51 protein-coding genes and 1 other RNA gene (1 of these 52 running past the window's edge) are annotated in these 56,848 nt (G+C 69.2%); 20 read left to right on the top strand and 32 right to left on the bottom strand.

The genetic code is table 11. The features are described 5' to 3' along the window. Positions 1-115 precede the first annotated feature (115 nt). Positions 116-580, top strand: a complete 465-nt coding sequence (locus BVIR_RS01295) for a disulfide bond formation protein B (protein WP_236823649.1) — start codon at positions 116-118, stop codon at positions 578-580. A gap of 40 nt (positions 581-620) precedes the next feature. Here BVIR_RS01295 and BVIR_RS01290 read toward each other — a convergent pair whose 3' ends face one another. After that, entirely contained in the window at positions 621-1,178 is a 558-nt protein-coding gene (locus BVIR_RS01290; RefSeq protein ID WP_055036101.1) for an HNH endonuclease, read from the bottom strand. A 144-nt stretch (positions 1,179-1,322) separates the two neighbouring features. Beyond that, positions 1,323-1,988, bottom strand: a complete 666-nt coding sequence (locus BVIR_RS01285) for a DNA-3-methyladenine glycosylase family protein (RefSeq protein WP_055036100.1) — start codon at positions 1,986-1,988, stop codon at positions 1,323-1,325. A 62-nt stretch (positions 1,989-2,050) separates the two neighbouring features. Here BVIR_RS01285 and gluQRS point away from each other — a divergent pair, with 62 nt between their 5' ends. From gluQRS to BVIR_RS01270, 3 genes are all read left to right on the top strand, one after another. Further along, positions 2,051-2,908, top strand: coding sequence for a tRNA glutamyl-Q(34) synthetase GluQRS (gene gluQRS, locus BVIR_RS01280; RefSeq protein ID WP_055036099.1), 858 nt, complete (start codon positions 2,051-2,053; stop codon positions 2,906-2,908). Between the two features lie 162 nt (positions 2,909-3,070). Then, the gene (locus BVIR_RS01275) at positions 3,071-3,496 is read left to right on the top strand and encodes a response regulator (protein ID WP_082416543.1); all 426 of its coding nucleotides are present in this window, start codon (positions 3,071-3,073) and stop codon (positions 3,494-3,496) included. Between the two features lie 196 nt (positions 3,497-3,692). Continuing rightward, positions 3,693-5,480 (top strand): glucan ABC transporter ATP-binding protein/ permease, encoded by a 1,788-nt coding sequence (locus BVIR_RS01270; RefSeq protein ID WP_055036097.1) that lies wholly within the window; start codon positions 3,693-3,695, stop codon positions 5,478-5,480. A 56-nt stretch (positions 5,481-5,536) separates the two neighbouring features. Here the strand turns inward: BVIR_RS01270 and BVIR_RS01265 are convergent, their stop codons facing one another. After that, complete coding sequence (locus BVIR_RS01265) at positions 5,537-6,433, bottom strand: DMT family transporter (protein ID WP_145911911.1); 897 nt, start codon at positions 6,431-6,433, stop codon at positions 5,537-5,539. A 158-nt stretch (positions 6,434-6,591) separates the two neighbouring features. After that, positions 6,592-7,671 (bottom strand): IS630 family transposase, encoded by a 1,080-nt coding sequence (locus BVIR_RS01260; RefSeq protein ID WP_055036096.1) that lies wholly within the window; start codon positions 7,669-7,671, stop codon positions 6,592-6,594. A gap of 395 nt (positions 7,672-8,066) precedes the next feature. Here BVIR_RS01260 and BVIR_RS01255 point away from each other — a divergent pair, with 395 nt between their 5' ends. Next, on the top strand, positions 8,067-9,392 hold the full coding sequence (locus BVIR_RS01255; RefSeq protein WP_082416541.1) for a D-alanyl-D-alanine carboxypeptidase family protein: 1,326 nt from the start codon (positions 8,067-8,069) through the stop codon (positions 9,390-9,392). Positions 9,393-9,639: 247 nt separating this feature from the next. Then, the gene (locus tag BVIR_RS01250; RefSeq protein WP_055036094.1) at positions 9,640-10,758 is read left to right on the top strand and encodes a CobW family GTP-binding protein; all 1,119 of its coding nucleotides are present in this window, start codon (positions 9,640-9,642) and stop codon (positions 10,756-10,758) included. A 1,039-nt stretch (positions 10,759-11,797) separates the two neighbouring features. Here the strand turns inward: BVIR_RS01250 and BVIR_RS01245 are convergent. From BVIR_RS01245 to BVIR_RS01205, 9 genes are all read right to left on the bottom strand, one after another. Next, entirely contained in the window at positions 11,798-12,625 is an 828-nt protein-coding gene (locus BVIR_RS01245; RefSeq protein ID WP_055036093.1) for a HAMP domain-containing protein, read from the bottom strand. Positions 12,626-13,953: 1,328 nt separating this feature from the next. Beyond that, positions 13,954-15,570: an AMP-binding protein gene (locus BVIR_RS01240; RefSeq protein WP_055038590.1), complete on the bottom strand. Its 1,617-nt coding sequence runs from the start codon at positions 15,568-15,570 to the stop codon at positions 13,954-13,956. A gap of 106 nt (positions 15,571-15,676) precedes the next feature. Next, complete coding sequence (locus BVIR_RS01235; RefSeq protein WP_055036092.1) at positions 15,677-16,219, bottom strand: CAP domain-containing protein; 543 nt, start codon at positions 16,217-16,219, stop codon at positions 15,677-15,679. Next, complete coding sequence (locus tag BVIR_RS01230) at positions 16,216-18,624, bottom strand: DUF3772 domain-containing protein (RefSeq protein WP_055036091.1); 2,409 nt, start codon at positions 18,622-18,624, stop codon at positions 16,216-16,218. Before BVIR_RS01230 ends, BVIR_RS01235 begins: the two co-directional genes overlap by 4 nt. A 265-nt stretch (positions 18,625-18,889) precedes the next feature. Then, positions 18,890-19,618: an amino acid ABC transporter ATP-binding protein gene (locus tag BVIR_RS01225; protein ID WP_055038589.1), complete on the bottom strand. Its 729-nt coding sequence runs from the start codon at positions 19,616-19,618 to the stop codon at positions 18,890-18,892. A 20-nt stretch (positions 19,619-19,638) separates the two neighbouring features. Next, positions 19,639-20,331, bottom strand: a complete 693-nt coding sequence (locus BVIR_RS01220) for an amino acid ABC transporter permease (protein ID WP_055036090.1) — start codon at positions 20,329-20,331, stop codon at positions 19,639-19,641. Positions 20,332-20,338: 7 nt separating this feature from the next. Then, the gene (locus tag BVIR_RS01215) at positions 20,339-21,076 is read right to left on the bottom strand and encodes an amino acid ABC transporter permease (RefSeq protein WP_055036089.1); all 738 of its coding nucleotides are present in this window, start codon (positions 21,074-21,076) and stop codon (positions 20,339-20,341) included. Between the two features lie 58 nt (positions 21,077-21,134). Continuing rightward, the gene (locus tag BVIR_RS01210) at positions 21,135-22,040 is read right to left on the bottom strand and encodes an amino acid ABC transporter substrate-binding protein (protein ID WP_055036088.1); all 906 of its coding nucleotides are present in this window, start codon (positions 22,038-22,040) and stop codon (positions 21,135-21,137) included. 485 nt (positions 22,041-22,525) lie between these two features. Next, positions 22,526-23,272 (bottom strand): YebC/PmpR family DNA-binding transcriptional regulator, encoded by a 747-nt coding sequence (locus BVIR_RS01205; RefSeq protein WP_055036087.1) that lies wholly within the window; start codon positions 23,270-23,272, stop codon positions 22,526-22,528. A gap of 268 nt (positions 23,273-23,540) precedes the next feature. Here BVIR_RS01205 and BVIR_RS01200 point away from each other — a divergent pair, with 268 nt between their 5' ends. Next, complete coding sequence (locus BVIR_RS01200) at positions 23,541-24,035, top strand: hypothetical protein (protein WP_055036086.1); 495 nt, start codon at positions 23,541-23,543, stop codon at positions 24,033-24,035. A 224-nt stretch (positions 24,036-24,259) separates the two neighbouring features. On the opposite strand, the gene BVIR_RS01195 is transcribed toward BVIR_RS01200, so the two are convergent. From BVIR_RS01195 to BVIR_RS01175, 6 genes are all read right to left on the bottom strand, one after another. Then, positions 24,260-24,892: an exopolysaccharide biosynthesis protein gene (locus BVIR_RS01195; protein WP_169788564.1), complete on the bottom strand. Its 633-nt coding sequence runs from the start codon at positions 24,890-24,892 to the stop codon at positions 24,260-24,262. A 35-nt stretch (positions 24,893-24,927) separates the two neighbouring features. Further along, a complete protein-coding gene (locus BVIR_RS01190; protein WP_055038588.1) occupies positions 24,928-25,791 on the bottom strand; it encodes a TIGR00282 family metallophosphoesterase in 864 nt (287 codons plus the stop codon). Beyond that, positions 25,791-26,399 (bottom strand): 5-formyltetrahydrofolate cyclo-ligase, encoded by a 609-nt coding sequence (locus tag BVIR_RS01185; protein ID WP_055036084.1) that lies wholly within the window; start codon positions 26,397-26,399, stop codon positions 25,791-25,793. Before BVIR_RS01185 ends, BVIR_RS01190 begins: the two co-directional genes overlap by 1 nt. Positions 26,400-26,409: 10 nt before the next feature. Beyond that, a non-coding RNA gene (gene ssrS, locus BVIR_RS16210) (6S RNA) lies at positions 26,410-26,568 on the bottom strand. Between the two features lie 102 nt (positions 26,569-26,670). Beyond that, positions 26,671-27,054: a cell division protein ZapA gene (locus tag BVIR_RS01180; RefSeq protein ID WP_055036083.1), complete on the bottom strand. Its 384-nt coding sequence runs from the start codon at positions 27,052-27,054 to the stop codon at positions 26,671-26,673. A 58-nt stretch (positions 27,055-27,112) separates the two neighbouring features. Next, positions 27,113-27,394, bottom strand: a complete 282-nt coding sequence (locus BVIR_RS01175) for a DUF4164 domain-containing protein (RefSeq protein ID WP_055036082.1) — start codon at positions 27,392-27,394, stop codon at positions 27,113-27,115. 632 nt (positions 27,395-28,026) lie between these two features. On the opposite strand from BVIR_RS01175, the gene gap reads away from it, so the two are divergent. The 8 genes from gap (at position 28,027) to BVIR_RS01135 (ending at position 35,715) form a co-directional block, all read left to right on the top strand. Next, positions 28,027-29,034: a type I glyceraldehyde-3-phosphate dehydrogenase gene (gene gap, locus BVIR_RS01170; protein ID WP_055036081.1), complete on the top strand. Its 1,008-nt coding sequence runs from the start codon at positions 28,027-28,029 to the stop codon at positions 29,032-29,034. A 16-nt stretch (positions 29,035-29,050) separates the two neighbouring features. After that, the gene (locus tag BVIR_RS01165) at positions 29,051-30,244 is read left to right on the top strand and encodes a phosphoglycerate kinase (RefSeq protein ID WP_055036080.1); all 1,194 of its coding nucleotides are present in this window, start codon (positions 29,051-29,053) and stop codon (positions 30,242-30,244) included. A 240-nt stretch (positions 30,245-30,484) separates the two neighbouring features. Beyond that, positions 30,485-31,096 (top strand): thiamine phosphate synthase, encoded by a 612-nt coding sequence (locus tag BVIR_RS01160; RefSeq protein ID WP_055036079.1) that lies wholly within the window; start codon positions 30,485-30,487, stop codon positions 31,094-31,096. A 20-nt stretch (positions 31,097-31,116) separates the two neighbouring features. Then, positions 31,117-32,169, top strand: coding sequence for a tetratricopeptide repeat protein (locus BVIR_RS01155; protein ID WP_055036078.1), 1,053 nt, complete (start codon positions 31,117-31,119; stop codon positions 32,167-32,169). Positions 32,170-32,275: 106 nt separating this feature from the next. Next, a complete protein-coding gene (locus BVIR_RS01150; protein ID WP_055036077.1) occupies positions 32,276-33,064 on the top strand; it encodes an inositol monophosphatase family protein in 789 nt (262 codons plus the stop codon). 291 nt (positions 33,065-33,355) lie between these two features. Then, entirely contained in the window at positions 33,356-34,258 is a 903-nt protein-coding gene (locus BVIR_RS01145) for a MotA/TolQ/ExbB proton channel family protein (RefSeq protein WP_055036076.1), read from the top strand. Between the two features lie 3 nt (positions 34,259-34,261). After that, positions 34,262-35,263: a peptidoglycan -binding protein gene (locus BVIR_RS01140; RefSeq protein ID WP_055036075.1), complete on the top strand. Its 1,002-nt coding sequence runs from the start codon at positions 34,262-34,264 to the stop codon at positions 35,261-35,263. Beyond that, complete coding sequence (locus BVIR_RS01135; protein ID WP_055036074.1) at positions 35,260-35,715, top strand: GNAT family N-acetyltransferase; 456 nt, start codon at positions 35,260-35,262, stop codon at positions 35,713-35,715. Before BVIR_RS01140 ends, BVIR_RS01135 begins: the two co-directional genes overlap by 4 nt. Before the next feature lie 160 nt (positions 35,716-35,875). Here BVIR_RS01135 and BVIR_RS01130 read toward each other — a convergent pair whose 3' ends face one another. The 3 genes from BVIR_RS01130 to guaA all read right to left on the bottom strand — a co-directional run bounded on the left by BVIR_RS01130 (position 35,876) and on the right by guaA (position 38,743). Continuing rightward, the gene (locus BVIR_RS01130; protein ID WP_055036073.1) at positions 35,876-36,055 is read right to left on the bottom strand and encodes a hypothetical protein; all 180 of its coding nucleotides are present in this window, start codon (positions 36,053-36,055) and stop codon (positions 35,876-35,878) included. Positions 36,056-36,174: 119 nt separating this feature from the next. Next, positions 36,175-37,137, bottom strand: a complete 963-nt coding sequence (locus BVIR_RS01125; RefSeq protein WP_055036072.1) for a tyrosine recombinase XerC — start codon at positions 37,135-37,137, stop codon at positions 36,175-36,177. 40 nt (positions 37,138-37,177) lie between these two features. Further along, positions 37,178-38,743 carry a glutamine-hydrolyzing GMP synthase gene (gene guaA, locus BVIR_RS01120; protein WP_055036071.1) on the bottom strand — a complete coding sequence of 522 codons (1,566 nt, stop codon included), beginning with the start codon at positions 38,741-38,743 and terminating at the stop codon, positions 37,178-37,180. A 259-nt stretch (positions 38,744-39,002) separates the two neighbouring features. Between guaA and BVIR_RS01115 the strand changes: the two genes are divergently transcribed. Continuing rightward, a complete protein-coding gene (locus BVIR_RS01115) occupies positions 39,003-39,911 on the top strand; it encodes a leucyl/phenylalanyl-tRNA--protein transferase (RefSeq protein WP_055036070.1) in 909 nt (302 codons plus the stop codon). Positions 39,912-40,018: 107 nt separating this feature from the next. On the opposite strand, the gene BVIR_RS01110 is transcribed toward BVIR_RS01115, so the two are convergent. The 5 genes from BVIR_RS01110 to guaB form a co-directional block, all read right to left on the bottom strand. After that, positions 40,019-40,828, bottom strand: coding sequence for a GNAT family N-acetyltransferase (locus tag BVIR_RS01110; RefSeq protein WP_169788563.1), 810 nt, complete (start codon positions 40,826-40,828; stop codon positions 40,019-40,021). A gap of 192 nt (positions 40,829-41,020) precedes the next feature. After that, positions 41,021-41,815 (bottom strand): hypothetical protein, encoded by a 795-nt coding sequence (locus tag BVIR_RS01105; protein ID WP_055036068.1) that lies wholly within the window; start codon positions 41,813-41,815, stop codon positions 41,021-41,023. Positions 41,816-41,944: 129 nt separating this feature from the next. Then, complete coding sequence (locus tag BVIR_RS01100; RefSeq protein WP_055036067.1) at positions 41,945-43,246, bottom strand: RsmB/NOP family class I SAM-dependent RNA methyltransferase; 1,302 nt, start codon at positions 43,244-43,246, stop codon at positions 41,945-41,947. Between the two features lie 386 nt (positions 43,247-43,632). Beyond that, a complete protein-coding gene (locus BVIR_RS16205; protein ID WP_082416537.1) occupies positions 43,633-44,337 on the bottom strand; it encodes a L,D-transpeptidase in 705 nt (234 codons plus the stop codon). Between the two features lie 309 nt (positions 44,338-44,646). Then, the gene (guaB, locus tag BVIR_RS01090) at positions 44,647-46,143 is read right to left on the bottom strand and encodes an IMP dehydrogenase (protein WP_055036066.1); all 1,497 of its coding nucleotides are present in this window, start codon (positions 46,141-46,143) and stop codon (positions 44,647-44,649) included. 231 nt (positions 46,144-46,374) lie between these two features. Here guaB and BVIR_RS01085 point away from each other — a divergent pair, with 231 nt between their 5' ends. Genes BVIR_RS01085 through BVIR_RS01075 form a run of 3 tightly spaced genes read left to right on the top strand, consistent with a single transcriptional unit; the run spans position 46,375 to position 52,588 of the window. Then, complete coding sequence (locus tag BVIR_RS01085; RefSeq protein ID WP_145911914.1) at positions 46,375-47,811, top strand: DHA2 family efflux MFS transporter permease subunit; 1,437 nt, start codon at positions 46,375-46,377, stop codon at positions 47,809-47,811. A gap of 59 nt (positions 47,812-47,870) precedes the next feature. Then, positions 47,871-49,130, top strand: coding sequence for a metallophosphoesterase family protein (locus BVIR_RS16575; protein ID WP_055038587.1), 1,260 nt, complete (start codon positions 47,871-47,873; stop codon positions 49,128-49,130). Continuing rightward, positions 49,127-52,588, top strand: coding sequence for an ATP-binding protein (locus BVIR_RS01075; RefSeq protein WP_055036065.1), 3,462 nt, complete (start codon positions 49,127-49,129; stop codon positions 52,586-52,588). The genes BVIR_RS16575 and BVIR_RS01075 overlap by 4 nt, the downstream gene beginning before the upstream one ends. 150 nt (positions 52,589-52,738) lie before the next feature. Here the strand turns inward: BVIR_RS01075 and ruvA are convergent, their stop codons facing one another. Next, a complete protein-coding gene (gene ruvA / locus BVIR_RS01070; RefSeq protein ID WP_055036064.1) occupies positions 52,739-53,356 on the bottom strand; it encodes a Holliday junction branch migration protein RuvA in 618 nt (205 codons plus the stop codon). A gap of 106 nt (positions 53,357-53,462) precedes the next feature. Continuing rightward, positions 53,463-53,951, bottom strand: coding sequence for a crossover junction endodeoxyribonuclease RuvC (gene ruvC, locus BVIR_RS01065; RefSeq protein WP_055036063.1), 489 nt, complete (start codon positions 53,949-53,951; stop codon positions 53,463-53,465). Positions 53,952-54,189: 238 nt separating this feature from the next. On the opposite strand from ruvC, the gene BVIR_RS01060 reads away from it, so the two are divergent. Further along, complete coding sequence (locus tag BVIR_RS01060; protein WP_055036062.1) at positions 54,190-54,882, top strand: DUF1013 domain-containing protein; 693 nt, start codon at positions 54,190-54,192, stop codon at positions 54,880-54,882. 35 nt (positions 54,883-54,917) lie between these two features. Here the strand turns inward: BVIR_RS01060 and msrA are convergent, their stop codons facing one another. The 3 genes from msrA to BVIR_RS01045 all read right to left on the bottom strand — a co-directional run. After that, positions 54,918-55,550, bottom strand: a complete 633-nt coding sequence (msrA, locus tag BVIR_RS01055; RefSeq protein WP_055036061.1) for a peptide-methionine (S)-S-oxide reductase MsrA — start codon at positions 55,548-55,550, stop codon at positions 54,918-54,920. 185 nt (positions 55,551-55,735) lie between these two features. Beyond that, entirely contained in the window at positions 55,736-56,059 is a 324-nt protein-coding gene (locus BVIR_RS01050) for a hypothetical protein (RefSeq protein ID WP_055036060.1), read from the bottom strand. Positions 56,060-56,136: 77 nt separating this feature from the next. Then, positions 56,137-56,848 carry the 3' portion of an adenosine kinase gene (locus tag BVIR_RS01045; protein WP_055036059.1) on the bottom strand. The gene runs 287 nt beyond the window's last position, so only the last 712 of its 999 coding nucleotides appear in the window; its start codon lies off the right edge, out of view; it ends in the stop codon at positions 56,137-56,139.

Genomic DNA, 56,848 nt, shown 5'->3' with positions numbered 1-56,848 from the left:
GGACGTGGACAGCGTCGACCGGCTGGAGTAATCGCGCCGAATGTCCTCCGCAGCATCCCAAACCCCAGCCGCCGGTGATCGGAGCCACGCACGGGCGACGGTGGCGGCGGCGACGGTGGTTGTCGTCGGCGCCAGCGCACTTGCCGCCGCCTGGGGGATGGAACTCATCGGCGGGCTGCCGCCGTGCCACCTCTGCCTGCTCCAGCGCGTGCCCTATTATGTCGGCCTGCCGGTGGCGGCCGCGGTCGGGCTCGGCGCGTGGCGGGGACTGCCGCTGGGCTGGCTTCGCCTCGGCCTCGCCTTGGTGGCACTGGCCATGCTGGCCACCGCCGGCATCGCCGGCTACCACGCCGGCGTCGAGTGGCGCTGGTGGCCGGGGCCGAGCGACTGCTCCGGCCCAGCCTTGGCACCGTTTGGCTCGGTCACCGACCTGATGGCCCAAATGCAGTCGGCGCACGTCGTGCGCTGCGACGAGCCGGCGCTGGTGCTGTTCGGCCTGTCGCTTGCGGGCTGGAACGCGCTGCTGTCGCTGGCGCTCGCGATGGTGGCGCTGCGCGGCGCGCTGGCGCGGCCAGCCTGACCGGCCGGGAGATCGCTGGAGCATACGCCCACCGATTCGGTCACGGATCGAGTTCGGTGTCCCAGTAGAGGTAATCCAGCCAGCTCCCGTGCAAATAGTTGGGCGGAAACAGCCGACCATTGCGATGGAGGTCGTGGACGGTGGGCGCGAACGGCATCTGTGTCGGCCACATCCCGACGTCGCCGGGCATCTGGCCACCCTTGCGCAGATTGCAGGGCGAGCAGGCCGCCACCACGTTGCCCCACGTGGTCTGGCCGCCGCGCGAGCGCGGAATGAGATGGTCGAAGGTCAGATCTTCGCGCGTGCCGCAATATTGGCAGGAGAATCGGTCGCGCAGAAAGACGTTGAACCGGGTAAAGGCCGGCTGGCGCGTGGCACGGACAAATGTCTTTAAGGAAACGACGCTGGGAAGGCGAATTTCGAAGCTGGGACTTCGTATGTACCGGTCGTATTCCTCGACCACGCTGACCCGGTCGAGGAATACGGCACGAACCGCATCTTGCCAGGACCACAGCGACAGGGGGTAATAGCTCAGCGGACGAAAGTCCGCGTTGAGCACAAGGACGGGCCAGTTACCGGGCGATACGGCCGCGTTCACGACGGCTTCCTCACTCCCTCACCCGCAGCGGCAAGCGCTGCGATGCACTACCATGCTGCCCCTAATCTACCGACTTGGCGTCATTAATGTGAAGGCCCTCGAAGAAAATGCACGATTTTCGTGCAGGGCGACGCTACGCCCCGCTCAGGCCGGCACGCCCTCACGACGTTTGTCAAAGCGATAATAAGCCCATAGCAGCTTGGCGGCCACCCCGCGGCGTGGCCGCCAAGCCTCGGCGATCTCGGCCAGCGCCCGCGCGCTCGGCCGCGTTGGCAGGCCGAACCCAAGCCGCGCCGCTTCCTGCAAGGCGAGGTCGCCGGACGGGAACGCGTCGGGATTTCCCAGCGCGAACAATAGATAGAGGTCGGCGGTCCACGGCCCGATGCCAGGCACCGTACACAGGATGGCGCGGGCCTCGTCGGCAGGCAGCTCCGCCAACGCGTCGAGCGGCACCCGGCCCGATTCGACCGCCTCGGCCATGGCCGCCAGCGTGCGCATCTTGGCGGCGGACAGGCCGCAGGCCCTGAGAAGGGCAGCGTCGGCGCCGAGCGCCCGCGCTGGCGTCAGCGGATCGAGCTTGTCCCGCAGCCGGCCGAGGATGGCGGCAGCGCTGGCGGTGGAGAGCTGCTGGCCGACCATGATGCCGACCAGCGAGGAAAAGCCCGGCGGGTGACGGCGCAGCGGCACGGTGCCGACCGCGCCGAGCAGCGCGGCGAGCCGCGAATCACCCGCCACCAACTCGGCGAGGTGGTGGGCGAGATCGGCCTCGGTATCGAGCCGGTCGGGACCTGGAGTGGATAAAAGATCCATCGCGATGCTTGACCTCACGCGCGGCACTGTCGCGGTTTGCTGCGCCATGATAGCCGGCCTTCATGCGCCCCGTCTTCCGGTTCGCCCCCAGTCCGAACGGCCCGCTCCACCTCGGCCACGCATTGTCGGCGCTGCTGAATCACACCGCCGCGCGCGCCAGTGGCGGGCGGTTGCTGCTCCGTATCGAGGACATCGATTCGGCGCGCTGCCGGCCGGAGTTCGAAGCGATGATCTACCAGGATCTCGCCTGGCTCGGGCTCGGCTGGGAGGAGCCGGTGCGGCGACAGTCGGAGCATTTCGCCGACTATCGCGCCGCGCTCGGCCGACTCCAGTCCATGGGGCTGGTTTATCCCGCCTTCGAGAGCCGGGCAGAGATTCGCGCACTGGTCGCGGCGCGCGAGGCATCCGGCCAGCCCTGGCCGCGCGACCCCGACGGCGCGCCGCTCTATCCCGGCTCGGCCGGACGCCTCGATGCCGCCGAACGGGCGCGCAAGCTCGATGCGGGCACCCCCCACGTGCTGCGGCTCGACACCCGGGCGGCGCTGGCGCGGATCGGCCGCCCGCTCGCCTGGCTGGAGGAAGACTACGGCGATATCCCGGCCGACCCGTCCGCTTGGGGGGACGTGGTGCTGGCGCGCAAGGACAGCCCGACCAGCTACCACATGGCCGTGGTGGTCGACGACGCTCTCCAGGGCGTCAGCCATGTCGTGCGCGGGCGCGACCTCTACGCCGCCACCGCCGTCCACCGTCTGCTGCAGGAGCTGCTCGGCTTGCCGGCGCCACGCTACCGCCACCACCGGCTGATCGTCGACGCCGCCGGCCACAAGCTGTCGAAATCGACCGGCGCGGCCAGCCTGCAGGCGCTGCGGGCCGGGGGCGCGACGCCCGCCGACGTCCGTCGCCTGATCGGGCTCGATTGATGCGGCGGTGGCCGAGAGTGCGTTCGAGGACGTTGCCGTGCCCCAGTCGACAGGTCCCGGTCCACCTGCTTTGATCGCCCGTGCCCGAATCTGCCTCATTTGGGCCGGCTTAACCCGATTTTGACCGGCTCGGCGCCATGCTGGTGTGATGGGGGCTCTGCAATGACGGTTGAACGACAAGAGGTGGGCACCGCCGGCGACGCCTGCAGGTGGGTTTTGCTGGTCGAGGACGCCCCGTTCGTGCGGGAGATTCTGGAGCGCATCCTGACAGCAGCCGGCCATTGCTGCGCGGCGGTCGAGAACGGCGCGCTCGCCCTGACTGCGGCAGCGAACACCCGTTTCGACCTCATCATCACCGATTACGACATGCCCGACCTCGACGGATGCGAGCTGATCGTGCGCCTGCGCGGCAGGCCGGGGCCAAACTGGACGACGCCGATCGTGTTGCTGTCCGGCTACGCCGGCGACAACGACCTCGCGGAGCGGGCGCTCACCGCCGGCGCCGACGCGGTGCTCGCCAAGCCGATCGTGATTTCGGAGGTGCTGGCGACTTTGGCGCGACTGATGCACCCGCGCTCGGCTCGTTGACGCCGATGGCAGGCGAGGACGCCGTAGAATCGCCGTCAGGCTTGCGCATTGTATCTGGCGCCGCCACCAAGGCCGATCTCAGCTGGGTTTTCGCGTTGGGCCGCGGGACAGGCGAAAATCCCCACAACCGACGTCCCGCGCCCGACTCGCGCCCACTTTGCCGCTCCCATCGCCGCTCGCATTTTCCGGCCGGGCCATGACCCTCCCCCACCTGATCGGCCGCACCATCGGCGCACTCGGCCCCGAGCTCAGGCTGGGCGCCCTGCTCACCCTCGCCAATCTGGCGCTGGCCTGCGCCCAGTTCGCCGAGCCGGTGCTGTACGGCCGCATCATCGACACCTTGATCAGCGCCCAGGGCGCGGGGCGGACCGCCTCGTTCAACGAACTTGTGCCCTGGCTGCTGGCATGGGCCGGCTTCGCGCTGTTCACCGTCGGCGCCGGCGTCCTGGTGTCGCTGCATGCCGACCGCATGGCCCATCGCCGCCGGCTCGGCGTGATGACGCTCTATTTCGAGCATGTGGCGCAACTGCCGCTGGCCTATCACGGCACCACCCACTCCGGCCGGCTGATGAAGGTGATGCTGGAGGGCGCCGACACGCTCTGGAGCATCTGGCTCGCCTTTTTCCGCGACATCTTCGCGGCGGTCGCGGCGGTGGCGGTGATGATGCCGGTGGCGCTGTGGATGAACTGGCGGCTCGCGCTGCTGCTGATCGGGCTCGCGGTGCTGTTCTCAGCGCTGGCCGCCTTCGTGATGCGCAAGACCGACGGCATGCAGTCGGTGGTCGAGGAGTATCAGTCCGACCTCGCCGAGCGCGCCTCCGACACCCTCGGCAACATCGCGCTGGTGCAGTCGTTCGCCCGCGTCGAGGCCGAGGTCCGCGGCCTGAGAGACGTCGCCTCCAACGTGCTGCGGGTGCAAATCCCGGTGCTGTCGTGGTGGGCGGTGGTGTCGGTGGCGACCAGAGCCTCGACCACCCTCACCGTGCTCGCCATCTTCCTGCTCGGGGTGTGGCTGCACCTCAAGGGCGAGACCTCGATCGGCGAGATCGTGACGTTCGTCAATTTCGCGGTGATGTTGATCGCCAGGCTCGAGCAGTCGGTGAGCTTCGTCAACCAGCTCACGCTCGACGCGCCGCGGCTGCGGCAGTTCTTCGAGGTGCTGGACACCGTGCCGGCGGTGCGCGATCGCCCCGGAGCCGAGCCGCTCACCGCGCCGCGCGGCGCGGTGGCGTTCCACAACGTGTCGTTCTCGTACGACGGCAAGCGCGCCGCGCTGGCGGACGTCACCTTCACCGCCGAGCCCGGCGAGACGGTGGCCTTGGTCGGCGCGACCGGCGCCGGCAAGTCGACCGCGCTCGCGCTGCTCCACCGCGCCTACGACCCGCAGTCCGGCCGCGTCACCGTCGACGGCATTGACATCCGCGACGTCACCCTGACCTCGCTGCGGCACTCGATCGGCGTGGTGTTCCAGGAGTCGCTGCTGTTCAACCGTACGATTCGCGAGAATCTTCTGGTCGGCAAGCCGGACGCCACCGAGGCTGAGATTCGCGCCGCCTGCGAGGGCGCCCAGGCCGCCGAATTCATCGACCGCCTGACCGGCGGGCTCGACGCGATCGCGGGGGAGCGCGGCCGGGCGCTGTCCGGCGGCGAGCGTCAGCGCCTGTCGATTGCTCGCGCCCTGCTGAAGGACCCGCCGATTCTGATCCTCGACGAAGCGACCTCCGCGCTCGACGCCGCCACCGAAGTCAGGGTGCAGCGCGCGCTCGACGAGGTGATGAAGGGCCGCACCACCTTCGTCATCGCCCACCGCCTCGCCACCGTTCGCAATGCCGACCGCATCTTGGTGTTCGAGGGCGGGCGCATCATTGAGGCCGGCACGTTCGATGAGCTGGTGCGGCTCGGCGGCCGCTTCGCCGCGCTGGCCAAGGCCCAGTTCATGGTGCCGGGCGAAGCGATCGACACCCGTGCGGTGGTCGAGACCTGATCGCGGCGTAGCCGCACGCCAGGGATCGCAGGAGCGATCCGCCGGAACCTGCAAATTCAGTGCAGCAGCAGCGCGGCGACGCCGATCAGAATCAGCGCCATTCCCGCCAGTTCGCGCGGCGCCACCGCCTCCTTCAGCCGGCCGGACACCACCTGCGCCATCACCACCTCGACCAAAGCGAGGGTGCGAACGTTGGCCGCGGTGGTCAGCGCGAAGCCGAGGAACCACAATTGCGAGGCGAACGCGCCGGAGAAGCCGGCGGTGACCGAGGGCCGCCACGCCTTCAGCGTTGCGACCAGGGCGGCACGGTCGGTGGCCGCGAGCCATAGGCTCAGCACCACGGTCTGGATGAACAGCGTCGTCACCAGGATGGTCGATGCCGCCAACAGCGGCGGCACCGGCGGCAGCGCCAGGATGGCGCCGCGGAACCCCACCGCCGACACCGCAAACAGCCCACCGGCGAGGAGGCCAAACCCGATCGAGCGCAGGTCGGCCTGGGTCTTTTCTCCCGCCGGGCGCGCCAGCGACACCAGAACGACGCCGAGCGTCGCCACCGCGATGCCGACGGCGGCGCCAAGGCTCGGCCGTTCACCGAGCACGGCGAACCCGGCCACCGCCACCAGCACCGGCTCGGTTTTCAGCATGGCGATGGTGACTGCGAACGAGCGCGCCCGCATCGCCGCCAGCATCAGGGCGGTGCCGCCGATCTGGGCAAGCGCGCCGCACGCCGTCAACGCCAGTGCCGCCGGGCCGGGCAGCGGCGGCACCTGCCCGGTCGCCCCGGCGATTGCGGCGAGGAACACCACGGCGAACGGCAGGCCATAGAGGAACCGGACATGGGTGGCGCCGACCGTGCCGAGCGTCGCGGTGAGGTTCTTCTGCAGGGCGTTGCGGGCGGTCTGGGCGACGGAGGCCACCAGCGTGACCGGAATCCACAGCAGTTCAACCGTCATAACGCCCTTCGGTCCCGCCGCGCTGTCGCCGCAATAGGGGTATTGGAGCAATCTCCGCAAAAGCAGATAGCGGTGTTGCAGCAGTGATTGCGATGACTCCCCGGCTTGGAGTGCCCGAGCTTGGAGCGCCCGCGCGGTGCAATCGGAACGCCGATACTCTAGTGGATTGACTCTAACGCTTGCTTCCCGCGCTTGATAGCGGCGAGGACGCGGTCGGGATTGGCTTTCCAGACGAATGGCTTCGGTTTTTCGTTGTGGTCGTCGAGGAACCGGTTGATGGCGGCCTGCAGGTCGGTGATCGAGTTGAAAACGCCGCGCTTCAGCCGACGCTTGGTGAGCGTGGCAAAGAACCCTTCGACGGCATTGATCCACGAACACGATGTCGGCGTGAAGTGGAACGTGAACCGCGGATGCCGGAGGAGCCATCGCATGACCTTGGGATGCTTGTGGGTCGCATAATTGTCGAGGATGACATGGACGATCTTGCCGGCCGGGATGTTCGCTTCGATCGCGTTCAAGAAGCGAATGAACTCCTGATGCCGGTGGCGCTGCATGCAGCGCCCGATCACCTTGCCTTCGAGAATGTCGAGCGCCGCAAACAGGGTTGTCGTGCCGTGGCGCTTGTAATCATGGGTCATGGTGCCGGCGCGCCCTTTCTTCATCGGCAATCCCGGCTGGGTGCGGTCGAGGGCCTGGATTTGCGACTTCTCGTCGAGCGAAAGCACGATCGCATGCGCTGGCGGGTCGATGTAAAGGCCGACGACGTCGGTGAACTTTTCGACGAAGTGCTTGTCCTTAGACAGCTTGAACGTCCGCACGCGATGCGGCGTCAGGCCATGCGCCGTCCATACCCGCTGGACCGAACGCAGGCTGACGCCGGCGGCCTCGGCCATGGCCCGGCCCGTCCAATGGGTGGTCTCGCCCGGCGGTTCGCCGAGCGTCAAATCGACGATGCGTTTGACGAGCTCTTGAGCCAACGCAGGCTTGCCCGGCGGGCGTGTCTTGTCGCGCAGCAGACCATCGACGCCCTCGCGCATGAAGCGCTCCTGCCAGCGCCAGACGACCGGCTTCGACAGTCCGGATTGGCGCACGATCTCCATCGTGCCGCAGCCGTCGGCGGTGGCGATGATGACCCGGGCGCGAGCCGCGTGCTTCTGCGAACTGTTGTGATCCCCGACGATCCAATCAAGGCGCGTGCGGTCCTCGGGCGTGACGTCAACAACAATGCCTGCTCTCATGCCCAGAGCATGAACCAAATCTCCGCACTCGGGAATCCTCCGAATGCGTCAATCCACTAGCAACCCGTTGCTGCGGCGTCTGCGGACATCCCGGATGGTCCGGTCTGCGCCGGCGCTGCGTCGGGCGCAGCCGCGCGGGCCCAACGTCGGGCACGAACCGAATCGCCAGGTGAAACGTTGCAGCCGGCGAGGTGGTTTGCTCGGCATCGCCAATGGGCTAGAACAGCGTGTCGCAAAACGGGCCTGCGCGGGTCTCCGGTGGCATGCGGTGATCCGCCAACCTATGCCGGGTTCGGCTTTTCTCGCCCGGAGCCGTTTTCCGTTTGGGAGTTGCGGCGAGGCGTGGATCTTGAGGGCCCGAGGCCCGATGGGTCCCAAGTCAGCACGGGGGTCGGGTGTTGCCGACGGTTTGGTTTGATTCGGCGGTGTGGCGCCGCGGCCTCGCCGGGCTCGGTTTGGCGGTGGCGGTGGCGACACAGGCGACCGCCGCGCCGACGCTGCTGGTCGATGCCCACAGCGGCGAGGTGCTGTTTCAGCGCGAGGCCGGCCGGCCGTGGTACCCCGCCTCGGTGACCAAGCTGATGACCACGTATGTCGCGTTGTCGGAAATGCGGGCCGGGCACGTTCGGCCTGAGACGCTGATCACCTTCTCCGCCAATGCCGAGGCGCAGGATCCCTCCAAGATGGGGTTCAAGGCCGGCACTCAACTGACGCTGGAGAATGCTCTGCGCATGCTGATGGTGAAGTCGGCCAACGACGTCGCCGTCACCATCGCCGAGAACCTCGGCGGCTCGGTCGAGGGCTTCGCCGCGCAGATGAACGCCCACGCCCAGCGGCTTGGCATGACCGGATCGCACTTTGCCAATCCGCACGGCCTGCCCAACCCCGAGCAATTCACCACCGCGCGCGACATGGCCGTGCTGGCGCGCGCGCTGATTCGCGACTTCCCCGAGGCCGAGGCGCTGTTCCGCCTGCCGGCGATCAAACTCGGCAAGATCAAGATGCGCAACCACAACGGGCTGCTGCATCGCTACGACGGCGCCGACGGGATGAAGACCGGCTTCATTTGCGCCTCCGGCTTCAACGTGGTCGCGACCGCGACCCGCGGCGGCAGGCGCCTGATCGCGGTGGTGTTCGGCGGCGCCACCGCCAACGACCGCAACGAGACCGCGGCGGCGCTGTTCGAACGCGGCTTCCAGCCGAGCTTCAGTTTCTTCGCGTCGTCCCCGCCCCGGCTCGACCAGCTCGACAATGTCGCCAGCGAGCCGGGCGACATGCGCGACGTGGTGTGCGGCAAGGGCCGAAAGCGCGCGACGGAGAACGATGACGACGGGCCCGCCGCAGCGGCGAGCAATTCGGACCCGGACGGCATCTACGCCGCGGTGCGCGTTGACCGGCCCACCCCGTCGCAAACCGCCGCCGCCCGTCCCAGCCTGCTCGGCCCGGTGGTGCTCGGCGATGCCGTTCCGGTCTATCTCGGGCCGGCGCGCGGCGACACCCTGCTGGCCGGAATCGCCCCTGGCGGCAGCGGCGGTGCGGTTCAGGTCGCGGTGCCCCGCCGGATCGCGCCAACCGCCATCCCGGTGACCGCCGGCGTCGCCGGCGGCCGCGGGCTTGGCTCCAGCGCCGGCGCCGTCAGTTCGCCTTCCGGCGGAAACGCCTATGCGCCCGCATCCGTCGGCGCGACGGTGCCGTTGCCACCGCCGCGGCCGCGGTTCTAGCGGCCTCAGCCGTCTCGGCCCGGCCACAGCGCCACCGCCGCCTCGATCATCGGAGCCGCGGCTGGTTTGGGGAGCCTGGCCCCTCCGGCGACAGCCCCCAACCTCGGCTGGCGCCGAATTTGACATCTTGTTTTCGAGGCGACGGCGACCGGACCTTGACTCAGCGGCCTGGGCGCCGGTGGTGGCGGGGCCAAAACGGGGGTCAGGCCCTGTCAAACGTCGTAGCCACGCCGTATTGAGGCCTTCGATGACGAACCCGCCCGCGCCGCTCCCGCTCACCGTGCTCACCGGATTTCTCGGTGCCGGCAAGACGACGCTGCTCAACCGCCTGCTTCGCGACCCCGCTCTCGCCGACACCGCGGTGCTGATCAACGAGTTCGGCGAGGTCGCGATCGACCATCTTTTGGTCGAGCATGTCGACGACGGCGTGGTGATGCTGTCGTCCGGCTGCCTGTGCTGCTCGGTTCGCGGCGAACTGGTCGGCGCGCTGGAGGACCTGCTGCGGCGCATCGACAACGGCCGTAGCCCGCAGATCGGTCGCGTGGTGATCGAAACCACCGGCCTCGCCGACCCGGCGCCGGTGCTGCTGTCCGTGCTCGCCCATCCCTATCTGTCGCTGCGGTTCCGCATCGCCGGGGTCATCACCATGGTCGATGCCGTCAACGGCGCCGCCACGCTCGACGCCCACCCCGAGGCGGTCAAACAGGTCGCGATCGCCGACCGCATCGTGCTGACCAAGACCGACCTCGTCGAGGGCGGACCGAACGGCACTGCAGCCGCGGCGCTCGCGACGCGGCTCGATCGGCTGGCGCCGGCGGCATCGCGCGTCGATTCGGCGCAGAGCAATCTCACCGCCGCGCTGCTCGGCGCCGGGTTCGACCCAGCTCACGCTGGCGACGGCCGCGCCTTGCGCCTTGCCGAGTGGCTGTCAGCCGACGCCGTCGCGGCGGCCGAGGCCCGCGACGGCGGCAGCGACACCAATCGTCACGACGAGCGCATCCGGGCCTTCACCGTCACCGCCGAGCAGGCGATTTCCACTGCTGCGTTCGAGGGCTTCCTTGATCTGCTGCGCGCCGCCCACGGCCCCAATCTGCTGCGGTTCAAGGGGGTGGTAAAGCTGGCCGAGCACCCCGACCGGCCGGTGGTTGTGCACGGCGTGCAGCACATCGTCCATCCGCCAGTGGAACTGCCGGCATGGCCGGACGGCGACGACCGCACCCGGCTGGTGCTGATCGCGCGCGACCTCGACGCCGCTGTGGTTCGGCGGCTGTTTTCGGCATTTCTCGGCACGCCGCAGATCGACACGCCGGACGCAGCGGCGCTCACCACCAATCCGCTTGCGGTCCCCGGCTTGCGCTTTTTTTAAGGCACACGCCGCCGGCACAGTGGCCGGATTTTAGTACCGTGCCGGTGCCGTCCTTCGGCCAAGCCGACGCGCGGCGGCTGGTGGCCGGGCTGGCGCCTGGGGCCGGCGGGGCCTCTCCTGCGTACGGTCCCGGCTCTCGGCTGAAGCCTCGGCCGGGACGACGGCGAACGCTTCATTTGGCGTCGGGCACCTGGAAGCGCGTGGTCCCTGCCGGGCATCGGGCGCGGCAGGACGGCGCGGTCTCTGTGACTCTCGAACTCGCTCTCCGCCCACCGGCCTGAGCCGGCTTGCGGAGGGCACCCTTCCGCCCATTCTGTTTCCGGAACATCACGCCCCTAGCCGGAAACAAACTCACCGAAACACCAAACGCCGGCCTGACCGGCCGGATTTCGTATCAAGGCCCGCAATTTCAACCCGACACGGCCCTCTGCCGTCCGCAGGAAAAGCCAACCCACTGGCTGGCCGCCCTGGTGGCGACGCGACTGCCGCTTTCGTGGAGGTGGCCCGGAATGCCTGGCCGGGCACGCTGCCGTGGCCGTCTGCTCCGATCGGACTTCCGCGTCCCAGCGCGGAAAGGCCCTTCGCTCGTCGATCTCCGGCGGCAGGCGGATATTGCGTCCGCCCGTTGAGCCTGCCCCCGGTGGGGCCGGATGCCGGCTCGCCACCCACCTTGGGTCCTTCGCGGCATCCGTCACAAACCCGGCTGGTGGTTTGGCAGCGGCGCCTGGGGGGCGAACCCTGAGGTGGTCTCGACCGTTCATTCAGTGGCGCGGCAACGATCGCCGTGTTGTCGCTCGATCTGGTCCGTCGTTCTGGTCGTCCGTGGCGCGGTGATCGGCGTGTCGTGGCTTGACGGCGGCCTTTCCGGATAGGCCCCCAGCAAATCCACGTTCCGCCTTCGCCACCCCACGCTGCGGTGTTGTCGTAGACGGCCGAGCTTCCGCTCCGCCTCGTTTTGTCCCCCGTCTTCCGGCCCCGCCTCGGGCGCCCGGGCGCTCGAGGACGGGGTGACAGAAGCTTGGGAGAACCGTTCAGTCGATCAGGCCTTGCCGGGGACGATCAAGCCCTTGACGTTCTTGTAGACGTCGGTCTTGGACACTTCCTTGGACACGTCGCGGCCCGCCGACAGGAACTCGCCGGTGACGAACTCCAGGGCGCGCAGCACGCCACGGCCGAAGTCGAAGAACATGCGGCTGAGGTTGTCGAGGGCGGAGTTCAGCGCGGAGTCGATGCCAAGACCCGAGAACATCGGGCTCTGGGAGGCAGAGCTCTTGTTGCGGCCGAGTTCGATGATCGACTCGCGAACGGTCTCCAGAGCGCGCGACATCTCGCCGATTTCGTCCTTGCGGCTGGTGTCGACGAACTTGAGGTTGGTGTCGCCCTTGGCGAGACGCTTCACGTCGGAGGTCAGGCGGGACAGCGGATCGGTGACCGAGCGGGCGACGATCAGGCCGAACATGGCGGCGAGCACCATGATGACGGCGGTGGCGCCGAGCAGGGTCGAGCGCATCTGGTCGATCGGGGCGGTCGCTTCGTCCGCGCTCATTGCCGCGGCCGAGATGAACATGATGTCCTTGCCCGGGACGGCGGTGCCGGCCGAAGCCTTGATCACGGTCGCCTCATCGGCGCCGCCGCGCACCACCAGCATGCCGACGACGCGGCCGTCCGCGCGCACCACAGGGGTGATGGCGTCGCTGGCGCTGATCTGCGCCGTATTGATGTGAGACAGGCGGGCCTGCTTCAGGTCGGTGCCGACACGACGCAAAGTCCAATCGCCAACCGAAGCGATCGCGACACCGACGAACAGAGCAATACCCAGCACCAGCAGCGTGATTTTTTCCGTCAGTCGGAGATTTGTCAGAGTCATAGTCGGTCTCCAAGCTCTGTCTGAGGGCTCTATGGCCCTGAGGTCATGTTCTGCGCCCACAAAGGGGCACGGGTAACTGATACGTCTACGTGGTTAAAAGACGGTTAACGCCAACGACTCCGCCGCGAACTTTTACGGCGACACAATCAACCCGAGTCTCTCGCCCCGGCCACACGCGGCCGACTCGAAAGAATCTGGGCATAACCACCGCGGCGCGTACCCCACGCTCGCCGCCACGCGACTCAGTGTGGTAAACATATAGGATTCCAGAGAATAAATGTCTCCTGGAAATCGCGGGCCGCGGGCTATCGGGACTGACACGCATTTGCGCCCGTTTGATGGTACCGGCGGCGGCCCAATCCGAGGACGCGCCGGTGATTGAGCGCCCTCCCCGCCGCCGGCTTTGCGAGTCGGTCCAAAACCCCTGCCGTCACACGTTCCGGCCACTGGGTGCGTCTCGGTATTAGAATCAGTCTACTTTTCGTTTTCTCGCCGTCGCCGACCGGGGAGAGGATTCTTCTATTCCCGTTGAGTCAAACGGGCCCCGGCCGCCACCGAGGCGTTCGCCGCCGCGCCGTCTGCGGCAGTGCTTAAGATTCTGCCGCAAACGCCGGCGCCTGCAGGCCTTGCGCCATCCGCACCACGGTCGTTAGCCGGCGTTTCCGTTGGAGCACATGTTGACTCAGCGGACGCTGCCGGCTCGCCCGCCGCACACACCAGCAAATAATTCCCCTGCTGCCCCAGGGTGATGGCCAGCGACGCCGACGCCAGCGCCGTGCCGGATCCCACTCCACCCGCCGCCGCCAAGGCCCCCGGAAGGCCGAGCCTCGCCCTCACCGAAGGACGTCGGAGCGAGACCGCGAAGGCCTGCCCAGGTGCCGCAGGCAGAGAATGAAGAACGTGGCAGCGCGACCGGCGGCCGCATCTTGCCGCAGCGGTGTGCGACAGTTCAGGCTCGGACACCTCCGCAGGGCGCGGCCATTCTGCCGTTGCGGAAAACAAAGGCGCCAACACCTTGCTAGCCGGCTTGTGAGGCAGGAGACTCTACGGCAAGCATCGTTGGCCACTGTCTCGGCCACCGCAGTTTTCCGCCCGGCGTGGCAGCTCCGCGAGGCGCTGCCGCCGCGCGATTGATTTGGTTTCTGCCTGATCCATGCCCGCCCCGGCCGCCGCATCCCACAAATACGCCGTTGATCAGGAATGGCTTTCCGGCGACCGGAATGCCGCGCTCCCATCCTGATCAGTTGGAAACCGTATCAATCCGTTCCGGCTCGTCGTTCCTGCCGATCGTTCCGCCAAGCCGGCCGCCCACCCGGCAAATATCGGTGTCAGGGTTGGTCGCGTAGCCGGCGGCGGATGATCTTGCCGGTGGTGGTCATCGGCATCTCGTCGATGAATTCCACCTCGCGGGGATACTCGTGCGCCGACAGCCGTTCCTTAACGAAAGCCTGTATATTGCCGGCTAATGTTTTGGTCGCTTCGACCCCCGGCTTCACCACCACGAACGCCTTGACGATCTCGGTGCGCAGCGGGTCGGGCTTGCCGATCGCCGCCGCCAGCGCCACCGCCGGGTGCTTGAGGAGGCAGTCCTCGATCTCGCCGGGGCCGATGCGATAGCCGCAAGAGGTGATGACGTCGTCGTCGCGGCCAACAAAATGAATGTAGCCGTCGTCGTCCCGCACGCCCTGATCGCCGGTGGTCATCCAGTCGCCCACGAACTTGTCGGCGCTTGCCTGCGGCCGGTCCCAATATTCCAGGAACATCACCGGGTCCGGCCGCCGCACCGCGATCTGGCCTGGTTCGGCTGTGGCGCACACCGTGCCATCGGGCCGGATCACCGCCACGTCGTGCCCCGGCACCGGCAGGCCGATCGCGCCCGGCCGCGACACCCCGATCGCCGCGCACGACGACAGCACCAGGTTGCACTCGGTCTGGCCGTAGAACTCGTTGATGGTCAGGCCGAGCGCCGCCCGTCCCCACTCGTAGGTCTCGGCGCCGAGCTGCTCGCCGCCCGAGCCGAGCGTGCGAAGCCGCAACTGGTGGCGCCCCGACGGCGGGGGCACCGCACGCAGCATGCGCAGCGCCGTCGGCGGCATGAACACGTTGGCGATGCCGTGCGTTGCCATCAGCCGGTAGGCATCCTCCGGATCGAACCGCTCCGACCGCCGCCCGACCACCGGCACGCCGAGCTTGAGCCCGGGCAGCAGCACGTTGAGCAGGCCGCCCGCCCACGCCCAGTCGGCCGGTGTCCAGAATTTATCGCCCGGCTGCGGCGAAAACTCGTGGAACATCTGCACACCGGGAATGTGGCCGAGCAGCACGCGATGGCCGTGCAGCGCCCCCTTGGGATTGCCGGTGGTGCCTGAGGTGAAAATCATCAGCGCCGGATCGTCCGGCGAGGTCTGCTCGGCCGAGAAGCGCGGCGAGCCGGCTTCCACCAACGCGGAAAAGCGCACAGCCTTGTCGGCCTCCGCCTCGATCGAGACGACCAGCTCGAGCTCCGGCAACGGCTCGGTGACGTCAGCCAGTTTGGCAAGGCCGCACCCATCGGTGACCAGCGCCTTGGCGCCGGCCGCGCCAAGGCGATAGCCGATGGCATCGGGGCCGAACAGCGCCGCGAGCGGCACCGCGATCGCCGCCAGCTTGTAGACGGCAAGGTGGGTCACCACGGTCTGAAGCGTCTGCGGCAGCAGCACCGCCACCCGGTCGCCGCGGCCGACGCCGTGCGCAGCCAGCGCGTTGGCAAAGCGGTTCGACAGCTCGGCCAGCCGGCCGTAGCTGACATGCTCGACACCGCCGCCGGTATGCTCGAAGGTCAGCGCCTGCCGCTCGGGGTCGGCAACGGCCCATCGGTCGCAGACGTCGACGGCGATATTGTAGCGTTCGGGAATGCGCCAGCGGAAGCCAGTCCGCAGGCTTTGATAATCGCACCGGTCGGGCAGCAGCGCCATCGGCACCTCCTCCTCGAGGCGGTCACGCTAGCGCATGTCGGAAACGACCGGAAATTGGTTTTATATCGAACTATTGGCCCGAATGCGGAACCGCACCCGCTCAGCCAGCCGGCGTCGCGACGATCATCGCCCAGAAGATCTTGTAAGCGGAGTTCGGCGCCTGCACCGCGGCGATGCCGATGCGGGTGACATCGCGCGTGAGCATCACCGAGCGATGTCCGGGCGACGCCCGCCAACCGCCGAACACGTCGAGCAGGGTGTCCTGGCCGGCGGCGATATTCTCCCCGGCCGAGGTGAACCGATAGCCGCCACGGCGCAGCCGGGTCGTCAGCGCGCCGCCGATCTCGTGCGACAGCTTGCCGGCCGCAACCATGGCGCGGGCCTGCTCCTCGGCCAGCGCGTTGAGCTGCGGATCGGGCGCCAGCCCGCCGAGCCCGTTGCTGGCGCGGAACGAGTTGACGAGTTCGACCGCAAGCTGGCGGTCGAGCTTGGCGCCCGGCTTGGTGAGCGAGGCGTTGTAGCCGGGCGCGTCCGGCAGTTCGACATCGGTGGTCCCGCACGCCGCGACCAGGGCACCGAGCCCGGCAGCAACCAGTCCACGCCGGGTCAGACTCACGGCCGGCGCATTCTTCAGCAACGTCATGACGTTAAAGTCTCCGGTGACGCCTCCGCCGGTCGCCGCACCAGTTCGGGCAGCGGTGGCACCACCGGCTGAACGATGCCGGCTTTGCGCAGGCGATACAGAATCGCGAAGTGAAGATCGCTGCGGACGGTTAGCGAATAATCAACGTTGCTGACGATGCAGCGCAATTCGAACTGCAGCGCGGTGTCGCCGAACTTCAGGAGGAACACCCGCGGCGGCGGGCTCTTCAGCACCTGCGGGTGCTCGCACGCCGCGGCGATCAGGATGTCGCGCACCTCGTCGGGGTCGGTGTCGTAGGGAATGTTGACGGCGATGATGATGCGCCCGGTCGGGCTGCCGTGCGTCCAGTTCTTGACGACGCCGGTGATCAGGTCGGTGTTGGGGATGATCACGCTCGAACGCTCGAACGTTTCGATCTCGGTGGCCCGGACGCTGATGCGGCGGACATAGCCCTCCTCGCCCTTCACCGCGATGGTGTCGCCAACGCGGATCGGCCGTTCCGTGAGCAGAATCAGGCCCGAGACGAAGTTCGAGACAATCGACTGTAGGCCGAAGCCGATGCCGACCGACAGCGCGCCGGCAACCAGCGCGATGTTCTGCAGGTCGATGCCGATCTGGCCGAGCGCCAGGATCACCGCGACGATGATGCCGATGTAGCCGATGATCTGCTTCACCGAGTGCTGAAGCGACGGCTCGATGCGGGTGCGCGGCAGAAGGTTGCGCTCCAGCCAGCCCTGGGTGAGGCGGGTTGCGACCAGTACGCCGAACAGAAGCGCGATGGCGCCGGCCACCGCGGTGACTGGAACGACGATGGTGTTGAGCTCAACGCCAAAGAACACTTCCGAGAAGGTCGAGGTGATGTCGACGACGTGCACGCCCCACGGCCCGACCGCCACCACCGCGGCAAAGGTGAACAGCACCACCTTGACGAGGCCGGACACGATGGTGGCGATGACTTCGAGCGTCGCCGGCGACACCCCGACCATGCCCGCCGCCCGCCGCCCGCGCACCGTGGTCGCCATCATGCCTTCCGACACCGTGGCGTCGATCATGGCAAACGCAAGGTAGACGATGCCGATCAACACGGTGGCGATCACCAGCCGACCGATGAAGAAGGCGGCAAAGCCGACATAGCCGGCCGCCAGCGCGACGACGCAAACCAGCACGACGATCCAGCCGAACAGCCGCAGCAGGCGCTGGGCGCGCGAATTGACGTCCTCGTCCGCCTCGCCGTCGGGGGCGGCATCCTCCTCGTCCGACGGCTCCTCCGGCTTGGTCGCCCACAGCGTCCAAGCGGTGAACGCGGTGATCGCCAGCGTCATCACCGCACTGGTGGCAAGCGTCAGCGACAGCGGTGCCACCACCGCCTTGTGCAGCGCGTTGACCACGATAGCCGCGGCGAACACGCGCGATGACCACACCACCAATTGATGAAGCTGCACAGCGCGGTCGGCGTCGAAGTCGAGCAGCCGCCGCGCCTTGCGGCCCGGCGCCAGCACCGCATCGCTGACGCCGTGAGCGAGCGCGGCGAGGCCGACGGCAAGAACGATGCTATGGCCGAGGTCGAGCATGCGCGGCGACAACAGCTCGCTGACCCGGAACACCGTCAGCACCACCGCGGCGACCGCGGTGGCCGGGATCGCCCCGGCCAAGAAGACGTGCCAGGCGGCGCGGGCATGCGCAATCCGCGGCGCGTCGAACGACACGTCGCTCGGGCGCCGCCGTCGCCACCACCGGGCGATCAACAGGCACACGACGCCGAACATGCCGAGCGCGATCGCCGGCGGCACCAGCGCGCTCTCGCCACCCTTGGCCTCCACCCACGCCCACCAGTCGCTGAACAGATACGCCACCCCGCGCGCCTCAAGCGCCAGCGCGGCGATCGTTCGCGTCCAGAACTGCGGGTTGAGGATGCCGGAGGTCTGCGAGAACACCTCGGCGGCAAACAGCGCGCGGCGGCGTTCGGTGACGCGGTCGGCAAGCTGCTCGGAGCGCAGCAGCAGCAGCTTGGCCTGCTTCAGCTCGCCGTCGAGCGTGCTGACACGTTTCTCCAGCTCCTCACGTTCCGCGGTGAGCTTGGCATCCTCCGGCGGCGCTTCGGCGTCCGGCTTCTTGCCGAGTTCCTTGAGGCGGACACCGACCTCCCGGACCCGCGGCTCGAGTTCGTTGACGCGCGCCTGCAGCACATCGCGCAGCGGATCGAGCTGCAGCTTGATCTCTTCGAGGTCGCGATCGCGCAAATTCTCGCGCGTCAGGTTCTCCTCCGCCTTCTCGACCTGGGTGCGGGCGTCGTCGAGCGAACCCTGGGCGAACGCCGCGGGCACCGACAGCGGCAACAGGCACAGCGCGAACACTGCGAACAGCCGGCGGACGGCCGGAACAAGGCGGATCGAGGGTTTCGGCATGGAATGGACCAAGCTGGCAACTGCCCCAAGGGGAACGGCGTCCGGTGGCCGCGCATGGCCCGAACGAGCTCTATCAAAGGTGGCCGCTGGCTTGCCGGCTCAGTCGGGCCGAAATGCGGCGCTACGGCTCCCGTCACCGCAAGTTGGCCCGGCGGCAGGCGCTTTCGGCATTCCGATGCGGAATGCCGAGGCCGCACCACCGCCGGCTTTCCTTCGAACCTATGCCCCACGCCGACCTGCCGCAGGGTGCGACAGGGGCGCTTGGTCAGTGCGACAAGATCTTGGACAAGAACGCCTGCGCCCGTTCGCTGCGCGGCCGGCCGAAGAACTCCTCCTTGTGGGCGTCCTCGACGATCTCGCCGGCGTCCATGAACACCACGCGGTTGGCGACCTTGCGGGCGAAGCCCATCTCGTGGGTCACCACCATCATGGTCATGCCCTCCTTGGCCAGGGCCACCATGACGTCGAGCACCTCGTTGATCATCTCGGGGTCGAGCGCGGAGGTCGGCTCGTCGAACAGCATGGCGATCGGATCCATCGCCAACGCTCTGGCGATCGCCACGCGCTGCTGCTGACCGCCGGAGAGCTGGCCGGGATACTTGTCGGCGTGCATCTTGATGCCGACCCGATCGAGCAGCGCCATACCCTTGGCGTTGGCCTCCTCGACCGAGCGCCCCAGCACCTTGACCTGGGCGAGGCGCAGGTTCTCGATGATCTTAAGGTGCGGAAACAGCTCGAAATGCTGGAACACCATGCCGACCCGCGCCCGGAGCTTGGGCAGATTGGTGGTCTTGGCGGACAGGTCGATTCCGTCGACGCTGATCCGCCCCTGCTGGAACGGCTCAAGCCCGTTGACGGTCTTGATTAGCGTCGACTTGCCCGAACCGGACGGGCCGCACACCACCACCACCTCGCCCTTTTCGACGCGGGTCGAACAGTCCTTGAGCACCTGGATCGGGCCGTACCATTTGCTGACGCCGGAAATCTCGATCATGGCGGACATCACAGAACTCCTCAGCGCACAACCGCGATCCGCATTTGCAGACGGCGAGCATAGGTCGATGCAGCGAACGAAATGATGAAGTAGACTACGGCCGCGAACGTGTACATCTCGACAAGACGACCGTCCCTCTGAGCGACCTTGCTGGCGGCGCCGAGAAAATCCGGGATCGACAACACGTAAACCAGCGAGGTGTCCTGAAACAGAATGATGGTTTGGGTCAGGATGAGCGGGATCATGTTGCGGAACGCCTGCGGCAGCACGACGTCGACCATGGTCTGCCAATAGGTCATGCCGAGCGCCTGGCTGGCGGCGATCTGGCCCTTGGGGATCGACTGGATGCCGGCGCGCATGATCTCGGCGAAATAGGCCGCCTCGAACGCGATGAAGGTGACCAGCGCCGAGGTGAAGGCGCCGACCTGGATCGGCCGCGACGCCCCGGTCACCCACTGCCCGATCCATGGCAACAGGAAGTAGAACCAGAAGATGATCAGAACCAGCGGTAGCGCGCGCATCAGGTTGACGTAGCCCACCGCCAGCAGCGACAGCGCCCTGTAGCTGGAGAGCTGCATCAGCGCGATCAGCGTGCCGATGAACAGGCTGCCCACCAGCGACAGCCCCGTCAGCATCAGCGTGAAGGTCATGCCGTCGAGGAACAGGTAGGGCAGCGAGCGGACGATGACATCGAAGTCGAAATTGGCAAACATCACTGCCTCACGCCCGGCTCGAACCGATATAGCCCGGCACTGCCACCGACTTCTCCAGCCAGCGCATGCCGAACGTCACGACGAGGTTGAGAACGACATAGAGCAGTGTCGCCGCGGTGAAGGCCTCGAACACCTGGAATGAGAACTCCTGCATCGAGCGCGCCCGCGCCGTCAGCTCCATCAGGCCGATGGTCAGCGCCACCGACGAGTTCTTGATGCAGTTGAGGAATTCAGACGTCAGCGGCGGCAGGATGATGCGGAACACCATCGGCAACAGGACGTAGCCGTAGACCTGCGCCAACGTCAGGCCGAGCGCCGTGCCGGCCATCCGCTGGCCGCGCGGCAGCGCCTCGACGCCGGCGCGCACCTGCTCGGCGACACGCGCCGAGGTGAAAAAGCCGAGGCTGAGCGCGGCGTTGAAGAACGGCGCGTTGGGCATCTGCTTGAGCCAGCGGCCAAGCTCGGCCGGCACCAGCTCCGGCATCACGAAGAACCACAGGAACATCTGCACCAGGAGCGGAATGTTCCTGAACAGCTCGACATAGACGTAACCGATCGCGGCGGGGATGCGGTAGGGCATCGTGCGCATCACGCCGACGACGACGCCCAGCACCAGCGCCATGATCCAGGCGACGAGCGAGGTGGCGAGGGTCCAGAACAGCCCCGACAGCAGCATGTCGGCGTAGGTGCCCCAGCCCTCCGGCGACGGCTCCCAGAAGATGGCCCAGTTCCAATGATAATTCACGCGTCACCTCGCCAGGCAGGAAAAGGAAGGCGCCAGGGCGAGCCCCGGCGCCTCGAACTCACTTGTAGTCGGCGGGATTGCCGGAATCGGTCGGGTTGGCGATCACCTTGGCGAACACCTCGCCCAGCGGCACGTCGAGGGTGACCCCGCGCGGCGGAATCGCGGTTTCGAACCACTTCTTGTAGATCGGCTCGATCGCGCCGGACTTGTAGGTTTCGACCATCGCCTTATCGACCACGGCCTTGAACTCCGGATCGTCGCGGCGGAGCATGATGCCGTAGGGCTCGACCGACAGCGCCTCGGCGGAGATGACGTAGTCCTTCGGCGCCTTGGAGCTGGCGGCGAGGCTGTAGAGCAGGATGTCGTCCATCACGAAGGCGACGGCACGGTCGGTCTCCACCATCAGGAAGGCCTCGGCGTGGTCCTTGGCCGCCAGGATCGTCATGCCGAGGTTCTGCTCGGCATTGATCTGGTTGATCTGCTTGATGTTGGCGGTGCCGGAGGTCGAGACGATGGTCTTGCCCTTGAGGTCGGCCAGCGTCTTCAGGTTGTTCGCCTTCTTCGAGACGAAGCGGTTCGCGGTCACGAAGTGGGTGATGGTGAAGCCGACCTGCTTCTGGCGTTCCAGATTGTTGGTGGTCGAGCCGCACTCAAGGTCGATGGTGCCGTTGGCCATCAAGGGAATGCGGGTTGCCGAGGTCACCGGGTTGAGCACCACCTTGAGGTCGGGCAGCTTCAGCTCCGCCTTCACCGCGTCGACGATGCGGTAGCACAGATCCATGGCGTAGCCGACCACCTGCTGCTTGTCGTCGTAATAGGAAAACGGGATCGACGAATCGCGGTGGCCGATGGTGATGGTGCCGGTTTCCTTGATCTTCTTCAGGGTTCCGGTGAGTTCCTGCGCGGTGGCCGGAGCGGCCGCAACGGCAAGGCCGAGGACGGCGGCAATGAGGCTTCTTTTCATCACGATGATCCTGTCTCGTTGACGTCGGCAGGCCGCCGTTCCTCGGCGGCTCGGTTATGTCCTTGGCACGCATGGCGCTGTCGCCACGCACGCAAAACGGTCCGCCCGCCTGGCGACGGCGATCGGACCAGCGGGAGCACCCCGGGCCAAAGCAGCGCCGGCAGCGACGCGCGGCCCCGGCTCAGTCTCCGCTGCCATCGGCGTCGCCGCAAGATCGTTACATCCGGCCCCACCGACGGTGTTGCCATCGCGCCGAACGCTGCGGCCGGGTCCAGCCGCTGCCGCAAGCAGCGGCGAACCGAACGCCCCGGTAATTGCGCGAATTTTAGGCAAATGCACCCAGACCTCGCCATGTCCTGACGAGCTTGCAAGCCATGCGCCAGCCCCGGCCGCCGCAGTGGGGCGCGCCGCCTGACCAGGCGGCGCCGGAAACCCCGACCCGAGGCGGGATGTCCGGCAACGCGCGTGGACGCGACCGGCCTCGCTCACGAGCCCATCTTGGCCATCAGCGCGTCGGAGATTTCGAAGTTGGAATAGACATGCTGGACGTCGTCGTTGTCTTCCAGCGTCTCGATGAGGCGAATGAGCTTCTCGCCGGCCTCATCGTCCACCGCGACCTGGTTCTGCGGCTTCCAGATCAGCGCCGTCTTGCGCGGCTCGCCGAAGTGCGCCTCCAGCGCTTTCGACACCGTCGCCAGCGAGTCGGCGCCGCAATAGACCTCGTGGCCGTGATCCGACGACACCACATCATCGGCGCCGGCGTCGATCGCCGCCTCCAGCATGGCCTCGGCACCGGCCTTGGCGGCGTCGAACTCAACCACGCCGACACGGTCGAACATGAACGACACCGCGCCGGTCTCGGCGAGATTGCCGCCGTGCTTGGTGAAGTAGGACCGGACCTCGGAGGCGGTGCGGTTGCGGTTGTCGGTCAGCGCCTCGACGATAACGGCAACGCCGCCGGGGCCGTAACCCTCGTAACGGATCTCGTCGAAGTGTTCGGTATCGGCGCCCTGAGCCTTCTTGATGGCGCGCTCGATATTGTCCTTGGGCATGTTCTCGGCGCGCGCGGCCAAGATCGCCGCCCGCAGCCGGGCGTTCATGCTGGGGTCGGGCAGGCCGAACTTGGCCGAGACCGTGATCTCGCGCGCCAGCTTGCTGAACAACTTGGAGCGCACCGCATCCTGGCGCCCCTTGCGGTGCATGATATTCTTAAATTGCGAATGTCCGGCCATGGGCTACTCGAAACCTAGGAGGAACGCGCCGTTCGAACGCGCTAATCCGTTGCCTCAGAAGGAGCCCGCTATAGCCGCTGGAAAGCCGGAAGAAAAGAAACCTGCGATTCGACTTGCCAGAATCAGCCCAAGGGGCCATTCCGGACGTCATTCTCTGATGAGAAAACAACGAGATACCGGAGTGGCTTCCACGGGCCGATATTTCAAGGCACTATCGGGAGGCGGAAGCGACTGACATCGCAACACGCAGCAAACGGGGGACGCTGCCATGACTGCATTGCCGAGCAATTTCGAAAACATCGTCTCGAACCTGCTATTTCGCGGGTTCCAGGGCTATTTTCGCGGATTCGTGACCGCGATCAGCCAAGTTGCGCCCAATCTGAGCCTGTTCAAGGACGACCAGACTTTCACCAACGAGAGCCTGCAGGGCCGCCTCGACGCCATCGCCAAGGCGCGGACCAATGTCGAGGCGACGCTGGAGCAGTTGGCCGAGCTGCGTCGCCAGACCGAGCAGAACCAGACCGAGCTGGCGCTCGCCCTTGAGCAGATCAAGGCCATCCAGAAGGCGAAGCCGGAATCCGCTCAGGAAACGGAAGCGCTGGAGCAGATCGCCACCATCGACACCAACAGTTTCCGCCAGACCGTGGGCGCCCCGTCCGTGCTCGACGTCTGGCGCGAGCGCGCCTATGGCTTCGGCAGCGGCTTCGTCGGCTGCATCCTTGTCTACATTATTCTCAAGATTCTCGGCGCTATCCTGTTCTGATCTGCTCAGAACCACGAAAGGCGGTGCAGCGTTCCATTCGCTGCGCCGCCTTTTGTTTTGGTGGCGCGTCCAATCCCCACCGATTGCCGCCCAAGCCGCCCCGTCGCCATGACCGGGACAGAACGCATGCCGGTGATTACCGTCCAGACCTCGGCGTTCGGCGCGAAGCATCTGCGGCGCCTGCAAATAGCGCCGGATTTCCTTATAACCTATTGGAAACTGGATCAAAATCCCATGAAGGCCCGGGCGGCGGCCACCGCGCCCCAGATCACCGCGCCGCCGACCAGCGTGGTGTAGGCCAGTCCGATCACACCGATGACGACGCCGATCGAAAACACCACGCCATCCTCCTCGACGATCGCCAGCGACATCAGCACCGCGGCCACCGCCGGCGGAAAATTCGAGCCCGGCAGCGGCAGAATGACCGATACCGCGCACAGCACGAAGAAAGCGCCGGTAAAGCGGTCAGCCAGGTCCGAGAACAGAAAGGTGTAACGCGGCTTGAGGTAGGCTTCGACCCGCTTCAACCGCGGCTCGGCCACGTCCATCAGCCGGGCATAGTCTTTCGCCTTGAGCCGGCGGTTCAGCAGCACTCCCGGCAGCCACGGCAGATGTCGCCCGAGCACCATCTGCAGCGCGACCAGGATCATCGGGAAGCCGAACACCAGCCCGACGCCGGGCGGCACCGGCACGCAGTTGGGCAGGCTGAACAGGATCATCAAGATCGCCATCGCCCGGTCGCCGAGCGCGCTGACGATGTCGCCGATGGTCAGCGTCTCGCCCTCCACATGGTCGAGCACGCCGCGCAGAATCTGACTGATCGGCGCCGACTGGGTCCGCGGCGCTTCGGTCGTCAATGGCGCATCCATTCGGTTGGCACTTTCCGGTGTTATCAACTGGCCCGGCCGGCCGGCCCGGCCTCGCGCCGCGGCGCGGGCATCCAGTCCGCCGGAACGGCGATGTTGAGCTGCCCGCCCAGCCGCACCGGCGCCACCATCTGCGCCAGCCCGGTCTTGTCGTCGAGCTCGACGGCGAGGCCGCTCAAGGTGGCCGGCCCGGCCGCCGCCTCGAAGCGCGACGACGGAATCTTGCGCAGGAACCGCTGCAGCGGCTCAGTCTTTTCCATTCCGATGACGGAATCATAATCGCCGGTCATGCCGACATCGGTCATGAACGCCGTACCGCCCGAAAGGATGCGGTAATCGGCGGTCGGTACGTGGGTATGGGTGCCGGCGACCAGGCTGACGCGGCCATCGAGCAGGTAGGCGAACGCCTGCTTTTCGCTGGTGGCCTCGGCGTGGAAGTCGACCACGATGGCGTCGCAGGCCTGGCCGAGCGGACAGGCGGCGACCTCGCGGTCGACCGCCATGAACGGATCGTCGAGCGGGTCCATGAACACCCGGCCCATCGCATTGATGACCAGCACCTGCATCCCGTTCTTGGCGGTGATGAGGTTGGCGCCGCGGCCGGGCGTGCCCGGCGGGTAGTTGATCGGCCGGATCAGCCGGGGCGCCCGCTCGATGAAGACCAGCATTTCCTTCTGGTCCCAGGCGTGGTTGCCGAGGGTGACAGCGTCGGCGCCGGCTTCGATCAGGTCATTGTAGATGGCGGCGGTGATGCCAAAACCGCCGGCGGCGTTCTCGCCATTGACGATCACCATGTCGAGCTTCCAGTCCGCCACCAGCCGCGGCAGCCTCTGAAGCACCGCCTGACGTCCGACCCGGCCCACCACGTCCCCGATGAACAACAACCGCATCAGGCCGAACTCCGGCAAGAAATCGTTTCACGCTCGGTGAGAATGTCGCCGAGCCGGACGTCATGAGGCAAGTCCGGGACCCGGAACACCTCCTGCGCCGCGAACGCCAGCCCCACCGCCGCCGGTCGCACCCCTCCCGGCCACGCCTCGCCCGAACCGGCGCCGAGGGTACGGTCGTAATACCCGCCGCCATAGCCGATGCGAAACCCCCGCCGGTCGAATGCCGTCATCGGCACGAACACCAGCGTCGGCGCCACCCTGCCGGCGTCGGCCGGTGGCTCCAGCACGCCCTTGGCGCCACATATCAGATCCTCGCCCGGCGACCAGCGTCGGAATACCAACGGCGCTGCCGGCTCGACGATCGCCGGCAGCGCCAGTTCATAGCCGGCCGCGGTCAACGCCGCGGCGAGCGGACCGGTGTCGATCTCGCCGTTCATGCTGGCGAACAGGGCGACCGCGCCACCGCCGCCGTAGCGCGCGGCCAAGGCAAGCCCGCCGAACACCACCGCCTCTGCCGCCCGTGCCCGCTCAGCCGGGTCGAGCGCCGCGCGCCGCGCCAGCGCGGCGCGGCGCAAGCTCTGCTTTTCAATGGCGTGGAACAACGACATGGAGGAACTGTGCGGAGCCACGATGGCCGTCGGAGTATCGATCCCGGGATACCTACAGAGTAGGTGGGCGCCGTTTGCCCGGACCCACGGGTCCGGACAGGGACAGCTCCCATTCGGATCGATAAGGCCCCGGGGATACGTGTCTCCTGAACGCACCTCGCAGCCCCGCTTCACTCAATCTAGGGAGCCTGCCGCCAGACAGGAAGGCCCCTTTGTCGTTTTTCCCGCCTCATCGTCACCCAGGCCACGCTTTTCCGGCCGGGTGGCGACCTCACCCCAGCCCCGGCCCGTCCTGCGGCGCGGTGGCGATGCTCCGCGCCAGCCGCTCGATCCGCTGCGCGGCGCCATGCAGCGCCGCCGCCGCCGCCCGCTCCTGGGCCTCGGCCTCGGCCGCCGCCGCCACCCGCGCCTCACGCAGCGCGGCAAGGTCAGCCTTGAGGGCTCCGACGGTGCGGTTGGCCTCGTGCAGCTCGTCGGCGACCATGATCGCCGCCATCATGGTCAGGCGCTGATCGCCGATCTCGCCGAACGCCTTGCGGAGCTGGGTCAGCCGGGCGTCGATGTCCTGCGCCAGGCCGCGCAGGTGCTCCTCCTGGCCGTCCTCGCACGCCATGCGGTACTGGCGGCCGCTGATGGTGACGTTGACCTGTCCCATGACCCTCTCGACAATTCCCGAACGCGACGTCGATTGCGCCGTCAGCGGCCGGCGCGGCTCACCGCTCGGCGTCCTCGAGCACCACACGGATAGTCTCCATCGCCGCGGTCAGGCGCTGGGAGACGTCGCGATTGGCAAGTTCGAGCCCTTCGGCGCGATGCTGCATCTGATCGAGTTCGGAGGCGAGCCGAGCCCGGTCGACGCCGAGCGCCTGCACCTGGGCCTCCAGGCCGGCGTGCCGGCGTTCCTCGCCCAGCCGGCGCTCCACCGCCGCCTCCAGTTGGTCGAGCGCGGCCGACACCCGACGAACGGCCGCTTCGAGCGGCGGGCTGTCCAGCATTCCGCAGGGCCTCCCTTTTCGCAGCCGGCCGCAGGCCCGGCGCTGGTGGAAGATTAGGGGGGGGCGCGACGGAGGGCAACCGCACGGCTCCGTTTCAGCGTGCCTTGATGCGACCGCATCTTCGCCGTTGGCGGTTTTTTACCTTTGCCGGGCCTCTTTCGCGGCCTACGCTTTTCTGCACGGGTCGGCGCCGCCGGCGCGTCGCGGCAGCCGGAAAGTACCGCACGGCACAATAACCTGACGCAATTGACTCGGGCCGCTGGCTTGATATGCCATCGGCCTGGCAAAGTACGTGACCATTTCTACGATGGGGTGAGGTCCGTGCCGGCCTGCGCTGGCGAAGTGGCCGGCGATCGCCGGCCCGCGGGGGCGACGCCGGGGGTCTTGATGCCTATTCGCCAAGGACGCCGGAGCGGCATGGGCCGCCCCGGACGCGTTGGCCGTCGTTTCGCCGCCGGCCGTGGCAGCGGGACGACGGCGAAGACGCGACCTGCGAGATCACGGTATCGCAACGGAGCGAATGCTCCTGAGAGGATGAAAACCGCGCATCGGCCGCCGCCGTTATCAAACGGCGTTTTTCCGCGGTGCAGACGTTCGGTTCGAGGATTCGGTTCCACAGAGGAGAGACCAGGATGACCCTTCGCGTTGCCATCAACGGATTCGGCCGTATCGGCCGCAATGTACTGCGCGCCCTTATCGAGTCCGACCGTCGAGACATCGAGGTGGTCGCCATCAACGATCTCGGCTCGGTGGAGACCAATGCCCACCTGTTCCGCTTCGATTCCGTCCACGGCCGCTTCGCGGGCGAGGTGAAGGTCGACGGCGACACCCTCGACGTCGGCCGCGGCCCGATCAAGGTCACCGCGATCAAGGACCCGACTCAGCTGCCCTACAAGGAGCTCGGCATCGACATCGCCATGGAGTGCACCGGCATCTTCACCGCCCGCGACAAGGCGGCGATGCTGCTCACCGCCGGCGCCAAGCGCGTGCTGGTGTCGGCGCCGTCGGACGGTGCCGACTATACCGTGGTCTACAAGGTCAATGATGCCGGCCTGACCAAGGACCACCTCGTGGTCTCCAACGGCTCCTGCACCACCAACTGCCTCGCCCCGGTCGCCAAGGTGCTGCACGATTTGGTCGGTATCGAGCGCGGCTACATGACCACGGTGCATTCCTACACCGGCGACCAGCCGACCCTCGACACCCTGCACAAGGATCTCTATCGCGGCAGAGCCGCCGCGCTCTCGGCGATCCCGACCTCGACCGGCGCTGCCAAGGCGATCGGCCTGGTGCTGCCGGCACTGAAGGGCAAGCTCGACGGCTCGGCCATCCGCATCCCGACCCCGAACGTGTCGCTGATCGACCTCAAGATCGTCGCCTCGCGCGCCACCACCAAGGACGAGATCGTGGCGGCGATGAAGGCGGCGTCGGAAGGCCCGCTCAAGGGCGTGCTCGGCTTCACCGACCGCCCCAATGTCGGCATCGACTTCAACCACGACCCGCACTCCTCGACCTTCCACGCCGACCAGACCAAGGTGATCGACGGCACCTTCGTGCGCGTGCTGGCCTGGTACGACAACGAGTGGGGCTTCTCGAACCGCATGGCCGACGTCGCCGCGGCGATGGGCAAGCTGATCTGACCGGGCGAGGATCCACATGACCGCCTTTCGAACGCTCGACGACGCCGACGTCGCCGGCAAGCGCGTGCTGGTGCGCGTCGACCTCAACGTGCCGATGGAAAACGGCGCGGTGGCCGACGCCACCCGCATCGAACGGGTGATCCCGACCATCAAGGAGATTTCCGAAAAGGGCGGCAAGGTGATCCTCCTCGCCCATTTCGGCCGTCCCAAGGGCATCGACCCCACCCAGTCGCTGAAGGTGATCGTGCCGGCGCTGGCCGACCGGCTCGGCAAGCCGGTGGCGTTCGCCGACGACTGCATCGGCGAGCCGGCAGCCACCGCCATCGCCGCCATGCAACCCGGCGACATCCTTCTTCTGGAGAACACCCGCTTCCACAAAGAGGAGGAGAAGAACGACCCCGACTTCACCAAGGCGCTGGCCGCCAACGGCGACATCTGGGTGAACGAGGCGTTCTCGGCCGCCCACCGCGCCCACGCCTCGACCGAGGGCCTCGGCCACATCCTGCCGGCTTACGCCGGCCGTACCATGCAGGCCGAACTCGACGCGCTGTCCAAGGCGCTGGAGGCGCCGACCCGGCCGGTGGCGGCCATCGTCGGCGGCGCCAAGGTGTCGACCAAGCTCGATCTGCTCGGCAACCTCACCGCCAAGGTCGATGTCCTCATCATCGGCGGCGCGATGGCCAACACCTTCCTGTTCGCGGAAGGCAAGGCGATCGGCAAGTCGCTGTGCGAACGCGAGATGGCCGACACCGCCCGCGCCATCCTCAAGACCGCCGCGGCGCGCGGCTGCACCGTGGTGCTGCCGGTCGACGTCGTCACCGCCGCCGAGTTCAAGGCCAACGCACCGTCGAAGACGGTGACGGTGGACGCGATCGGGGCGGACGACATGGTGCTCGACATCGGGCCGAAGTCCGTGCTCGACGTCACCTCCCGCCTCGCCAGCGTCAAGACCGCGCTGTGGAACGGGCCGTTCGGCGCGTTCGAGCTGGAGCCGTTCGACCGCGGCACGGTGCAGGTGGCCAAGGCCGTCGCCGAGCTCACCCAGGCCGGCAAGGTGGTGTCGGTGGCAGGCGGCGGCGATACCGTCTCCGCGCTCAACCACGCCGGCGTCGCCAGCCAGTTCTCCTACGTCTCGACCGCCGGCGGCGCCTTCCTCGAGTTCCTTGAGGGCAAGGCGTTGCCCGGCGTCGAGGTGCTGCGCAAGCGCTGACCCGGCGAGAACGCCCGGGCGCGGCATTTGCCCCGCCCGGGCGCAGCGCCGACCGCCCGCCGCGGCACAATTTCGGTCCATCGCGGCAGGTTTGCCGCTTTGGCGCCAAGGCGATGGGGCATGATGGGACGATGCGAGTGCCGGTTTTTCGAAACCATCCCATTCCGACAACACCTTAAGCCGATTTTCCGGTTCCACTGACCCAAGCGTGCTTTCGAGCCAAGGCCCGAGTATCCCGACATGCGGACGCGTCTATTTCTGATCACGGCCCCGGTCGCCGACCCCAATGCCGTCATCGAGCCGCTGGCCGCGGCGCTCGGCGCCGCCGACATCGCCTCGGTTCTGCTGCGCCTGGCCGAGGCCGACGAGCGCACGCTGATCAACCGCATTCGCGCGATCGCCCCGACCGCGCAGGCGGCCGGCGCCGCGCTCCTGATCGACGGCCGGCCCGACCTCATCGCCCGCAGCGGCGCCGACGGCGTTCATGTCGCCAGCAGCAAGGTCAAGGACGCCCGCGCCCTGGTGCCGGCCGATCGCATCGTCGGCGCCTGCGGCGGCGACACCCGCCACGACGCCATGGTCGCCGGCGAGGCTGGCGCCGACTATGTCATGTTCGGCACGCCCGACGGCAGCGGCCCGCTGCTCGACGTCATCCTGGAGCGGACGGCGTGGTGGTCGCAGATCTTCGAGCCGCCCTGCGTCGCCGTCGCCGGCGATTTGCAGGAGATCGGGGTTCTCGCCGCCGCCGGCGCGGATTTCGTTGCTCTCGGCGATGCGCTATGGAATGGCCCGGACGGAGCGGCGGCCGCCATCCGTCTCGCCGCGTCGATGCTGAGGGACCGAGTGCCGTGATCGCCCGCGCCGCTGCTGTGATGTTCGCATCCCTGATCGGGGTGGCGGCAGCGTCGAGCCAGGAAGCGCCGCTGACGCTCAATCCGCCGGCCGCGCCGAAACCGGCTGCCCCCCGCCCGGTGACGCCGAAGCCGGCGCAGCCCGCCCCTGCCAAGCCGCAGCCGGGCGCGCCGACGGCTCCGCCGGCCCAGCACGCCGACGCGCCGGCCGACGCCGCGCTCGACACCGCCTATGGCGCCTTCCAGCGCGGCTTCTATCTGACGGCGTTCCATCAGGCGACGCGGCGCGCGTCGGACGCCGGCGATCCGGTGGCGATGACGCTGCTGGGCGAACTCTATTCGGCCGGCCTCGGCATTCAGCAGGACTACCGCAAGGCCGCCGACTGGTACCGCCTCGCCACCGCCCGCAACGAGCCGATTGCGGCGTTCCAGCTCGGCGTGCTGTACCTGGAGGGCCGCGGCGTCGCCAAGGATCGCGGCGAGGCGGCCAAGCTGTTCCGCCGCTCCGCCGACGCCGGCTACGCCCCCGCCGCCTACAATCTCGCTTTGCTCTACATCGAAGGCCAGGCCTTCCCGCAGGATTTGGCGCAGGCCGCCCACTGGTTCCGGGTGGCGGCCGAGAAGGACCTTCCGGAGGCGCAGTACGGGCTCGCCGTTTTCTACAAGGACGGCCGCGGCCTCGCGCCCGACCGCGCCCAGGCGGCGCGGTGGTTCGCCCGCGCTGCCGCGCTCGACAATGTCGACGCCATGATCGATTACGCCATTGCCCTGTTCAACGGCGACGGCATCGACAAGGACGAGGAGGCCGCCGTGCGCTGGTTCCGCAAGGCGGCGCTGAAAGGCAGCGCGATCGCCTGGAACCGCTATGCCCGCCTGCTGCTCGCCGGCCGCGGCGTTGCCGCCGACCGCGTCCAGGCGGCGCGCTGGCACCTGATGGCGCGCTCGGTCGGCCTGTCCGACCCCTGGCTCGACCAGCAGATCACCAACTTGACGCCGCAGGAGCGCGCCAAGGCCGAAGCGGACGCCCGCGCCTGGCTCAAGCAGCCGGCGGCGAGCACACTGGGCCAGCGCTGAGCGGGCGGCAGCTCATCCGGTTCGGGGTGGCGCCGGCGCCCGCGGGTCTATAGAGAGCGCAACTTGCCGCCACCGAGTTCCGTCTCCCCCAATCGCAAGGTCTGTCATGCTGCGCTCACCCCTTCTAACAGTCATGGTCCAGGCCGCCCTCAAGGCCGGCCGTAGCCTGAAGCGCGATTTCGGCGAGGTCGAGGAACTGCAGGTCTCGCTCAAGGGCCCGGCCAATTTCGTCTCGATCGCCGACCGCCGGGCCGAACAGGTGGTCTACACCGAGCTCAAGAAGGCTCGCCCCGACTACGGCTTCCTGATGGAGGAAAGCGGCGCGGTCGACGGCCCGGACAAGAGCCACCGCTGGCTGGTCGACCCGCTCGACGGCACCACCAACTTCCTCCACGGCATCCCGCATTTCGCGGTCTCGATCGGCCTGGAGCGCGACGGCGTTCCGGTCGCCGGCGTGGTCTACAATCCCGCCACCGACGAGCTGTTCACCGCCGAGCGCGGCCGCGGCGCCTTCCTCAACGACCGTCGGCTGCGGGTCGGCGCCCGCCGCGACCTCGGCAACGCCGTGATCACGTGCGGCATCCCCCACCTCGGCCGCGGCGATCACGACCGCTTCCGCCGCGAGCTGACGGTGGTGCAGACCAAGGCCGCCGGCCTGCGCCGGCTCGGCGCCGCCTCGCTCGACCTTGCCTGGGTCGCCGCCGGGCGGTTCGACGGCTATTGGGAGCGCCACCTGTCGCCGTGGGACATCGGCGCCGGCATCGTGCTGGTCCGCGAGGCGGGCGGCTATGTCAGCGACATCGCCGGCGGCGACGACATGTTGGCGACCGGCGATATCCTTGCCGGTAACGAGGCGATCCAACGCAGCCTGTTGACGACGCTCAAGACGGCCTGAAAGCTCTCTATAACGCCTCGCGCTCGGACACCGCGTTCCGCCCGGCCGGTTCCGATATCGTCCGAAACACGATCGATCCGGCCGGAGTGTCGCCGTCCGGTCGCCGAAACATCCCTTTCCGGTCAAGCATTTTTCGGCGACGTTGTGTCCAAGATCGCATCGCCCGGACCCCGATCGACTCGCTCGGGCTCCGGGCGGCGTCCGCACCGCCACGCCTGCGCCATCAGCGCAGGCTAACAGTCTTAGCGACGGTTTGCGGCGGCTCCGCCGCGACAAACATACGTTGAAGCGATGGCGCGCGGAATCGACCCCTTCAAGCTCGGCTCCCCCCGCATCTATCTGGTGCGGATGGCGGTATTCCTGGCGCTGGCAGCGCTGCTCGCCCTGGTGCTGTGGCGCCAGATCTGGCAGGCCTTTCTGGCCAATCCCGGCCTCAACGGCGTCATCCTCGGCGTGCTTGCGGTCGGTCTCGTGCTGGCAGTCCGGCAGGTGACGCGGCTGTTCGCCGAGGTTCGGTGGGTCAACGGTGTCCGCATTGCCGACCCGGGCGCCGAGGTGGCGCGGCCGCCGGTGCTGCTGGCGCCGATGGCGGCGCTGCTCGGCGAGCGGATCGGCCGCATGGCGATTTCGCAAGCGACCATGCGCGCCATCATGGATTCGATCGGCAACCGGCTCGACGAGAGCCGCGACGTTCTGCGCTACCTCACCGGACTTTTGGTGTTCCTCGGCCTGCTCGGCACCTTCTGGGGCCTGATCGAGACCATCGGCTCGATCGGCAAGGTGGTGGCGGCGATGGAGGTGGGCGCCGACGCCGGCGCGATGTTCGAGGATCTGAAGGCCGGGCTGTCGCGGCCGCTCGGCGGCATGGGCATCGCGTTCTCGTCGTCGCTGTTCGGGCTCGCCGGCTCGCTCGTTCTGGGCTTCCTCGACCTTCAGGCCGGTCAGGCCCAGACCCGGTTCTACACCGACCTTGAGGACTGGCTGGCGAGCGTCGTGCGCGACATCGGCGCCTCCGATCAGGCCAAGCCCGCCGGCACGGCGGCGCTGGCCGACAGCATCCGCAGCCTGGTCGAGCAGATGCGCGGCGAACAGGCGCTGATGCGGCGGTGGGTCGAAGGCCAGGCCGCCGAACAGGCGGAAATCCGCAAGCTGCTGGAGCGCTTGGTCGCGCCCAGCGAATCGGGACGGAGATGAGCGATGGCGCTGGGGCGGGGCCGCCGGCGCGAGCGGGCGATCGACTACTGGCCGGGCTTCGTCGACGCGCTGTCGACGCTGATCCTGGTGTTCGTCTTTCTGCTCACCGTGTTCGTGCTGGCGCAGTACGTCCTCACCCAGCAGATCGCCGGCAAGGAGACTGCTCTTGGCCGGCTCACCGCCCAGATCCGCCAGCTCACCGACCTCCTGTCGCTGGAGCGCGGCAGCAAGGCGGCGATCGATGAACAGCTGACCGTGCTGCAGGAGACGTTGCGCACCAGCGAGGCCGAGCGCCGCCGGATGCAGGGCCTGCTCGATGGCCAGGGCGCGGGCGGCAGCGCCGCCGCGATCGAGGCCGAGCGCCAGCTGTCCCGCCAGCAACTCTCCCAGATCGAGCTGCTCAACCAGCAGACCGCCGCGCTTCGCCGCCAGATCGCGGCGCTGGAGGAGGCGCTCGGCGCCGCCGAGGCGCGCGACCTCGGCAGCCAGACCAAGATCGGCGACCTCGGCCGCCGCCTCAATGTGGCGCTGGCTCAGCGGGTGCAGGAGCTGGCGCGCTACCGCTCGGAGTTCTTCGGCCGGCTGCGCGAGAGCCTTGGCAACCGCCCGGACGTGCGCATCGTCGGCGACCGCTTCGTGCTGCAATCGGAAGTGTTCTTCGACGCCGGCTCGGCCCAGCTCCGGGCCGAGGGCCGCGGCGAGCTCGACAAGCTGGCCGGCCTGGTCGCAGAGTTCGAGCGGACCATTCCCACCGACCTCGCCTGGGTGCTGCGCGTCGACGGCCACACCGACCGCCGGCCGATTGCGACCGCGCCGTTCCCCTCCAACTGGGAATTGTCGGCAGCGCGCGCCATATCGGTGGTGCAGTATCTGATCGCGCGGGGCCTGTCGCCGCAGCGGCTGGTCGCCGCCGGGTTCGGCGAGTTCCAACCGCTCGATCCCGCCGACGGCGAGGACGCCTTCCGCCGCAACCGCCGCATCGAGCTGAAACTGACCGAGCGATGAGCAACGCCAACCCGATCACGCTGCGCCCGCTCGCGCCGGGCGACCTCGCTCAGATCGAGGCGCTGTGGGTGGCCGGCTGGCAGGCGACCATGCCCGACATCGATTTCGCCCAGCGCCTGCCCTGGTTCCGCGAACACATGGCCTCGCTGATGCGCGATGATTACGCCGTGACCTGTGCCGTCGACGCGGCGGATCGGGTGGTCGGCTTCACCGCCGTCTCCGAGAGCCAAGGTCACCTCGCCCAGATCGCCGTCCATCCCGATCAGTGGGGAAGCGAGGCGGCCGACCTGTTGATCGTCGCCGCCCAGCACTGCGCCGGCCAGCTCACCCTCGACGTCAACCAGGAAAATCCGCGCGCCGTGCGTTTTTACGAAAAGCACGGCTTTCGGCGGCTGCGGGCGGACGTCAATTCCGCCTCGGGCCGGCCGACCTGGTGGTACGGCTGGCCGTGATGCGGCGGCGCCAATGCCGTCCCGCGGGCCGCCGCGCCACGGACCATCTGGGCCGCCGGGCCGTCCAAACGCGAGGACGCCCGGATGGGGGTGTCCGGGCGTCCAAGGCGGGGGAACTTGACGCCATGCGGCCGCGCGGCCGCACAGCGGTTTGGCACGGTCACTTGGTTTCGGTGGCGGTCGCTTTCACCGACGACGCCGGCACGGACGATGCCTGAGCGGTGGTGATCGGCGAATAGTCGCCGTTGGAAGCTGAGGTGTTCTTCGCGCCCGAGCAAGCGGACGCAGCGAGGGGGGCGGCCAGCACCAGAGCCGCAGCAACAGCGAGCGTTTTGGTCATCGGGTCTTCCCTGATCGCCGGATCGTTTCGATCCATTGACCCGAGCATTCCCTGCTTTCCCTGAGGTGACAACTCGCAATTCCGTGAATTACTGCGACGCGTGGTCTCAGGCCCCCGCTTCAGCTGCGAGCTCTGGGATGGGCGGCGCGGTAGGCCGCCATCAGCTGGGTGGTGTCGACAGCGGTATAGACCTGGGTGGTCGACAGCGAGGCGTGGCCGAGCAGGTCCTGGATGGCGCGCAGATCGCCGCCCTTTGCCAGCAGGTGCGTCGCGAACGAGTGGCGCAACGCGTGCGGCGTCGCGGTCTCCGGCAGGCCGAGCGCGCCGCGCAGCGTGGCCATCGCCAGTTGGATGATGCGCGGCGACAGCGGCCCGCCCTTGACGCCGACGAACAGCGGGCCGTCGGGGTCGAGCGGATAGGGGCACAGCTTGAGATAATCGGTGATGCCCGCGGCGACTTTCGCCAGCACCGGCACCATGCGGGTCTTGCCGCCCTTGCCGGTGATACGCAGCGCAGCACCGGGCGCCGGCGCCTCGCGCCGCCGGAGCGACAGCGCTTCGGAAATGCGCAGGCCGCAGCCATAGCAAAGCGCCAGCACCGCGGCGTCGCGCACCAGCACCCAGGTCTCGCGCGCCTCGAAGGCACGGGTGTCGGCGTCGGCAACCGCCTTGGCGTCTAAGATGGAGAGCGGCCGCGGCAGGCGCGGCTTGGCCTTCGGCGTCGACACCGCCTTGAGGGCGCCGACCTTGCCCTGCCCGTTGCGCTCCAGGAAGCGGCCGAACGAGCGCACCCCAGCCAGCACCCGGCCCAAGGAGCGCTGGTCGAGCCCGCTTGAGCGGCGCTCGGCGAGAAAGGCGCGCACGTCGCGCGGCTCAAGGGCGGCGAGATCGGGCAGGTCCGGCGGCTCGCCGAGGTGGCCGGCGAGAAAGGTGAGAAACTGCCGCACGTCGCGGCGGTAGGCCTCGACGGTCTTCGGCGAGCACCGCCGCTCGTGCTCCAGATAGCCGAGCCAGCGTCGGACCGCGGCAATCACCGAGGGCGCGGCAGGAACCAAAGTGAGAGGGTCGGGCGTATCGGACATGAGTGTCAGCTTGGCGGGGTGGTGCCCGGAACCGCAAGTGTCACTCCCACTCGATGGTCCCCGGCGGCTTGCTGGTGACGTCATAGACCACGCGGTTGACGCCTTTGACCTCGTTGATAATGCGGGTTGCGGCGTGGCCGAGGAAGCGCATGTCGAACGGGTAGAAGTCCGCCGTCATGCCGTCGACGCTGGTCACCGCGCGCAGCGCCACCACGTTGTCGTAGGTGCGGCCATCGCCCATCACCCCCACCGTGCGCACCGGCAACAGCACCGCGAACGCCTGCCAGATCTCGTCATAGAGCCCGGCTCGCCGGATTTCCTCGATATAGATCTCGTCGGCGAGGCGCAGGGTGTCGAGCTTGTCCTTGGTGATCTCGCCGGGGCAGCGGATGGCAAGGCCCGGCCCCGGGAACGGATGGCGGCCGACGAACGCCTCCGGCAGGCCGAGCTCGCGGCCGAGCGCGCGCACCTCGTCCTTGAACAGCTCGCGCAGCGGCTCGACCAGCTTCATGTTCATGCGTTCGGGCAGGCCGCCGACATTGTGGTGGCTCTTGATCGTCACCGATGGCCCGCCGGTGAACGACACGCTCTCGATCACGTCCGGATAGAGCGTGCCTTGGGCGAGGAAGCTCGCGCCGCCGATCTTCTTTGCCTCGGCCTCGAACACGTCGATGAACAGCCGCCCGATGGTCTTGCGCTTGGCCTCGGGGTCGGTGACGCCGGCGAGTTCCTTAAGGAAAAGCTCCTCGGCTTCCACCAGGGTCAGCGGAATGTTGTAGGCGTTGCGGAACAGCGCCATCACTTTCTTGGCCTCGCCGAGGCGGAGCAGGCCATGGTCGACGAACACGCAGCTGAGCTGATCGCCGATCGCCTCGTGCAGCAGCACGGCCGCCACCGCGGAATCGACGCCGCCGGACAGCCCGCAGATCACCTTCTCGGCACCGACCTGCGCGCGAATATGCGCGATCGCCTCGTCCTTGAAGGCGCGCATGGTCCAGTCGCCCTTGGCGCCGGCAATGTTGCGCACAAAATTGCGCAGCAAAGCCGCGCCGTGCGGGGTGTGCACCACCTCGGGGTGGAACTGCACGCCGTAGAAGCGGCGCGCCTCATTGGCGATGGCGGCGAATGGCGCGTTGGGCGACACCCCGACCACCGAGAAGCCCGCGGGCAGCTTCGTCACGCGGTCGCCGTGGCTCATCCATACCGGATACTTCTCGCCCTCGCGCCACACCCCCTCGAACAGCGCCGATCCCGCGGTGACCTCGACCTCGGCGCGGCCGAACTCGCGATGGTGGCCGCCCTCGACGTTGCCGCCGAGCTGGGCCACCATGGTCTGCTCGCCGTAGCAGATACCGAGCACCGGCACGCCGGCCTCGAAGATCGCTTGCGGCGCCCGCGGCGAGGCCGTTTCGGTGACCGAGGCCGGGCCGCCGGACAGGATGACGCCGATCGGAGCCATCGCCTTGAACGCCGCTTCGGCGTGCTGGAACGGCACGATCTCGGAATAGACCCCCTCTTCGCGCACCCGGCGGGCGATCAGCTGGGTCACCTGGGAGCCGAAATCGACGATGAGGATTTTGTCGTGGGACGGGCGGGTCTGGGTCATGTGCCGTTGAAGCCTGGCCGTGAGGGATTTCAGCCGCCGGGAGGACGCCGTCGCACCGCGGACGGTTAGGACAACGCCGCGGCCGTGGCGGGTCTTGGGCGTGTTGCCCGCGTTCTTGCGGCGCGGCTTCGGTCGGGTCAAGCCCCTGTGCTGACAACGGCGGCCGCAGTGCCGGAACGGCAGGCCGCCGCACGGGCGAGGTGGACATTCACCCTCGCGCGCCTAACCTTGTTGCAGCGGTAACCGGCAGACCTCGCGCATGACCCCTGGCTCACCACCGTCGGACCCGATCCGCTCCGCCGAACTCCCCGCCGATCGCCGCGCGCGGCTGTTCCGGGAGACGCCGGCGGAATGGACGCAGCGCCATATCCTCGGCATGGCCTGGGCGCTGAAGCCCCAGCGCCTCAAGGCGGTGCCCAACCTGGCGCGCCTGGTGCTGGCGGACCTGCTGGCGCCGCCCGCCGGCTTGCCGGACCCGGACCAGGCGCTGGACCGGCCGGCCGGGCTTGCCGGCATCGCCCACGATCTCAGCGTGCCGACGCTGATGGAAGCTCACCGCCGCGGGCTTTACCCGTTCTGCCACCTCGGCCCGATGAAGTGGTGGTCGCCGCCCACCCGCAGCGTGCTGTTCTTCGACGAATTTCATATCGCCCGGCGGCTACGCCAGCAGATGCGGCAGGACCGTTACACCGTGACGTTCGACCGCGATTTCGAGAGTGTTATCAAAGGCTGCGCCGCTCGCCGCGAGGGAAGGTGGCACCTCACCTGGGTGACGCCGCCGATCATGCACGCCTATTGCGCGCTGTTCGACGCCGGCCACGCCCACTCGTTCGAGGTGTGGGACCGCGCCGGCGCGCTGGTCGGCGGCGGCTATGGCGTCGCGGTCGGCAATTCGTTCGTCGGCGAGTCGCTGTTCTCGGCCGAACCCAATACCTCGAAGATCGGCTTTACCGTGCTCAACTGGCACTTGGCGAAGTGGGGCTTTGCCTTCCACGACAGCAAGGAACTGTCACCGACCCTGCGCGGCATGGGCTTTCGCATCATTCCCCGCCGCGAGTTCCTCGACCGGCTGGCGCTGGCCGCCGCCCAGCCCGGGCGTCCAGGCCGGTGGCACGTCGAAGCCGACGTCCGGGCGGTCGCCGACTGGCGGCCCGGCGCAACCACTTGATACGCGGCCCGTGAGATCACCGCGTGATCGCGACGACGGCGCCGTGTTGAACAGACGTCTTCGGCGGCGTCGTTTCCGCGATCACGAGGTGATCGTCCGGCCGCGGCCTAGGACTTCTGAGGTGTGTAGTTGTCGCGCAGGTAGCTTTCCCGGAACCCGGCCCGCACGATGTTGGCGTAGGACTGGCGATCCTCGCCGGTGTCGGGGTCTTTGCGGGTGCAGGTGGTGATGGTGCGGCAGCCGTGGTCGAGCGCGGCGGCGATGCGGGCCGACAGCAGCGCCGAGTGGCTGCCCCGGCCGCGGAACGCCGGCACGGTGGCGCACCAGTCGAGCCAGGCGGTTTCTCCGGAAATGAACATTGCGCCGACGCCTGCCGCCTCGCCGTCGGCAAAGCTCATGAAGGCGTGCCAGCCCGGCGCCTCCGGCAGTCGCGACAGCCAGCCCTGGGCGGCCTGCCCCAGCTCGAGCGCGTCGCAGACGATGCGGGCGAACTCCGGGCCGTCGGCGGCGCCGATCCGCCGCACCTCGAAGCTGTGCGGCCGCGGCGTCGGCGGCTCGCTGCGCCCGCGCACGAATTTCATCCAGCCCGGCGCACGGACGAAGCCGCGCCCGGCGATCCAGGTCGCCGCCCGGCTGGGCGAGGCATCGGGATGCCAGTGCACGATGTAGCTGCCGACTCCGGCGCGTTGATAGGCGTCGGCCAGCGCGCTGATGGTCTCGGGCTCGGCCGGGCGGTCGAGCCCGAGGCCGATGGCGCGGTTGACCGCGGTTGCGGTCGGCGGCAGCTTGGCGGCGATCGAAACGGTCACCCCGCCGATCGTCTCAAGCTTCAGGCCGGCGGCCTTGCGGTCTTCTTCGGTTGCAGATTTGTGCAGCGATACCAATGCATCGCGTTCGACGGCTTCGATCTGGAACACCTTGATCCTCCCCATTTTTTTGAAGTCGCCGCCGTTATCGGCGGTCGTTCTTAAGTCTATCATATGCTACCGCTGTGGTTGAATCCCTGCGACATTGTGACAAGGTGACGGATTGGCTGACGGCGCCCTGGGCATGAGTCGCCGCAGAGCGTTAGCGCGACAAATAACTCGGAAATCGCCGGCCGGAGCGGCTCACCGCGCCAGGTTGCCGAGCCGCCACGCCGCCCGGTCCGCCGGATCAAGCTGTTCGGGATCAAAGGGTTGGCTGGTCGGCGCGTCGAGAACGTCGGCGGGGGGACGGATCGGCGCCCACGCCGTCGGCGGCTGCGGGCGGGGCTTGACGGCCTGACGGGGCGGGGCAGCGGGCTCGACCAGCGGCGGCGGCGGCTCCACCGGCATCGGCATCACAACCGATCCGGTCACCCCGTCGCCGGGTCGCACGCCGGCGACCGTCGGGTCCGGGTGCCGGATCTCGACCGGTTTGGCCTCGACATGGTCGGTATCCTGGCGCGTCTGGCCGAGGGCGGTCGGGCGCGGCAGCGGAACCGGCACCGCGGCCGGCGCCGCGGCCTGTGTTGCCGTTGCGGCAGGCGGCGGCCCGGCCAGCGACGGCTCGGCCGGCCCCGGCGTGGCCGGGTCGGGGCCGTCCTTGATCAGCACCGCCCTGAACGCCTCCAGCGCGTCCGGATCGACGGTGCCGCAGCTCTGCTCGAACGCCTCGACGTCGCGCCGGATCAGCCGGCGCTGGGTGTCGGGGTCGACGTTCTTGTCGATGGCGGCGACGATCGAGCCGCGCAGGCCCTTGCAGGTCGCCGCGGTCGACAGATTGTTGGAATAGACCGAATAGGCGGTGGTGATGCCGAACGGCACCGCCAGCACGGCGCCGATCGCCTGCATCACGGTGACGATACGGCCGATCCGGGCAAGCAGGCTGCGGCGGGGCGGGGACGCCGGCCCCTGGTCGAAAGGAAGATCGGTCGCGGACACCTCGAACCTCTGTCGTTGACGGCAGGACCCTCCAATCACTCTCCCGCGGTGACCATTTCGCGCCCGGAATTTGGCAATGGCCGGCGAAAACCGGCCGGCTTTGCGGCAGGGTTCAATCCCCGGCCGGAATCAACCCTCGCGCGTGATCAGCGCGACGAAAAAGCCGTCGGTGTCGGTGCGGGCCGGGGTCATGGTCAGGCCGACCTCGCTGGTGCGCACCGCCTTCAGGAACAGCATCGCCCGCTCGCCCAAAGCCGCGGCGACCTCCGCCGGCGGCCGCGCCCGCCAGCCGGGGTGGCGGGCGAGAAAGGCCTCGATCTGGCCGTCGTTTTCCTCCGGCAGCAGCGAGCAGGTGACGTAGGCGATCCGCCCGCCCGGCTTGACGAAGCGCGTCGCCTGGTCGAGCAGCTCGGCCTGCTGCTCGGTGCGCTGGGCGAGTGCGCCCGGCCGCAGCCGCCACTTGGCGTCGGGGTTGCGCCGCCAGGTGCCGGTGCCGGTGCACGGCGCGTCGATCACCACAAGGTCCATGTGGCCGGCGAGGTCGGCCAGCACGTCGCGCGGCCCCTTCGGCGCGCGCACCTGGACATTGCGGGTGCCGGCGCGCTCCAGCCGCGGAAAGATCGGCGCCAGCCGCCGGCTGTCGGTGTCGAACGCGAACACCTGGCCGCGATTGGCCATCGCCGCCGCCAGCGCCAGCGTCTTGCCGCCGCCGCCGGCGCACAGGTCGAGCACCTGCTCGCCGGGGGCTGCGCCGCTGAGCAGGGCGGCGAGCTGGGAGCCCTCGTCCTGGATCTCGATCAGGCCCTTGACGAAGCACGGCTCGGCCTGCACCGCCGGGCTCTTGCCGTCGGCGGCGACTTTGATGCGCAGGCCGTCCGGCGACCACCGCGTCTCGGTCGCGCCGAAATGGGCGAGCGCCGCCATCGCGTCGTCGCGGTCGGCCTTGAGGCTGTTGACGCGGAGGTCGAGCGGGGCGCGGGCGGCCAGGGCGCGGCCTTCCTCGACCCGCTCGGCGCCGAACGCCGCGGCCAGCGGCGCGTCGAGCCATTCCGGATAATCGCCCGCCACCCACGGCGGGGCGCCGTCGAGGCTGGTGCTGGCGAGGCGCTGGCGCTCGTCGTCGGTGAGCGGCGCCGGGCCGTGCGCGACACCGTCGAACAGCCGGTCGATGGCGGCGACGTCGAGCTCGCGGGCGAGCCGCAGCATGCCGATCATCGCCGCGCGCGGCGTCTCCGCTGCCATCAGCCACGCTGCCGAGGCTTTGCGCCGCAGCGCGTCATAGGCCAGCCCGGCGATGGCGGCGCGGTCGCCGGAGCCGGCGAAACGGTGGGACAGTCCCCAATCCTTCAGCGCATCCGCGGCCGGGCGGCGGCGGGCGTCGATATCGGTGAGGACGGCGATGGCGGCTTCGATGCGGGCTGAAGGGGTCATGTCCCTCTGTCGCGGCGCGGGCGCGAAAGATCAAGGCAAACATCGTGGCCAAAGATCGCAGGCAGTGCGCCAGGGGGCGGGGTTTCCACGCCGGCCATTGTCCCGGACGGCGCGAAGCGCCGCGAACCCCCGGTCGTTCCGGGCGAAGCGAAGCTGAGACTCCGAACCCATGATCCGCGACGTTTCCGGCACCGGCAGCGCCAGCGATGCCGCACCGCTGCGGACGACGGCGCCAGGTCTCCCGCCGGGGGCCGGCCGGCTTTGGACGCCGGACGGCGCAAAGCGCCGCGCCGGGACCGTTGGCGGGAGAGGTGACGTGTTCTGCGCACGATCCCGGGTCGCGGGCCTTCGGCCCTTACCCGGGACGACGAGAGCACGCCGGGGTATCAACGCATCACCATCACCTTGGCACCGAGCCGCACCCGCTCAAAGAGGTCGATGACGTCGGCATTGTGCATGCGGAAGCAGCCCGACGACACCGCCTGCCCGATGGTGCCCGGCTCGTTGGAGCCATGGATGCGGTAGAGCGTCGAGCCGAGATAGATGGCGCGGGCGCCGAGCGGATTGTCCTCGCCGCCGGCCATGTAGCGCGGCAGATCGGGACGGCGCCGCAGCATCTCGGACGGCGGGCGCCAGTCCGGCCACTTCTCCTTGCGGCTGACGCTGTGGGTGCCGCGCCACTGGAAGCCGTCGCGGCCGACGCCGATGGCGTAGCGCAGCGCAGTGCCGTTCGGCTGCACCAGATAGAGCTGGCGCTGCTCGGTCGAGATCAGGATGGTTCCCGGCGCCTCGCGGCCGGAATAGGGCACCACGGCGCGGGTCACCGAGGCCGAGCCGCGTTCGCGCTGCGGCTCGAACGGCCAGAAATTGCGGTCCGGCTCCCGCGTCGCGAACGGGTCGCGGTAGACCGCCCGTTCGCGATAGCTGTCCTGCCCGCGATAGACCGGCGGGCGGTTGAAGGTGTCGAAGAAGGCGAGCTGGCGATAGCTGCCGGGGTCGAGCGGCAGCGGCGTGCCGGCGGTCCCGGGGGCCGCGCCGGCGGTGGCGATGGTGGCCGCCGTGACGGCCAAAGCGAGAGCGAAACGACGCATGACTGTCTCCCTGTCATTTTATGCCGTCCCAACTTGGTCGCTTCGGCTGCCGGGACGGTTCACACGTCCAACGCTGGCCAAGCCTGGGTGGCGCCGCCTCACCGATCACTTCGCGATCACGCGCGCGTGATCGCCTGTACGTGGCTGCCGCTGCCGGCGGCCCGACACCGCCGCGACGGCGGAAAACCCGGCATAAACACGCCGAGGAAACCCGGCCGGCGGCTTGCCCGCAACGGCTGAGGCGAGGGCCGGCAGGCGCGCGGGCGCGGCGATGAACGCCGTCGCCCCGGCTGGCCGCCGGATGCCCGATCACACCCGCGTCGGGTAGTTCGGGCTCTCGCGGGTGATGGAGACATCGTGGACGTGGCTCTCGCGCAGGCCGGCGCTGGTGATGCGCACGAACTCCGCCTTTTCCTGGAACTCGGGGATGGTCTTGGCACCGACATAGCCCATCGCCGCCCGCAGCCCCCCGGCGAGCTGGTGCACCACGTTGGCGACCGGGCCCTTGTAGGCGACCTGGCCCTCGATGCCCTCCGGCACCAGCTTCAGGGTATCGCCGACGTCCTGCTGGAAATAGCGGTCGGCCGAGCCGCGCGACATCGCGCCGACCGAGCCCATGCCGCGATAGCTCTTGTAGGAACGGCCCTGGTAGAGAAACACCTCGCCGGGGGTCTCGTCGGTGCCGGCGAGCAGCGAGCCGACCATGGCGCATTCGGCGCCGGCGGCGAGCGCCTTGGCGAGGTCGCCGGAAAACTTGATGCCGCCGTCGGCGATCACCGGCACGCCCTTGGCGGAGGCGGCGTCGACCGCGTCCATGATGGCGGTGAGCTGCGGCACGCCGACGCCGGCGACGATGCGGGTGGTGCAGATCGAGCCCGGGCCGATGCCGACCTTGACGGCGTCGCTGCCAGCGTCGATCAGCGCCCGCGCGCCCTCGGCAGTGGCGACGTTGCCGGCCACCACCTGCACCTTGTTGGACAGCCGCTTGATGCGGTCGACCGCCTCCAGCACCCGCACCGAATGGCCGTGGGCGGTGTCGATCACCAACAGGTCGACGCCGGCGTCGATCAGCTGCTCGGAGCGGGCGAAGCCGTTGTCACCCACCGTCGAGGCGGCGGCGACGCGCAGCCGGCCCTGCTCGTCCTTGCAGGCGTTGGGATTGGCGACCTGCTTTTCGATGTCCTTCACCGTGATCAGGCCGATGCAGCGGTAGTCCTCGTCGACCACCACCAGCTTCTCGATGCGATGCTGGTGGAGCAGGCGCTTGGCCTCGCTCTGGTTGACGCCCTCGCGCACCGTGACCAGCTTCTCCTTGGTCATCAGCTCGGACACCGGCTGGTCGGGATTGGTGGCGAAGCGCACGTCGCGGTTGGTGAGGATGCCAACCAGCCGGCCGGCGAGGCCGGTGCCGCCGCCTTCCACCACCGGAATGCCGGAGATGCCGTGGCGCTTCATCAATTGCAGCGCGCTGGCCAGCGGCGCCTGGGGGTCGATGGTGATGGGGTTGACCACCATGCCGCTTTCGAAGCGCTTGACCTGCCGGACCTGCTCGGCCTGCACCTCGGGTTCGAGATTGCGGTGGATGCAGCCGATGCCGCCGGCCTGGGCCATGGCGATGGCCATCTTGGTCTCGGTGACGGTGTCCATCCCCGAGGCGATCAGCGGCAGATTGAGGGTGATCGAGCGGGTGATTCGCGACCGGATGTCGGCCTCGCCCGGCATCACTTCGGAGCGGCCGGGCTTGAGCAGCACGTCGTCAAAGGTGAGCGCTTCGACGATCGGTCCTTGGAATGAAATGCGCGACATGCCAACCCCCTGATACGGCAAAGGGCGCGCAGCCGGTGCGTCTTGCGCGCCCTGAATTTCGAGTTGACGTCGGCTCCTATCACGGCTGGGTGGCGATTCAAAGACGGAACCGCGGGTCAGATCCGATCCATACCGGATCGTGATCGCGGGCGCCTCGCCTCGGCACGCCGAAGCGGGCATATAGCGGTGTCGCCCCACAGCTTTCCCCGTCCATCGCTGCCCCGGCTACCCGTGCCCCGCGAACGCCTCGTCCCCCTCATCGTCGCCGTCGCGTTGTTCATGGAGAACATGGACGCCACGGTGATCGCCACCTCGCTGCCGGCGATCGCCGCCGACCTCGGCGAGAGCCCGATCGCGCTCAAGCTGGCGCTGACCTCCTATCTGCTGTCGCTGGCGGTGTTCATCCCGGCCTCGGGCTGGACCGCCGACCGCTTCGGCGCCCGCACGGTGTTCCGCCTCGCCATCGCGGTGTTCACCGTCGGCTCGGTCGCCTGCGGCTTCGCCGATTCGCTGGCCGGGCTGGTCGCCGCCCGCGTGCTGCAGGGGATGGGCGGGGCGATGATGACGCCGGTCGGCCGCCTGTTGCTGGTGCGCTCGGTCGACAAGAGCGCGCTGGTCAACGCCATGGCGTGGCTCACCGTGCCGGCGCTGATCGGCCCGATGGTCGGGCCGCCGCTGGGCGGCTGGATCACCACCGCGTTTGCCTGGCAGTGGGTGTTCTGGATCAACGTGCCGATCGGCCTGATCGGCATCGTGCTGGTGACGCGCTATATCGAGGACGTGCGCGAGCCGAGCCCCGGCCCGTTCGATACCACCGGCTTTTTGCTGTCGGGCGTTGGCGTCGCCGGCCTCGCCTTCGGGCTGTCGGTGGCCGGGCTGGAGGTGCTCTCGCTGGCGGCGACCGCCGCCATCCTGGTCGCCGGGCTCGCCGCGGCCGTGCTCTATGTCCGCCATTCCCGGCGGACGCCACAGCCGATCCTCGATCTGTCGCTGCTCGCCATTGCGACCTTCCGCGCCAGCTTCGTCGGCGGCTTTCTGGTGCGGGTCGGCGTCGGCGCCCTGCCGTTCCTGCTGCCGCTGATGCTGCAGCTCGGCTTCGGCCTGTCGCCACTGCAATCGGGCCTCATCACCTTCGCCGCCGCGGTGGGCGCGCTCAGTATGAAGACGGTGGCCGGGCCGATCCTGCGCCGGTTCGGCTACCGCACCGTGCTGACGGTGAACGCCCTTTTGTGCGCCGGCTCGGTCGCGGTGTGCGCGCTGTTCGAGGCCGCAACGCCCTATTGGGTGGTGGTGGGGCTGCTGGTGGCCGGCGGCTTCGTGCGCTCGCTGCAGTTCACCTCGATCAACACCATCGCGTTCGCCGACATCGAGCGGGCGCGGATGAGCGCGGCGACCAGCCTGTCCAGCGTCGGCCAGCAGGTGTCGCTGTCGAGCGGGGTCGCCATCGGCGCGCTGGTGCTGGAGACGCTGCTGCGCCTGCGCGGCGACACCGTGCTGCGGGTGGAGGACTTCCACGCCGCCTTCCTCGCGGTGTCGCTGGTGACGGCGGCGGCGGCGCTGGTGTTCTTCAGGCTCACGCCCGACGCCGGCGCCGCCCTCACCGCCCGCACCGCCGAGGACCGCGCCGAGATCGAAATTTCGAAGAGCAGCGAGCCCGGCAGCCGTTGACAGTCCGGCGCGTGCGCGTGTCACTGGACACACGCCGCCGCGCACGCGAAAACACCGGCATGTCGGGTTCCACCTTCCAATTTCTCCACGCCGCCGACCTCCACCTCGACAGCCCGCTGCGCGGCCTCGCCCGCCGCGGCGAGATCGCCGACGCCTTCGTCGAGGCCTCGCGCCGGGCGCTGGAAAACCTGGTCGCGGCCGCCATCGCCGAGCAGGTCGCTTTCGTCGTCATCGCCGGCGACCTCTACGACGGCGACTGGAAGGACTACGCCACCGGCCAGGCGTTCGTGCGCCAGATGGGGCGGCTGGCGCGCGCCGGCATCCGGGTGTTCGTGCTGCGCGGCAACCACGACGCCGAGTCGGTCATCACCAAGAGCCTGCCGCTGCCGACCAACGTCCACCCGTTCTCGGTGCGCACGGTGGAAAGCGTCCGGATCGATGAGCTGGGGGTGGTGCTGCACGGCCGCGGTTTCGCCAGCCGCTCCGTCACCGACAATGTCGCGCGCCAATACCCCGCCGCCGTGCCGGGCTGGTTCAACATCGGCGTGCTGCACACCTCGCTCACCGGCCGCGACGGCCATGACGTCTACGCGCCGTGCCAGCTCGAGGATTTGCAGCGGCCCGGCTACGACTATTGGGCGCTCGGCCACGTCCACGCCCGCGAGGTGGTGGCAACCGAGCCGTTCATCGTGTTCCCCGGCAATCTGCAGGGCCGCCATGCCCGCGAGACCGGGGCGAAGGGCGCGACCTTGGTGCGGGTGGTGGACGGCCGCGTCGCCGGGCTTGAGGCGCTGACGCTGGATGCGGCGCGGTTCGATCACGTCGCGCTCGACCTCACCGGCATCGCCGCGCCGGCGGCGTTCGAGCGGCTCGCCCGCGAGGCGATCGCCAGCGCCCGCGCCGCGGCGGACGGCCGGCCGCTGGCGCTGCGGCTGACGCTCACCGGCGAGAGCGCGCTTCACGCCCACTTCTCGACCCAGTCCGCCCAGCTCGGCGAGGAGCTGCAGGCGCTGGCATGGGAGGTCGGCGACGTGCTGATCGAGAAAGTCCGCGTCGCCACCCGCGGCCCCTGCCGCGCACCGGCGATGGCGGCGATCACCGGCTTCGACGACATCGTCGCGGCGGTGGCAGCCGACCCGGCGTTCCGCGCCGACATCGCCCGCGTGCTCGGCGAGCTGCGCGCCCGCACCCCGGACGAGGCGCTCCATCTGCTCGGGCTGGGCGCCCTGGACAGCGACGCCGCCGACGCGGTCGAGGCGGCGGCCGACGCGGTACTCGCCGCGGTCGACGGCGCCGGCGCGATGGAGCCCGGCGCATGAGGTTCAAGACCCTCGGCCTCGATCGCTACGGCTGCTTCACCGACCGCCGGCTGGCGTTCGGCGACGCTCGCCTGACCGTCATTCTCGGCGCCAACGAGGCCGGCAAGACCACCGCGCTCGCTGCGGTGGCCGACGCGCTGTTCGGCATCGAGGAGCGCTCGCGCTTCAACTTCCTGCACGACTACAAGGCGATGCGCCTCACCGCCACGGTGGCGGGCGGCGATGGCCGGGAGTTGTCGTTCACGCGGCTGAAGCGCCGCGCCGCCGCGCTGGTCGATCCCGTCAGCGAGGCGCCGCTCGCCGACGATTGCCTGGCGCCGTTCCTCGGCGCCCACGACCGCCGCGCCTTCCTCGACATCTTCGGCCTCGACCAGGCCCGCCTGCGCGAGGGCGGCCGCAAGCTGCTGGCCGGCGGCGGCGACCTCGCCGACACCCTGTTTGCCGCCGCGCCGGGCCTCAGCCGCATCGCGGCGCTGCGCGAGCGCTTCCGCGAGGCGGCGGCCCAGACCTTCAACCCCGGCCGCAGGACCGCCAGCAATGCGTTCTACCGCGCCCTCGACAAGCGCGCCGCGGCGCAGCGCCGGGTGCGCGAGACCGAGCTCAAGGTCGACGAGGTCCGGGCCGAGCGCGAGGAGGCCGAGCGGGCGGCGCAGGCGCGGGCGGTGGCGGTGGCGGCCGAGATCGAGGCCGGGCTGGCGCTGCGGCGGGCGCAGGCGTTCGCGCGCGCCGCCAAGGAGCTGCGCATCATCGACGCCGAGCAGGCCGTGCTCGACCGGCAAGGCGCGCTGCCGCAGCTCGCGACCGGGTTCTGCGAGGAGACGCAGCGCCTGCTCGCCGCGCTGGCCACGGCGGGCGAGACCTGCGCCCGCGCCGCCGGCGAGGAGGCGGACGCTGCGGCGGCGTGCGCGGCCATCGCGGTCGACGACGCCATTCTCGCCGTCGCCGCGCCGATCGCGGCGTTGGACGAGGAGCGCGCCGCGGTCGAGAAGGAGGTGAAGAGCCTGTCCAACCGCCGCACCGAGGCGGCTGAGGCCGGCGCCAGGCTCGACGCCATCGCCAAGGGCCTCGGCCTCGCCGAGGTCGCCGCGCTGCGCGCGCGCCTGCCCGGCCCGCCGCTGCTGGCCCGGGCCGAGCGGCTGGTCGGCCGCCTCGCCGCCACGGCCGCGCTGGCGGAGACACTGGCGAGCGACCGCGCCAAGCTCGCCGAGGAACACCGCAAAGCGGCCGCGGCGCGGGCCGGGCTCGGCCACGTCGCCGACCCCACGCCGGCCCGCCGCCGGCTCGATGCGCTCGACGGCGCCGAGGAGCGCGAGCGCGCGCTGCGGCTGGCCGACCACCGCCTCGCCGCCGGCCGCGACGCCCTGGCCGAGCGGGTCGGCCGGCTCGGCCTCGGTACCGCCGACGCCGCGGCGCTGGCCGCCATCGCGCTGCCGGCGACTGCGGCGGCCGAAGCGGCGCTGCGCGCGGTGCGCGCGGCAGAGGAGATCGTAAGCCGGCAAACCGATAGCCTGCGCCAGCTGGAAGACCAGCTCGCCCAGGCAACGGCGCGGCTGGCGGTGCTGACCGGCGGCCGGCCGATGCCGACCGAGGCCGCCATCGCCGCCGCCCGCCGCAGCCGCGACCAGTTGTGGATGCAGGTGCGGCCGCTGGCGTTGGGCGAGCGGGCAGCGGCAGCGGCCGACCGCGACGCCGCCCGCGACCTCGACCATGCCATGCTCGATGCCGACCGCCTGGCCGACGAGCGCCAGACCGAGACCCAGAGGCTGGCCGAGCTGGCCCAGGCCGAACTCAAGATCGCCGACCTCGGGGTCCAGCTCGACGCGGCGCAGCGGCGGCTCAAAGAGGCGGGCGCCAGGCTCGCCGCCACCGGCGCGGCGTGGCGGACGCTGTGGGCTGGCGGGCCTGTTTTGCCGGCTGACGATGCCGCGCTTGCCGTGCTGCGCGAGGCCCAGGCGGTGCTGGCGGCCCGCGAAACCCTGCGCCAGGACGCGGCGGCGGCCGAGGCCGCCCGCGAGGCGGTGCGGTGGGACCGCGCCGAAGCCGAGCGGCTGCGGGCCGAGCTTGGCCTTGCCGCGCTCGGCGAGGCGCCGCTGCGGATGGCCGACCTGCGCGCGGCGGTCGAGGCGCTGGAGCGCCGTTTCCGCGACGCCCGCGAGCACGAACGCGACCTCAAGCTGCTCGAGGCGCGCGCGGCGGACGTCACCACGCGCGAGCGCGACCTCGCCGACCAGCAGCAGGCGGCGGCGGCGGAGGCCGCTGACCTCTTTCCGCGCCTTGCGGTGCGCGCCGACGCCGCCGCCGAGGAGGCGCGCGCCGCGCTCGATCTATGGCGCGAGGCGCCCGCGCTCGCCACCGCGCTCGCCACCGCCGAGCACCGCATCGATGGCATCGAGCGCGACAAGGCGGCATTCGCGGCGCGGGTCGACGACCTGGTGGCACAGACCGGCGGACGCCAGGCGGACGAGGATGGGTTTGCCGCGGTGCGGCGGCTCAAGGCGCGGCTGGAGATGGCCAAGCAGGCGCGCGCCAAGGCCGATGCCGCCGCCGAGGCGCTGGCGGCGCGGCGCGGCGCGCTGATTGCCGCCGAGGCGGCGCGGACGCGCGCGGAGAGCGCGGTGGCCGCGGTGGTGGCGCAGGCCGGGCTCGACCGGCCGGAGGCGCTGCCGCCGCTGATCGAACGGCTCGCAGCGGCAGCGGCCGCGACCCGGCGCCTGACCGAGGCGCGGGCCCGGCTCGCCGAGGACGCCGGCGACCGCGGCGAGGACGAGCTGCGCACCGCCGTCGCCGGCCACGACGACGAGGCGCTCGCCCGCCGCGCCGCCGAGGCCGACGCCGCCCACGCCGCCGCGCGTGCGGCGCGCGATCAGGCGATCGAGCACGATACCAGAGCCCGCGGCGCGCTGGACGCGCTGGAGCAGCGCGAGGGCGCCACCCGCGCCGCGCAGGAGGAACAGGATGCGGTGGCCGAGATCGCCGCGGCGGTCGAGCGCTTCACCCGCGATCACGTCGCCGCGCGGCTGCTCAGCGTGGCGATGGACCGCTACCGCGAGCGCCACCAGAGCCCGATCGTCGAGCGCGCCTCGCGGCTGTTCGCGGCGCTGACCGACGGGCACTGGAGCGGCATCGGCGTCGATTACGACGCTGATCCGCCGCGGCTGGCAACGCTGCGCCAGGGCCGGCCGGTGGCGGTCGAGGCGTTGTCGGAGGGCACCGCCGACCAATTGTTCCTGGCGCTGCGCATCGCCGCCATTGAGGAGCACGCCCGGCGGGCGACGCCGCTGCCGTTCATCGCCGACGATCTGTTCGTCAGCTTCGACGAGCGGCGCACCGAATGCGGCCTGAGGGCGCTGAGCGAACTGGGCGCGCTGACCCAGGTGATCGTGTTCACCCACCACGAGCACGTCGCAGGCTGCGCCGAGCGGGCGCTGCCGGGCGAGGTCGCGATCGTCCGGCTGTGAGTCCGACGGCGCAAAGCCTTGCCTCGTCACGCCTGCATTCGTCGCGGGCATCCTGTTCCGACCGCCCCGGATGCTGGCGCAGGGGCCGCTGACGGAATCCGGCCGACCGGCCGGTGTGTCGCCGTCCGTTCGCCGAGACGTCGCGTTTCTCTATTTCGCCAGTTCCTTGAGGCCGAGGCGGATCAGCCTGGCGGTTTCGGCGCCCTCGCCGGCCTCCTTCACCGCCGCGGCGATGGCCGCCGCCGCCTGCGGCTGGCCGTAGCCGAGATTGACCAGCGCCGACACTGCGTCGGCCACCGCCGCCGGCGCGCGGGCGTCCTCGAGCGCGCCGGAAAGCCGGCTCACGGCGGGGTCGATGCCGGCGAAGGCCGGCGCCCGGTCCTTCAACTCGGCGCAGATGCGCGCGGCGACCTTGGGGCCGACGCCGGGGGCACGCGCGACCATCGCCTTGTCGCCGAGCGCGATGGCGCCGGCGAGGTCGGACGCCTTCAGGGTCGACAGGATGGCGAGCGCCACCTTGGTGCCGATGCCCTGCACCGTCTGCAGCAGCCGGAACCATTCGCGCTCGCTGTCGGAGGCAAAGCCGAACAGCCGGATCTGGTCCTCGCGCACGAAGGTGTCGATCGACAGCGTCGCCGCCTCGCCGACCGCCGGCAGCGCCTGCAGGGTGCGGGTCGAGCAGTGGACCTGATAGCCGACGCCGCCGACGTCGACGATGACGAAATCCTCGCCGTAGGAATCGATGGTGCCCTTGAGCTTGCCGATCATCCTTGCGCCCCGCCGGCCGAACCTGGTGGCGTCGTCCCGCGCCGCCCTCGCGCCGCCGGAGACGACGCGGCATCAATGCCACCGCGGCCAGGCCGCCGGCAAGCGTTCACCCCGCCAGCTTGCGGGCGGTGCGGTGGTGGGCGTGGGTCACCGCCACCGCCAGCGCGTCGGCGGCGTCCGCGCTCGGCAGCTCGGCCTTCGGCAACAGCACCTTGATCATGGCCTGGACCTGGGCCTTGTCGGCGTGGCCGACGCCGACCACCGACTTCTTGATCAGGTTGGGGGCGTATTCGGCAACGCTGAGCCCGGCCTTCGCCGGCACCAGCAGCGCGATGCCGCGGGCCTGGCCGAGCTTCAGCGTCGCCACCGCGTCCTTGTTGACGAAGGTGTCCTCCACCGCCGCCTCGTGCGGGCGGTGGGCTTCGATCACCTCGACCAGGCCGTCGTGCAGCATGGCGAGCCGCTCGGCCAGGCTGTCGTTGCCGTCGGAGGTGATGGTGCCGCAGGCGATGAAGCTGAGGCGGGAGCCGTCCACCGCGATGACGCCCCAGCCGGTGCGGCGCAGGCCAGGGTCGATGCCGATAATCCGGATCATGACCGCACCGGCGCGGCGGCGCGCCCACCGGCGCGGTGACGTTGGGTGCGCCCCAGCGCCGGCCGAAAACGGCGGGCCGGCGCTGTCACCGGCAATTGCGAAAACATGGCGCAATCCCTATAGTGACGGCAAATCCCGACTATCGAGAACGATGCGGGGCTCCGTCCGGAAGGGCGGTCGGAGCGCAGACCCCTTTTGAGTCCGGCACAAGCCGGGATCGAGTCCAGGAGATCGTGTGATGGCCAACGCTCCTCTGATGCCGAAGGCGACCGCGGTTTGGCTGGTCGAAAATACCTCGCTGACCTTCGACCAGATCGCCGACTATTGCAAACTGCATCCGCTGGAGGTGAAGGCCGTCGCCGACGGCGAGGCCGCCCAGGGCATCAAGGGGCTCGACCCGGTCGCCAACGGCCAGCTGTCGCGCGAGGAACTCGACCTCGCCGTCGCCGACCCGAGCCGGCGGCTGAAGCTGTTGGAATCGAAGGTGCGCGTGCCGGAGGTCAAGACCCGGCGCGGGCCGCGCTACACCCCGGTGTCCAAGCGCCAGGATCGCCCCAACGCCATCCTGTGGCTGGTGCGCAACCATTCCGAGCTGAAGGACGCCCAGATCATGCGGCTGGTCGGCACCACCAAGTCGACCATCGAATCGGTGCGCGAGCGCACCCACTGGAACAGCGTCAACCTGCAGCCGATGGACCCGGTGACGCTGGGGCTGTGCTCGCAGATCGACCTCGACCTCGAGGTGCAGCGCGCCGCCAAGGAAAAGCCGTTGCCGACTGTCGGCGGCACCACGCTGCTGCCGGCCGAGCTCACCACCCGCGTGCCGGAACCGGAGCCGGAGCCGGTGGCGCCGACCACCGCCAATGTCGACCTCTCCAAGGTGTTCGCCAAGTTCCAGGACCGCAGCGAACCGGACGACGACGAGGCGTGAGGCCAAATCCGGCTGATCAGGCCGCGTTCGCCTGATCAGCCGGCAGCGACCGCGCAGCTCACGCCGGTGCCGCCCAGGCCGCAATAGCCGCCCGGATTCTTCGCCAGATACTGCTGGTGAACGTCCTCGGCGAAATAGAACGGCCCCGCCGGCGCAATCTCGGTGGTGATCGGGCCGTATCCCTTGGCCTTCAGCGCCGGCGCGTAGGCGGCCTTCGCGGCTTCGGCGGCGGCGCGCTGGCGCTCGTTCGCGGTCAGGATCACCGAACGGTACTGCGTGCCGACGTCGTTGCCCTGGCGCATGCCCTGGGTCGGGTCGTGGGCCTCGAAGAACAGCTTGAGCAGGCGCTCGTAGGTGAGCTGGGCCGGGTCGTACGCCACCAGCACCACCTCGGCGTGGCCGGTGCGGCCGGAGCACACCTCCTGATAGGTTGGATTGGGCGTCAGCCCACCGGCATAGCCGACCGCCGTCACCCACACGCCGGGGGTTTGCCAGAACACCCGCTCGGCACCCCAGAAGCAGCCGAGCCCGACCAGCGCGGTCTCGATGCCGTCGGGGTAGGGCCCGGCCAGCGGCCGGCCCGACACGACATGGCGTCCGGGCGTCATGATCGGGCTGGCGCGGCCGGGCAGCGTGGTGGCGTTATCGGATTTTTTGAACGGGAACATCGGCGCACTCGGGTTTGCTAGAGCATTTTCCGCACAAGTGGAATCCGGTTGTGCGAAAGAAAATGCGAAATAACAAAGACCTAGAGCATCTGACCTGATGCAGTCAGGGCGGTCGATGCTCCAGCCCCGATATGGGGCGCCGGCCTCGCGCCGGCCAACGGGCGCCGGTCAAAACCTCGCGATGATCAATCCCGCGACGACCAGCCGATCGCGCTCGCGCGCGGCCGCGCGATCACCATCAGGGCGAGGCCGACCACGCCGAACAGCACGAACACCGGCACGAACAGCACGCTCACCAGCACCGGGTCCCACAGCCAGGGCGCGACATAGCGCTCGGTGGCGGCCTGCACCAGATTGAGCGTGGCGGGCGACAGCGCGTACCAGGCATCGCCCGCGCGCGTCACCGTCACCGCCGACACCGCGATCGAGCGGGTGCCGTCGATCACCAGTGACGCAAAGCCGCCGGCGAGCAGCAGAAAGCCGATGAGACGAACCAGAAACCGGATCATGGCGAACCTCGCACGCCGGAGGTACCGGTTCCGCACCCCGCGCGCAAGCTGTCGCCGCGTGCCGGCCGGCAGCCGGATTACAGCGCGACGCCGTTCTCCGCCGCAAGCGCCTTGAGATTGGCCTCCGGCCGGGCGCCCATGTGCGAGATCACCTCCGCTGCGGCGATGGTGCCGAGCCGGGCCGAGGTGGCGTGGTCGAAGCCGCGGGCGAAGCCGTAGAGGAAGCCGGCGGCGAACAGATCGCCCGCCCCGGTGGTGTCGACCACCCGCTCGATCGGCACCGCCGCCACCTCGACCGAGCCCTGCGCATTCACCACCACCGCGCCCTTCTCGCTGCGGGTGACCACCGCCAGCTTGACGTCGCGGCGGATGGCGCGCAGCGCCGTCGCGAAGTCCGACGTCTGATAGAGCGAATGCAGCTCGGCCTCGTTGGCGAACACGATGTCGACGGTGCCCGAGCGCATCAAATGGATGAACTCCTCGCGGTAGCGGTCGACGCAGAACGCGTCCGACAGCGTCAGCGCGACGTGGCGCCCGGCGGCGTGGGCGTGGGCGGCGGCGGCGCGGAAGGCGTCCTTGGCGTTCGGCGGATCCCACAGATAGCCTTCGAGATAGGTCACCGCCGCCGCGCCCACCACGTTGGGGTCGATGTCGCGGGGCGACAGATCCTGGGCGGCGCCGAGATAGGTGTTCATGGTGCGCTGGCCGTCCGGCGTCACCAGGATGAAGCAGCGCGCGGTGGCAGGTCCCGCCTCCGCTGCCTTGGTGTCGAAGGCGACGCCGAGCGAG

The organism is Blastochloris viridis (assembly GCF_001402875.1).
GTDB classification, from domain to species: domain Bacteria; phylum Pseudomonadota; class Alphaproteobacteria; order Rhizobiales; family Xanthobacteraceae; genus Blastochloris; species Blastochloris viridis.
This window is presented reverse-complemented; position numbering and strand designations above follow the sequence as displayed.

Excerpts from the sequence above, each read along its gene's own strand:
- BVIR_RS01210 (WP_055036088.1), bottom strand. The coding sequence starts at position 22,040 with ATGAAAAGAAGCCTCATTGCCGCCGTCCTCGGCCTTGCCGTTGCGGCC.
- BVIR_RS01140 (WP_055036075.1), top strand. The coding sequence starts at position 34,262 with ATGGCGCTGGGGCGGGGCCGCCGGCGCGAGCGGGCGATCGACTACTGG.
- BVIR_RS01190 (WP_055038588.1), bottom strand. The coding sequence starts at position 25,791 with ATGCGGTTGTTGTTCATCGGGGACGTGGTGGGCCGGGTCGGACGTCAG.
- BVIR_RS01155 (WP_055036078.1), top strand. The coding sequence starts at position 31,117 with ATGTTCGCATCCCTGATCGGGGTGGCGGCAGCGTCGAGCCAGGAAGCG.
- ruvA (WP_055036064.1), bottom strand. The coding sequence starts at position 53,356 with ATGATCGGCAAGCTCAAGGGCACCATCGATTCCTACGGCGAGGATTTC.
- BVIR_RS01265 (WP_145911911.1), bottom strand. The coding sequence starts at position 6,433 with ATGACGGTTGAACTGCTGTGGATTCCGGTCACGCTGGTGGCCTCCGTC.
- BVIR_RS01220 (WP_055036090.1), bottom strand. The coding sequence starts at position 20,331 with ATGTTTGCCAATTTCGACTTCGATGTCATCGTCCGCTCGCTGCCCTAC.
- BVIR_RS01205 (WP_055036087.1), bottom strand. The coding sequence starts at position 23,272 with ATGGCCGGACATTCGCAATTTAAGAATATCATGCACCGCAAGGGGCGC.
- BVIR_RS01145 (WP_055036076.1), top strand. The coding sequence starts at position 33,356 with ATGGCGCGCGGAATCGACCCCTTCAAGCTCGGCTCCCCCCGCATCTAT.
- guaB (WP_055036066.1), bottom strand. The coding sequence starts at position 46,143 with ATGTCGCGCATTTCATTCCAAGGACCGATCGTCGAAGCGCTCACCTTT.
- BVIR_RS01125 (WP_055036072.1), bottom strand. The coding sequence starts at position 37,137 with ATGTCCGATACGCCCGACCCTCTCACTTTGGTTCCTGCCGCGCCCTCG.
- BVIR_RS01130 (WP_055036073.1), bottom strand. The coding sequence starts at position 36,055 with ATGACCAAAACGCTCGCTGTTGCTGCGGCTCTGGTGCTGGCCGCCCCC.
- gap (WP_055036081.1), top strand. The coding sequence starts at position 28,027 with ATGACCCTTCGCGTTGCCATCAACGGATTCGGCCGTATCGGCCGCAAT.
- BVIR_RS01060 (WP_055036062.1), top strand. The coding sequence starts at position 54,190 with ATGGCCAACGCTCCTCTGATGCCGAAGGCGACCGCGGTTTGGCTGGTC.
- BVIR_RS01200 (WP_055036086.1), top strand. The coding sequence starts at position 23,541 with ATGACTGCATTGCCGAGCAATTTCGAAAACATCGTCTCGAACCTGCTA.
- guaA (WP_055036071.1), bottom strand. The coding sequence starts at position 38,743 with ATGACCCAGACCCGCCCGTCCCACGACAAAATCCTCATCGTCGATTTC.
- BVIR_RS01150 (WP_055036077.1), top strand. The coding sequence starts at position 32,276 with ATGCTGCGCTCACCCCTTCTAACAGTCATGGTCCAGGCCGCCCTCAAG.
- BVIR_RS01235 (WP_055036092.1), bottom strand. The coding sequence starts at position 16,219 with ATGACGTTGCTGAAGAATGCGCCGGCCGTGAGTCTGACCCGGCGTGGA.
- BVIR_RS01185 (WP_055036084.1), bottom strand. The coding sequence starts at position 26,399 with ATGTCGTTGTTCCACGCCATTGAAAAGCAGAGCTTGCGCCGCGCCGCG.
- BVIR_RS01250 (WP_055036094.1), top strand. The coding sequence starts at position 9,640 with ATGACGAACCCGCCCGCGCCGCTCCCGCTCACCGTGCTCACCGGATTT.
- BVIR_RS01160 (WP_055036079.1), top strand. The coding sequence starts at position 30,485 with ATGCGGACGCGTCTATTTCTGATCACGGCCCCGGTCGCCGACCCCAAT.
- BVIR_RS01245 (WP_055036093.1), bottom strand. The coding sequence starts at position 12,625 with ATGACTCTGACAAATCTCCGACTGACGGAAAAAATCACGCTGCTGGTG.
- BVIR_RS01180 (WP_055036083.1), bottom strand. The coding sequence starts at position 27,054 with ATGGGACAGGTCAACGTCACCATCAGCGGCCGCCAGTACCGCATGGCG.
- BVIR_RS01230 (WP_055036091.1), bottom strand. The coding sequence starts at position 18,624 with ATGCCGAAACCCTCGATCCGCCTTGTTCCGGCCGTCCGCCGGCTGTTC.
- BVIR_RS01285 (WP_055036100.1), bottom strand. The coding sequence starts at position 1,988 with ATGGATCTTTTATCCACTCCAGGTCCCGACCGGCTCGATACCGAGGCC.
- BVIR_RS01135 (WP_055036074.1), top strand. The coding sequence starts at position 35,260 with ATGAGCAACGCCAACCCGATCACGCTGCGCCCGCTCGCGCCGGGCGAC.
- BVIR_RS01165 (WP_055036080.1), top strand. The coding sequence starts at position 29,051 with ATGACCGCCTTTCGAACGCTCGACGACGCCGACGTCGCCGGCAAGCGC.
- BVIR_RS01225 (WP_055038589.1), bottom strand. The coding sequence starts at position 19,618 with ATGATCGAGATTTCCGGCGTCAGCAAATGGTACGGCCCGATCCAGGTG.
- BVIR_RS01270 (WP_055036097.1), top strand. The coding sequence starts at position 3,693 with ATGACCCTCCCCCACCTGATCGGCCGCACCATCGGCGCACTCGGCCCC.
- BVIR_RS16205 (WP_082416537.1), bottom strand. The coding sequence starts at position 44,337 with ATGCGTCGTTTCGCTCTCGCTTTGGCCGTCACGGCGGCCACCATCGCC.
- ruvC (WP_055036063.1), bottom strand. The coding sequence starts at position 53,951 with ATGATCCGGATTATCGGCATCGACCCTGGCCTGCGCCGCACCGGCTGG.
- msrA (WP_055036061.1), bottom strand. The coding sequence starts at position 55,550 with ATGTTCCCGTTCAAAAAATCCGATAACGCCACCACGCTGCCCGGCCGC.
- BVIR_RS01275 (WP_082416543.1), top strand. The coding sequence starts at position 3,071 with ATGACGGTTGAACGACAAGAGGTGGGCACCGCCGGCGACGCCTGCAGG.
- BVIR_RS01260 (WP_055036096.1), bottom strand. The coding sequence starts at position 7,671 with ATGAGAGCAGGCATTGTTGTTGACGTCACGCCCGAGGACCGCACGCGC.
- BVIR_RS01050 (WP_055036060.1), bottom strand. The coding sequence starts at position 56,059 with ATGATCCGGTTTCTGGTTCGTCTCATCGGCTTTCTGCTGCTCGCCGGC.
- BVIR_RS01115 (WP_055036070.1), top strand. The coding sequence starts at position 39,003 with ATGACCCCTGGCTCACCACCGTCGGACCCGATCCGCTCCGCCGAACTC.
- BVIR_RS01075 (WP_055036065.1), top strand. The coding sequence starts at position 49,127 with ATGAGGTTCAAGACCCTCGGCCTCGATCGCTACGGCTGCTTCACCGAC.
- BVIR_RS16575 (WP_055038587.1), top strand. The coding sequence starts at position 47,871 with ATGTCGGGTTCCACCTTCCAATTTCTCCACGCCGCCGACCTCCACCTC.
- BVIR_RS01100 (WP_055036067.1), bottom strand. The coding sequence starts at position 43,246 with ATGACCCCTTCAGCCCGCATCGAAGCCGCCATCGCCGTCCTCACCGAT.
- BVIR_RS01175 (WP_055036082.1), bottom strand. The coding sequence starts at position 27,394 with ATGCTGGACAGCCCGCCGCTCGAAGCGGCCGTTCGTCGGGTGTCGGCC.
- gluQRS (WP_055036099.1), top strand. The coding sequence starts at position 2,051 with ATGCGCCCCGTCTTCCGGTTCGCCCCCAGTCCGAACGGCCCGCTCCAC.